General features: G+C 38.5%; 52 protein-coding genes, 1 pseudogene and 4 riboswitches (2 of these 57 running past the window's edge). Of the genes and pseudogenes, 12 read left to right on the plus strand and 41 right to left on the minus strand.

What is annotated here, in order from left to right:
- From ACFQRG_RS15725 to proC, 10 genes and pseudogenes are all read right to left on the minus strand, one after another.
- Positions 1-233, minus strand: partial view of a methyltransferase domain-containing protein gene (locus tag ACFQRG_RS15725; protein ID WP_380967734.1) — the beginning only. The gene continues 1330 nt to the left of window position 1, outside the view; the window shows 233 of its 1563 coding nt (coding positions 1-233); its start codon is at positions 231-233; its stop codon lies off the left edge, out of view.
- A gap of 189 nt (positions 234-422) precedes the next feature.
- Entirely contained in the window at positions 423-1265 is an 843-nt protein-coding gene (locus ACFQRG_RS15730; protein WP_380967736.1) for a sulfotransferase family protein, read from the minus strand.
- A 239-nt stretch (positions 1266-1504) separates the two neighbouring features.
- Entirely contained in the window at positions 1505-1849 is a 345-nt protein-coding gene (locus ACFQRG_RS15735) for a hypothetical protein (protein WP_380967738.1), read from the minus strand.
- 254 nt (positions 1850-2103) lie between these two features.
- Entirely contained in the window at positions 2104-2871 is a 768-nt protein-coding gene (locus ACFQRG_RS15740) for a sulfite exporter TauE/SafE family protein (protein WP_380967739.1), read from the minus strand.
- Between the two features lie 238 nt (positions 2872-3109).
- On the minus strand, positions 3110-3865 hold the full coding sequence (locus ACFQRG_RS15745; protein ID WP_380967741.1) for an N-acetylmuramoyl-L-alanine amidase: 756 nt from the start codon (positions 3863-3865) through the stop codon (positions 3110-3112).
- Between the two features lie 470 nt (positions 3866-4335).
- Positions 4336-4519: pseudogene (locus tag ACFQRG_RS15750) on the minus strand (hypothetical protein); the annotation flags it as partial.
- A gap of 312 nt (positions 4520-4831) precedes the next feature.
- Entirely contained in the window at positions 4832-5032 is a 201-nt protein-coding gene (locus tag ACFQRG_RS15755; protein ID WP_380967743.1) for a zinc-ribbon domain-containing protein, read from the minus strand.
- A 248-nt stretch (positions 5033-5280) separates the two neighbouring features.
- Positions 5281-5895 carry a cell wall hydrolase gene (locus ACFQRG_RS15760; RefSeq protein ID WP_380967745.1) on the minus strand — a complete coding sequence of 205 codons (615 nt, stop codon included), beginning with the start codon at positions 5893-5895 and terminating at the stop codon, positions 5281-5283.
- Positions 5896-6332: 437 nt separating this feature from the next.
- Positions 6333-6575, minus strand: a complete 243-nt coding sequence (locus ACFQRG_RS15765) for a spore germination protein (protein WP_380968021.1) — start codon at positions 6573-6575, stop codon at positions 6333-6335.
- A gap of 132 nt (positions 6576-6707) precedes the next feature.
- Positions 6708-7529 (minus strand): pyrroline-5-carboxylate reductase, encoded by an 822-nt coding sequence (gene proC, locus ACFQRG_RS15770; RefSeq protein ID WP_380967747.1) that lies wholly within the window; start codon positions 7527-7529, stop codon positions 6708-6710.
- 186 nt (positions 7530-7715) lie between these two features.
- Between proC and ACFQRG_RS15775 the strand changes: the two genes are divergently transcribed.
- The 3 genes from ACFQRG_RS15775 (at position 7716) to ACFQRG_RS15785 (ending at position 9351) form a co-directional block, all read left to right on the plus strand.
- Positions 7716-8387, plus strand: coding sequence for a GDSL-type esterase/lipase family protein (locus ACFQRG_RS15775; RefSeq protein WP_380967750.1), 672 nt, complete (start codon positions 7716-7718; stop codon positions 8385-8387).
- Positions 8388-8795: 408 nt separating this feature from the next.
- On the plus strand, positions 8796-9059 hold the full coding sequence (locus ACFQRG_RS15780) for a hypothetical protein (RefSeq protein ID WP_380967752.1): 264 nt from the start codon (positions 8796-8798) through the stop codon (positions 9057-9059).
- Positions 9060-9147: 88 nt separating this feature from the next.
- Complete coding sequence (locus tag ACFQRG_RS15785) at positions 9148-9351, plus strand: DUF1657 domain-containing protein (protein WP_380967755.1); 204 nt, start codon at positions 9148-9150, stop codon at positions 9349-9351.
- 543 nt (positions 9352-9894) lie between these two features.
- Here ACFQRG_RS15785 and ACFQRG_RS15790 read toward each other — a convergent pair.
- The 17 genes from ACFQRG_RS15790 to gltB form a co-directional block, all read right to left on the minus strand.
- Positions 9895-10149 carry a hypothetical protein gene (locus ACFQRG_RS15790; RefSeq protein ID WP_380967758.1) on the minus strand — a complete coding sequence of 85 codons (255 nt, stop codon included), beginning with the start codon at positions 10147-10149 and terminating at the stop codon, positions 9895-9897.
- A gap of 85 nt (positions 10150-10234) precedes the next feature.
- Positions 10235-10585, minus strand: coding sequence for a hypothetical protein (locus tag ACFQRG_RS15795; RefSeq protein ID WP_380967761.1), 351 nt, complete (start codon positions 10583-10585; stop codon positions 10235-10237).
- 269 nt (positions 10586-10854) lie between these two features.
- Positions 10855-12150 (minus strand): MDR family MFS transporter, encoded by a 1296-nt coding sequence (locus ACFQRG_RS15800; RefSeq protein WP_380967764.1) that lies wholly within the window; start codon positions 12148-12150, stop codon positions 10855-10857.
- A gap of 655 nt (positions 12151-12805) precedes the next feature.
- Positions 12806-13846, minus strand: coding sequence for a MoeB/ThiF family adenylyltransferase (locus ACFQRG_RS15805; RefSeq protein ID WP_380967767.1), 1041 nt, complete (start codon positions 13844-13846; stop codon positions 12806-12808).
- The gene (locus ACFQRG_RS15810) at positions 13839-14609 is read right to left on the minus strand and encodes a thiazole synthase (protein WP_380967769.1); all 771 of its coding nucleotides are present in this window, start codon (positions 14607-14609) and stop codon (positions 13839-13841) included. The genes ACFQRG_RS15805 and ACFQRG_RS15810 overlap by 8 nt, the downstream gene beginning before the upstream one ends.
- Position 14610: 1 nt before the next feature.
- Positions 14611-14814, minus strand: coding sequence for a sulfur carrier protein ThiS (gene thiS, locus ACFQRG_RS15815; RefSeq protein WP_380967771.1), 204 nt, complete (start codon positions 14812-14814; stop codon positions 14611-14613).
- On the minus strand, positions 14811-15947 hold the full coding sequence (gene thiO / locus ACFQRG_RS15820; protein ID WP_380967773.1) for a glycine oxidase ThiO: 1137 nt from the start codon (positions 15945-15947) through the stop codon (positions 14811-14813). Before thiO ends, thiS begins: the two co-directional genes overlap by 4 nt.
- A gap of 3 nt (positions 15948-15950) precedes the next feature.
- Positions 15951-16553 carry a thiamine phosphate synthase gene (locus ACFQRG_RS15825; RefSeq protein WP_380967776.1) on the minus strand — a complete coding sequence of 201 codons (603 nt, stop codon included), beginning with the start codon at positions 16551-16553 and terminating at the stop codon, positions 15951-15953.
- Between the two features lie 86 nt (positions 16554-16639).
- Positions 16640-16740: riboswitch (TPP riboswitch) on the minus strand.
- 189 nt (positions 16741-16929) lie between these two features.
- The gene (locus ACFQRG_RS15830) at positions 16930-18264 is read right to left on the minus strand and encodes a nucleobase:cation symporter-2 family protein (protein ID WP_380967778.1); all 1335 of its coding nucleotides are present in this window, start codon (positions 18262-18264) and stop codon (positions 16930-16932) included.
- 20 nt (positions 18265-18284) lie between these two features.
- A complete protein-coding gene (locus tag ACFQRG_RS15835; RefSeq protein WP_380967780.1) occupies positions 18285-18869 on the minus strand; it encodes a xanthine phosphoribosyltransferase in 585 nt (194 codons plus the stop codon).
- A 115-nt stretch (positions 18870-18984) separates the two neighbouring features.
- A riboswitch (purine riboswitch) is annotated at positions 18985-19086 on the minus strand.
- A gap of 108 nt (positions 19087-19194) precedes the next feature.
- On the minus strand, positions 19195-19854 hold the full coding sequence (locus ACFQRG_RS15840) for a YpjP family protein (protein ID WP_380967782.1): 660 nt from the start codon (positions 19852-19854) through the stop codon (positions 19195-19197).
- A gap of 84 nt (positions 19855-19938) precedes the next feature.
- Positions 19939-20985 (minus strand): ribonucleotide-diphosphate reductase subunit beta, encoded by a 1047-nt coding sequence (locus tag ACFQRG_RS15845; protein ID WP_380967784.1) that lies wholly within the window; start codon positions 20983-20985, stop codon positions 19939-19941.
- A gap of 182 nt (positions 20986-21167) precedes the next feature.
- Positions 21168-23399: a ribonucleoside-diphosphate reductase subunit alpha gene (locus tag ACFQRG_RS15850; RefSeq protein WP_380967787.1), complete on the minus strand. Its 2232-nt coding sequence runs from the start codon at positions 23397-23399 to the stop codon at positions 21168-21170.
- A gap of 161 nt (positions 23400-23560) precedes the next feature.
- Positions 23561-23752, minus strand: a riboswitch (cobalamin riboswitch).
- A gap of 93 nt (positions 23753-23845) precedes the next feature.
- The gene (locus ACFQRG_RS15855) at positions 23846-24952 is read right to left on the minus strand and encodes a sensor histidine kinase (protein WP_380967789.1); all 1107 of its coding nucleotides are present in this window, start codon (positions 24950-24952) and stop codon (positions 23846-23848) included.
- A gap of 303 nt (positions 24953-25255) precedes the next feature.
- Entirely contained in the window at positions 25256-28021 is a 2766-nt protein-coding gene (ppc, locus tag ACFQRG_RS15860) for a phosphoenolpyruvate carboxylase (protein ID WP_380967790.1), read from the minus strand.
- A gap of 158 nt (positions 28022-28179) precedes the next feature.
- The gene (locus ACFQRG_RS15865) at positions 28180-29667 is read right to left on the minus strand and encodes a glutamate synthase subunit beta (protein ID WP_380967792.1); all 1488 of its coding nucleotides are present in this window, start codon (positions 29665-29667) and stop codon (positions 28180-28182) included.
- 11 nt (positions 29668-29678) lie between these two features.
- Entirely contained in the window at positions 29679-34199 is a 4521-nt protein-coding gene (gltB, locus tag ACFQRG_RS15870) for a glutamate synthase large subunit (RefSeq protein ID WP_380968023.1), read from the minus strand.
- Between the two features lie 150 nt (positions 34200-34349).
- Between gltB and ACFQRG_RS15875 the strand changes: the two genes are divergently transcribed.
- A complete protein-coding gene (locus ACFQRG_RS15875; RefSeq protein WP_380967794.1) occupies positions 34350-35264 on the plus strand; it encodes a LysR family transcriptional regulator in 915 nt (304 codons plus the stop codon).
- 143 nt (positions 35265-35407) lie between these two features.
- On the opposite strand, the gene ACFQRG_RS15880 is transcribed toward ACFQRG_RS15875, so the two are convergent.
- From ACFQRG_RS15880 to ACFQRG_RS15890, 3 genes are all read right to left on the minus strand, one after another.
- Positions 35408-35593, minus strand: a complete 186-nt coding sequence (locus ACFQRG_RS15880) for a YjzC family protein (protein ID WP_380967796.1) — start codon at positions 35591-35593, stop codon at positions 35408-35410.
- 149 nt (positions 35594-35742) lie between these two features.
- Positions 35743-36645, minus strand: a complete 903-nt coding sequence (gene lipA, locus ACFQRG_RS15885; protein ID WP_380967798.1) for a lipoyl synthase — start codon at positions 36643-36645, stop codon at positions 35743-35745.
- Between the two features lie 16 nt (positions 36646-36661).
- Positions 36662-37477, minus strand: a complete 816-nt coding sequence (locus ACFQRG_RS15890) for a lipoate--protein ligase family protein (protein WP_380967800.1) — start codon at positions 37475-37477, stop codon at positions 36662-36664.
- Between the two features lie 378 nt (positions 37478-37855).
- On the opposite strand from ACFQRG_RS15890, the gene ACFQRG_RS15895 reads away from it, so the two are divergent.
- From ACFQRG_RS15895 to ACFQRG_RS15915, 5 genes are all read left to right on the plus strand, one after another.
- Positions 37856-38584, plus strand: coding sequence for a hypothetical protein (locus ACFQRG_RS15895; RefSeq protein WP_380967802.1), 729 nt, complete (start codon positions 37856-37858; stop codon positions 38582-38584).
- Between the two features lie 112 nt (positions 38585-38696).
- Positions 38697-38978 (plus strand): hypothetical protein, encoded by a 282-nt coding sequence (locus tag ACFQRG_RS15900; protein WP_380967804.1) that lies wholly within the window; start codon positions 38697-38699, stop codon positions 38976-38978.
- A gap of 158 nt (positions 38979-39136) precedes the next feature.
- Positions 39137-39237, plus strand: a riboswitch (TPP riboswitch).
- 122 nt (positions 39238-39359) lie between these two features.
- Positions 39360-40046: a thiaminase II gene (tenA, locus tag ACFQRG_RS15905; RefSeq protein WP_380967806.1), complete on the plus strand. Its 687-nt coding sequence runs from the start codon at positions 39360-39362 to the stop codon at positions 40044-40046.
- A gap of 235 nt (positions 40047-40281) precedes the next feature.
- Entirely contained in the window at positions 40282-41067 is a 786-nt protein-coding gene (locus ACFQRG_RS15910) for a CsxC family protein (protein WP_380967807.1), read from the plus strand.
- Between the two features lie 196 nt (positions 41068-41263).
- The gene (locus ACFQRG_RS15915) at positions 41264-41926 is read left to right on the plus strand and encodes a hypothetical protein (protein ID WP_380967809.1); all 663 of its coding nucleotides are present in this window, start codon (positions 41264-41266) and stop codon (positions 41924-41926) included.
- A 139-nt stretch (positions 41927-42065) separates the two neighbouring features.
- Here the strand turns inward: ACFQRG_RS15915 and ACFQRG_RS15920 are convergent, their stop codons facing one another.
- Positions 42066-42233, minus strand: coding sequence for a Fur-regulated basic protein FbpA (locus ACFQRG_RS15920; RefSeq protein ID WP_380967811.1), 168 nt, complete (start codon positions 42231-42233; stop codon positions 42066-42068).
- Positions 42234-42379: 146 nt separating this feature from the next.
- Between ACFQRG_RS15920 and ACFQRG_RS15925 the strand changes: the two genes are divergently transcribed.
- The gene (locus ACFQRG_RS15925; RefSeq protein WP_380967813.1) at positions 42380-43465 is read left to right on the plus strand and encodes a CotH kinase family protein; all 1086 of its coding nucleotides are present in this window, start codon (positions 42380-42382) and stop codon (positions 43463-43465) included.
- Between the two features lie 107 nt (positions 43466-43572).
- Here ACFQRG_RS15925 and ACFQRG_RS15930 read toward each other — a convergent pair whose 3' ends face one another.
- Complete coding sequence (locus tag ACFQRG_RS15930; protein WP_380967815.1) at positions 43573-44328, minus strand: hypothetical protein; 756 nt, start codon at positions 44326-44328, stop codon at positions 43573-43575.
- 389 nt (positions 44329-44717) lie between these two features.
- Here ACFQRG_RS15930 and ACFQRG_RS15935 point away from each other — a divergent pair, with 389 nt between their 5' ends.
- Entirely contained in the window at positions 44718-46073 is a 1356-nt protein-coding gene (locus tag ACFQRG_RS15935) for an arsenic transporter (protein ID WP_380967817.1), read from the plus strand.
- A gap of 96 nt (positions 46074-46169) precedes the next feature.
- Positions 46170-46835 carry a DUF2642 domain-containing protein gene (locus ACFQRG_RS15940; protein WP_380967819.1) on the plus strand — a complete coding sequence of 222 codons (666 nt, stop codon included), beginning with the start codon at positions 46170-46172 and terminating at the stop codon, positions 46833-46835.
- A 47-nt stretch (positions 46836-46882) separates the two neighbouring features.
- Here ACFQRG_RS15940 and ACFQRG_RS15945 read toward each other — a convergent pair whose 3' ends face one another.
- The 9 genes from ACFQRG_RS15945 to ACFQRG_RS15985 all read right to left on the minus strand — a co-directional run.
- Positions 46883-48217: a 6-phospho-beta-glucosidase gene (locus ACFQRG_RS15945; RefSeq protein WP_380967821.1), complete on the minus strand. Its 1335-nt coding sequence runs from the start codon at positions 48215-48217 to the stop codon at positions 46883-46885.
- The gene (locus ACFQRG_RS15950; RefSeq protein ID WP_380967823.1) at positions 48214-48540 is read right to left on the minus strand and encodes a PTS sugar transporter subunit IIA; all 327 of its coding nucleotides are present in this window, start codon (positions 48538-48540) and stop codon (positions 48214-48216) included. Before ACFQRG_RS15950 ends, ACFQRG_RS15945 begins: the two co-directional genes overlap by 4 nt.
- 40 nt (positions 48541-48580) lie before the next feature.
- Positions 48581-49936, minus strand: coding sequence for a PTS cellobiose transporter subunit IIC (gene celB, locus ACFQRG_RS15955; protein WP_380967825.1), 1356 nt, complete (start codon positions 49934-49936; stop codon positions 48581-48583).
- Between the two features lie 15 nt (positions 49937-49951).
- On the minus strand, positions 49952-50254 hold the full coding sequence (locus tag ACFQRG_RS15960; RefSeq protein WP_380967827.1) for a PTS sugar transporter subunit IIB: 303 nt from the start codon (positions 50252-50254) through the stop codon (positions 49952-49954).
- Positions 50255-50405: 151 nt separating this feature from the next.
- Positions 50406-53084: a sigma 54-interacting transcriptional regulator gene (locus ACFQRG_RS15965; RefSeq protein ID WP_380967830.1), complete on the minus strand. Its 2679-nt coding sequence runs from the start codon at positions 53082-53084 to the stop codon at positions 50406-50408.
- 64 nt (positions 53085-53148) lie between these two features.
- On the minus strand, positions 53149-53742 hold the full coding sequence (leuD, locus tag ACFQRG_RS15970; RefSeq protein ID WP_380967832.1) for a 3-isopropylmalate dehydratase small subunit: 594 nt from the start codon (positions 53740-53742) through the stop codon (positions 53149-53151).
- A gap of 33 nt (positions 53743-53775) precedes the next feature.
- Positions 53776-55188: a 3-isopropylmalate dehydratase large subunit gene (gene leuC, locus ACFQRG_RS15975; protein WP_380967833.1), complete on the minus strand. Its 1413-nt coding sequence runs from the start codon at positions 55186-55188 to the stop codon at positions 53776-53778.
- A gap of 75 nt (positions 55189-55263) precedes the next feature.
- Positions 55264-56367, minus strand: a complete 1104-nt coding sequence (gene leuB / locus ACFQRG_RS15980) for a 3-isopropylmalate dehydrogenase (protein ID WP_380967835.1) — start codon at positions 56365-56367, stop codon at positions 55264-55266.
- 27 nt (positions 56368-56394) lie between these two features.
- Positions 56395-57671 carry the 3' portion of a 2-isopropylmalate synthase gene (locus ACFQRG_RS15985; RefSeq protein WP_380967837.1) on the minus strand. The gene runs 265 nt beyond the window's last position, so 1277 of the gene's 1542 nt are visible here — the last part of the coding sequence; the start codon falls outside the window, past its right edge; it ends in the stop codon at positions 56395-56397.

Below are 57671 nucleotides of genomic sequence, written 5' to 3' on the forward strand. Positions count from 1 at the left end.
TCCCTAAGAAAAAATGGAATTAATTCACCTCTTCCAAAACCGATTTCCAGCACCCTTTTATCTTTAAGATGACCAATAAGGGATTCTATAAACTTAAATGTATCTGCAAACCGCTGATGTACTTTATTTTCTTTATAGTCTTTAAAACCTGATAGTCCATAATCTTTGTTTGTTAATAAATCTTTGCCGCCCAAAAAATAATTTTCATTATATTTTTCGTTTAAATGTCCCACCTGCTCATTCCCCCTTTAAAGTACGTTTCCCGGGACTTTCATAAGTTGTGTACTTTTTTTTGAGTAAAACATCTGTCCAAGCTTTATTAATAATTTATTCGTAAAAAGGCTATTCAGAAACTTGTCTTGCTTTAAACAGGCTGATGTTTAGGCAGCAAGAGACGCCTTAAATGTGTCTGCACAAATGGGTTATTCATATAATTCTTCATACATTTCACGAATGAACTTTTCGAAATACTCCGAATCAATCAATTCGGGTGATTCGTCTGTTTTAAGAATAAGCTTGTAGAGTGAGGCAATGTCTTTTGGTACATCCTTTTCCTTTAATAAATCCTCAATAGTTGATTTACTGTGTTGAAGTTCTGGTTGAATAAAAGAATCAACAGTTTTTTTTATTTCCTTGGAGCAGGGCAAAATAATATCAATTTTCTCTGCTGCTTTTTTTATCTTATTTTCCCAATTGTCTATAAAACTATCATAATGAATAAGCGTTCTATTTGAACCTATAGACGAGTGCAATGATGACAGTGTATACAGCCCCCAGATTTGAAATGATTTTATCTTAGAGAATCCATTTCTCTCATTAAGGGAATGAGCGACGTCTAAGGGATTCCTTACAACAATCACATAAGTAGGACTGATATTTAATTCCTGAAAAAACTCTTGCCACATTGGAAGAAGTAAACTCGTTCTGGGATCCTTCCAGCCCCACAGCCTCTTATCAATAAATTCATTAATAATAATTTGTTTTAAGCGTTTTTTATGAAGGGCTATATCCTTCCTTTTCCACCATTCCCCAGGCAGCGGCACTTGTGTATCCCATGATCTTGAGAACTTCTTAAGTATTTGCTGCTGTCTTAGCATGATTTCTTTATGTTCCCAATACCCTTCTTGATTGAACTTCTCTCCTTTTATGATTAAGTCTGAATCATTTCCAAGATCAACACCTAGTAAGTTTAAGCACCTCGTAATCATCGATGTTCCGCTTCTATGCATCCCTAATATACATACCGCTTTCGATTGCCCTCCCATTGCCTAATCCCCCAAACTTGCAAATAAGTACTTTTGTATTACGGTATGAATACAAATATCACATCGTTCCGTTACGAATGGTATTCTGATGTTCAGGCAAGTTATTAAAGGTTCTGTATAATTAAGTGCTCCTTCACCGCAGCATATTCAAAGGCGCAGCGCCGCTTCTCGCCGTAAAACTGCAAATTAGCAATTTCTTAAAGTTTGAAAAGAGGATCACTTCGATCCTCTTTTTCAGGTTATCGCATAGTCAATTCTGAGTTTAATACTCGTTGGCTGGGATTTACCCTGCCATTGTCTCTGAATCCCCAACTTGAAAACTGTACTTCTTTATTACTTAAATTGGATCTGAATTGGACTTCGTATTGAGCTTCTCCACTTACATCAACATTGAGAACAAATGCAGACGATTTAGGATCAATAGTTAAAAATCCTGTATCAAATATTTTACGTTTCGCCCCATCGAGATGAAAGACCTTTGCCCTCACAACCGCCGTGCTTTTGCTGTTATTCAAAAACTTTAGATTAATAGTTGCAGAAGGTGTACCAGTATTTTCAATTGGCCCTGTGGTAAATTTCGGCATTCTATCTACCCCCTTTAGAAGATCTAGGGTGCATTCTGCAAATATGAACGGCCCTGTTATATCGTATTAATTGTTTCTTCATCCTGTATAGATAAATGATAGTAGAAAAGTTCCCATTTCTGTGATCTTTGATCGATAGATATTTTTCAGGTATTGCCGGGCACTTAAAGTATGAAAATAAGCCCGGCAATTTTAGGCTGGGCTTTTAATCACTGTTTAGTTCAGCATATAGCTTTCAGTTAACTCTTTTGGTTCTAACCATTCATAATAAGTTTGATGCCGCTAAATAAAATGATAATAACAATCAATACTCGGATGATAGAGGAAGGAATCTTTTTCGTTAGTTTACTAGCGATAATCGTCCCCGGTATTGAACCAATTAAAAGGTTGCCTGTTAAGACATAATTTATATGTCCGTAACCTGCCATAAGGAGACCGGTAACCAAAACAAGAAAAAAAGCGTGAACAATATCAGTTCCAACAACTTCTGAGGATTTTCGATTGTAAAAAAATAGTATGAACAAAGCAAAAAGACTTCCTGCTCCTACTGAAGTTATTCCGACAACAGCTCCTATTACCATTCCAGCAATGATAGTAATATTTCGCTTCTCTCTAATTGGCTTTAGTCTCCAAGGACTATTAATTTCACGAAAAAATACGAGTTGAACTAATGCTGTCAGTGATACAACTATGAGAACAATACCAAGAAATAAAACGATTAATTTCTCACTGTAATAATCAGATAAAAAGAAGTAGAATATTAAATTCGCAATAACTGCAGCAGGTAAACTGCCAAAAGCTAAATATTTTACTAGTTTAAGATCCACTGTCTTTTGTTTAACATGTTGAAAGGCAGCAAACATTTTTGTAATTGTATTGTAGGCAAAATCAGTACCAATGGCTATGGTGGGGTTAATTCCCAAAAAAATCAGAAAGGGAGTAAGTAAAGAAGCCCCTCCAACTCCGGTCAACCCAACCAAGCCGCCAACTATAAAGCCTATAATAATAATTTCAATACTCAAACGATATACACCTCAAATGTCTATTCAGTTTTTAAAAAAAGCATATTTAAAACATACCCCCATAAGGAAGATAGCGTATTTTATCATATGCGATTAATAAATGGCTTGATATAGGTCATTCACAAGAATGAAAAGTTATACAGTGCATACGAAATAAAACCGGTTCAAACACTTTAGTTTGTAAAGAGTGAACCGGTTATTTCATATTGAACAGCATGACATTCCTTACGGGAACTTTTTAAACTTTCTCGACATAATCAGGGTTTGCAGTGATATAATTTCCGCTTTTGAGCTTATACATTTTGGAACCGCTGACTGTTAACGTATCAACTACAGTAAATACCTCATCTTTGTGAACAACACCGGCTTTGGCGTTCCAATCAGGCTTATTATAATACCAAAGTGAATCGGCTTTGACACGTATTAAAAAGGTTCCAGCGGTTGATTTCCTTTTCAGCCCAAAGGCTTTTTCCAGACCGTTTACGTGACCGCGGGCAACCTCTGTAATCCACGAAGGATCCTTCATTTTAGCTGCGTCGTTTGCATTATCAATGAAACCATTCTCTGTCAGCACCGCAGGCATGGTTGTATCTCTTAAAACATCAAGGTCCCCTTTCTTTTCGCCACGATCGTTTAAGTCGTTGACCTTGATCACTGCTGTATGAATGTCATCACGGATTTGACCTGTTTCTGATCTATTGGATAAATCGATATAAATGTAGTCTTCATATCCCTCTCCGCCGCCGGAATTAATATGAATACTGAGGAAAAAGTCAGCCCCCCACGCATTGGCTTCATCTGTCCGTTGATTTAAAGTTGGATAGGTATCACCAGTGCGGGACATTTTAATACTTACATCGCTATATTCATCAACTAAAATATCATGGATATTTTTTGAAATTTCTAAAGTAATGTTTTTTTCTTTGAGACCGTTTCCTTCTGCGCCAGGATCACTGCCTCCATGACCCGGATCTAAGAAAAGTTTAAATGTCATAATAAAATTGCTCCTTAATCTTAATAGACTTTAATATATCTTATTTAGGAGACTTTTATTTTGATTATGCTTTAGTAATGACTGAGGCAGTTATTAAAAACTAATTTTTAAAAAGTAAATTCATTTGTTTTGCTAAAGCTGTTCTGCTAAGTTGTCATAATGAATCCAAATTGAACTACTCCCACCTAGCCCAGCTTGAGATGGGAGATTCTAGTTAAAGAAACCTAGAACCCCCTCCGTTCAACAAGAGGGTACAACTATACCTACTATCCGACGTATTCCTTGCGAATGACCTACTTGTGTCCCCTGTCTAAGCAAGCACAAGAAGGTTCACCATCTTCAAATAAGCATAGAGGTTTAATGCGGCACTCATTATAATGCACCCAGCTCCTAGAATAGCCATCTGCTCCGGTGACTAGAGTAAAAGACTGGTACAATGGTGCTTTGATTGATTTAATCATAAGTTGATATTAAGCCAATGATTTAAATAACTTTTTTCGTTCATTTTCTGTGAGATGATGATCATGTAAGTTGATACTTTGATGAGGGGTATTGACATTGAAAAGTGNGCCTTCCTATAGTGAATGCGGCGGCTTGATGAATAGATATACCAAATTTGCGCATGTATTTCAGTTTTCCGGCGACAGGTGTATACCAAAGAATGGAACGCATAACGCTTGGTCAGGTTGAAAGTTTACAGCACACCATTTAATTCATGAATGAGATAGCAAGACAGCTCGTTTTTATAGATTCTTTTCGAAAAATAAGCCTTTTTCATTTTTGCCTCCCAACAGGAACATATGTTCTAAACCTTAGCCTTATTATAGATGATACAGCAAACAAAGGCAAGAACGAAATGTCAAAAGCCCCAAAACATCCGATTCATCCCCCACCTAGCAAAGCTTGAGGAGGGGGTCTTCTCGGTTAAATGATAAAAAATTAAATTTTTCGAAAAGGGCATACATATTATTCCTTTTTGACTCCGCTTAAACGTTTTTTAAAATCATTAATCGATTGATAATATTTTTCTATGGCAGACAAATTATTAACCACGGTTCCGCAATGTGGACACTGGATATTTGCGTTCTGAGTGACAATTTTCTCAGGCTTAACCTTATAAGGATTATTGCATTTCCTGCATTCAAGGATCGTGAATGTATTTTTCAATAATATCCCTCCCGATCTCCCTTTTTATAAAATCTTATTCAATAAAAAGAAGAAAAATATCCGTACATTCCAAAAAAGGAAAAAATAGGACATCAGGATCTTATCTCTGCCGGATTAAATTAGCCTTGAACTAATATAAAGAAACACCTCCTGAATCTTATTTTATAAATAATGTTCAGGAGGTGTTCTTTGTCCCTTTTTGTCACCCTATATTGTAATAAAGATTATTTTTTCATAAGTGATTTTATTTACTGTTTGAAAACATGGTGGCCGATAACTTCTGTTGTTGGCAGATGATCTAACCAATGGTCTGTGGCAATAGATGGATTATAAAAATAAAGCGAGCTGGTGACATGCCCTCTGTTAGCAAAGGCTTGGTCAACGGCCTGATAATCAGCTTGATCAGGTGTATTATTAATCATGCCATTTTGAACAGGCGTGAATTGGCCTGGTTGATAAATGACATCTTGAATCGTGTTTGGAAATGCCGGACTGTCTACCCTGTTAAGAACAACGGCAGCAACGGCTACTTTTCCTGCAAATGATTCACCGCCTGCTTCAGCATGAACAAGTTTGGCCAAAAGCTCTCTATCATAAGACGTAGAAGCAGTACTCGACACGTTGGAAGAGTTAGAAGTACCAGAAACGTTGGCAGCACTGGAAATATTGATATTACTTCCGGCATAAATGTCATTTTCATTTGAAATTTGCGGATTAAGATTTAGAAGACTTTGTACAGTTGTATGATTGTTAATGGCGATTTTGGATAAATTATCACCCGGCTGAACAGTGTAAGCAAAGCTTTGAGCGGCAGGTACAAGGACTGCAGCTGCTACGATTAATGTTGACAGTAGTTTTTTCATTTTTTATCACCTAACTTTTTGTGATTTTACTAATTTGAATAGTAAGTTTAAATGGAATTATCTGACTCGAGTAGATAATCATATTTTGACGATATATATGAACTGATCAGCTTAATAAAAATAATATGTATAAATTTCTACAATCTTTATCATTGCGTCGACTAAATTATACATAATAAGAATTAATTCTTTTTAAACTTATACTAATTTATAAATGGTGACAACAGTATCTGACATTATTTAACCTATCGTTATCGACTTGTAACGTTTTAGAAATAATAGAAAAACTCCTATAACTTATCTCCGTTATAAAGTTTTCGACCTTATGATTGAAGTTGATTTAGCAATTAGATTAATATCCATAGACAAAAACCGCCTGTGTTAATACAAGGCGGTTTATTAAGAAAGTAAATTTGTTTAAAAATTCTATTCGCAAATCATATTTGTCCGGAGGCTGGAGATGACGGGTTTCCAGTTTGACCTTGGTCAGCAACATCCGGATCAAAATAATTATTAAAACTTAGTGAGTTTGACGGAGAGAAGTCCCCAAATGCCAGGCAAGGACCTACCGCCTTAGAGTTGGCAGTGTGGCTGTTTTGGATTGTCGGGCCGATATCAACATTACCGTTTTTTGAGACGCCGTTGATCTTCATATTAAAAATATTAATACCATAGGGCATCATATCACCTTTTTCGGTCTAAGTGTCTTCCTACAATTAGTTTATAAAATATCACGCAGCTTGTATGGTTAAATCTCTTGTAACAAATGAACCAATTTTTCCATTAAAGAAAACTCGCCTTTCGGCGAGTTTCTAATATTGCTGCTTCCCTAGTTCCTGTGATCTTATTGTTGCTTCCTTAACCGCTTCAAAGAGCGCCTTTGACAGCTGGTTATTCTCTAATGCCTCCAGTCCTGCAGCCGTAGTGCCGCCCGGGCTGGTGACTTTTCTTCTCAATTCCCCAGGGTCAACATCTAAATCTTTCAGCATTTCGGCAGCTCCGACGATCACCTGACGTACAAGTGCTTTTGCCGCTTCCTGTTCAAGCCCTAATGTTACAGCCGCTTGTTCAAGGGACTCAACAATTCTGTAGATGTATGCGGGACCGCTGCCTGCAAGCCCGGTAACAAGGTGCAAGTCTTCCTCATCGACAATAGTTGTCGTACCAATAGCTGAGAAAATTTCTTCGGCAATGCGAAGGTGAGAATCGTCAGCATTGGCTCCCCGAGCAATTCCCGTCGCTGATTCACCTACTGTTGCCGATGTATTCGGCATTGCTCTTACAATCGGATTTTGTGTTCCAAGATAATCGGAAATTTGTTTTGAAGAAGTACCGGCAAGAACGGAAATAATCAACTGATTATTTTGTAAATGTGACCTGAGGTGATCTAAAGCTGGAAAAAGGTCTTTTGGTTTCATAGCCAAAATAACGACTTCAGATTGATCAATCAACTCTTTTATTTCCCGGTCGTGGTTAACACCAATGCCGTAGTTATTATTCATGTATATTAAACGCTCGTTATTACTTTTATTCGTTACAAAAATACGTTCTTTTGGACAGCCTGTATTTATAAGTCCGGTAATAATAGCCTCTGCCATATTCCCAGCCCCGATAAACGTGATAGTATGCTTCATTATGATTCATTCGCCCCCTGCTTAAGTTTCCGAACAATGCAATGTATTTGTAATATTATCCCCACTTTACGGCCGCTTGTCAATCCTATTTATTCATAAACTTCCGGATATGTATGTTTACTCCGTCACTTTTAATATTTAAAAATCATATTTTATATTAACTCTATTAAAAACGAGGTGTACGTGATGGCATTTTTAAGCAACGGCAACCCTTGTCCTTTCCATTACGTGGCCTTGGGTGATTCTCTAACAGTTGGTGTCGGCGCGGGAATTTTTAATCCGGGTTTTGTAAATGAATACCGGCTTATGGCGGAACAGTCTCTGCAAAGGCCCATTTCATTCAATATTTTTGCTAAAACTGGTACTACCTCTCAGCAGATTTTAGACAGCTTATCTTTGCCTGAAATAACTTCGCACATATGTCATTCTGAAATTATTACCCTTACAGCCGGAGGAAATGATCTTATAAAATCCGGCAAGAATTTTTTAATGAATAAAAATGAGGAAGTTCTTGAAGAATCTCTGAGCAATGCAACGGCTAATATTTCAAAAATCATCGATACAATACATCAAATCCATGCAGACAAGAACCAACCTTTTATCTTGAGATTGTTTAACATATATAATCCATTCCCAAAGATAAAATTTATTGACCCCTGGCTTCAACAATTTAATGCTCATCTCGCAAGTTTCTCTAAACAACCCCACATTGAAGTTGCCGATATATATACCGCCTTTTCCGGAAAACAAAACTTTTTGCTATCATTAGATCATATTCATCCTAATATCAGAGGCTACCACGTTATGGCACAAACTGTAAATAATTTAGGATATGATGGATTAATTAATAATAAGTAAAAAACTCTCCTTAAAGGTTATTCATGGTTAAAGGAGAGTTTATTTTTATTTTTAATAGTGCCCATTAGTGCCCATTAGTGCCCATTAGTGCCCATTAGTGCCCATTAATAATTTTTAAAAAAGATTCGAACGATATTAAAAAAAGTTATTAATTGAGGTGCTTATCTAAGGATATAAAAAGAAATTGATTGAAATTGTTGAAGAGATTAGGAAAGTGATCTCCGGCTCTCTTTACTTATGGTATCATAATCGCTTTTTTTCTTGCCAGGAATAGAGCAACGACTTATTGCCTTATTAACTGTACCCCATCTTGTTCTATAACGAACTCCCCATTACTTTCCTCTAACAACAGAAATTAAATGGTTATTTAGATATATCTTTTCACAATATAATGTGGGAGGTGATAAAATGCCAAACCAAAACAAGAATCGCGCTCAACAAAATGCAGGAAACCAAAATAACAAGAATCAAAATGCAGCAAATACAGTAGCAAATACAGTTAATACCGGGACCCAGGCTGTTTTTAACGCAGCTCAAAATACACTTGAAGCAACTAAAAATATCGCTACAAATGCTGTTGATCAAACCGCTCAAGCCATTAGTAATACAGCCCAAAATACTACTGGCAACAAACAAAATCAACAAAAAAATCAACAACAGCAATACCAATAATATTACATTTATTATAAAGTGCCATCTTGAAGATGGGTACTTTTTAAAGAATGAAAATATGTCTAGTCAATAAAAAGGGGACGAACAAATGACAGTCATTAACCAAGTGAAACAAACAATAGCCAGTTTAAAAAGTGCTCACGCAAGTTTAGAAACATTTGCTTTAGGAACCGACAACCAACAGGCGAAACAGCTTTATCAAAATGCTGCTCAACAAACTAAAATGATTTGTGATCAACTTGAACCACGACTTCAACAAATCCAACAAGAAGAACCGCAATATAACCAATAGTCCTCAAAAAATTGAAATAGACATTAAATGACATCAAATCAAACCGATTCTCTTTTTATTTTAGGGAATCGGTTTTTGTCGATATTAGCTTGATGGGCATGCGGTAATTTAAAAAAAAGATTGCCATTTAGGCAATCAAATTAGTTTAAACAAATATATTCTTATTATTATCTGTTATTTAACAGCTTTTTTGATCTTCCTGATATTTTTCTCGGCCTTTCTGATATCCTTATCTAATTCTTTGAGAAAAGATAGCGCTTTGTTAAGTTGTTTTGCCAATTTAAATACACACCTTTACTTTGATCTCGGAGGATGTCCCCGTAAATATAATTAATGCAGAATGCCGATCATTTGAAACTAATAAATACCCTGATCTATTTGTTACTTTTTTATAGCGCATGGCAAAATACATTTTTCACGTTAGTTAAAGTACACGTCTTATTTGAGTGATTGATTCAGGAGCGATGTTGTTGCCGTATCAATGAATGAGTCAACGGTATTATCTGTTTTTGTACATAAAGCGGGGCCCGTTTTGATTAATTGCTACTCTAAATGGTCTTCTCCAAACGGAACGGTGTCATTACCAGTATTTGCGACATAAGCTTGATTATCATCGTGCATAGGAGGATCGATTGCTTCCAATAAGAGCTCCAATACAACTCCCTTTTTTATTGCTAGTCGTGTGATCCGTTCAATAAAGCCTGTGTCTCCTGTTGCTGCAGCAACCTCCAGGATAGAAGCAATAGCGTTTTCAATCCTGGCTGCAGCTCCTTTAAAATCATTATTCGGATCCATCATTTCTCTAAGCCTCCTTATCCCTATTCAGGGACTTATTGTAAGTTAATGGGCGCATCAGTAATAACAAGTCGTGCAACAATTGCGATTATATTTCAGATATTTCGAAAGCTTTGATAGCATCCTCGATCAAAAATTCCAAAACAATTTCCTTTTTTATTGTAAGTTTTAATAAATTCTCTAGTTTATTTGTAAATATTGATAATTGTTCCGGTGTTAGGTCATTCTCGTTAAGCATCTTGCACTCGGTATTGATTGCGTCTGCTAAAGCATTTTCCATATCCGCTGCTGCTCCAATAAATTCATTAAGGTTTCTCCTCAAACGATTTTTTTGGGCATCAGCAGGAGTAAAATTGTCCTCCCGATGCCTATGATAATATTTTCTGGTAAAATAATAATCGTTATTGAATAAGGAATCGTTATTAAATAAGGACATCATGGGCACCTCTTCGGCCTTTTAGTTCAGTCTATGGGGTCCAATATTTAATTGATTGGGCTATCTTCATAACCTTTTAAATTCGTAAATGTCGAATGTTATTTCCTTTTCTTCAAGGATGATCCATAAATTAATCCCCCCATCCAAAGATACGGGGAATTAGATTAATGTGGTTTGGTCAGAGTGGCGGCTTAAAATATAAAGAAAAAAACAGGCATATTGAATACCCGTTTTTTCCTTATTATTTTCTAGAATATTTATCTTTTTTTATTTTACTTTATTGCCGCGGCCTTTCGTTGCTGCTTGTTGTGATGATCAAGCATCTTAAACATACCGCCATAGAGAGCGGCGCTTATAAACGCAAATCCGCCTAAGATGATAAATGTCCAGGAATAACCGAACCATACAGTCATGGGAATTGCTAATGGTGCGATTGAACGGCCGATTGAATACCTTAGGCTTGCAGCGGCGAAATATTGCCCCCTCATATGTTCAGGTGCAAGCTTGGAAACAAAGCTTTCCTGTATGCCTGTTACCATTAATTCCGCTGCTGTAAAGATAGCAACCGCTATGATTAAAATCCAAACATTTACCGTATGACCGAAAATAATGATTCCTATCCCGTATAGCAAAGCTGAGCCGATAAAAACATTTCGTTCACGATATTTTGTCATCCATTTTGTCATAAATACGGTTAAAAGGGAAACAAGTAAGCCATTTTCTGAAACAAACCAGCTAAACGCATGCTCTCCATCTATCTTAATTGACCATCCGCCAATGGATATTAAATTTTGGTTAGGGACATGATCTGTAGAATATACAGCCATTAATAAGTCCAGCTGCATAAATGTTTGGGCTACAAGAATACCTGCGATAATAAACATTAGAAAGACTTTATCAGTTATAATGATCTTGTAATCAGCAAATTGCTGAAAAATATAATGGGTCCATTTCCCCCGCTCACCTTGCGGCCCCTTTTTTTCACCTTTACTTTCCGGTGTTGTTTCACGAATAAATTTTTGTAAAACAATCGTTAAAATAATACTGATAATAAGACAAACAACAAGGAGTTCAAAGCGGTAATTGAAAAAGAATATTCCGCCCAAAATAGGGCCAAGGACAACAGATATATTAATAGATGTATAAAAAACGGCAAATACCGATGCCCGGTGACGTTCAGGTACGACGTCCGCAACCATGGCATGACTTGCCGGCATATATAATGCTCCAAACAAACCTAAAGCTGAAAAACTAATAAAGGTAAGGACTGGCGATGTCAGCCATGGTGAATTGCCTAAAGCAAAGAAAATAAAACAAATCACGTTGCCGGCAGTAGAGAGTACCATCATTCGTTTTCTTCCAAAATGATCGGCGCAGTAACCGCCGATCAAACCAACAATGACACCAATGACTTGAGAAACGATAAGTAACAAACCTGCTTTTTCCTTGCCGAATGTATTTGAGAAGTAGATCGACATAAAAGGAAAGTACATCCAAAACAGCAAATTGCTGATGCCTTCGCCTAATAGCCGGATTTTAAGGTTTGTATCCCAATCTCTCCATCTCATCGTCTTTCTCCTCCCTTGTATGATGACTTTAAAAAGGTATTAAAGTGACAAAATTATGCCATATAATGCCTTCATCATCGCAAAGGAGACAAGACCGGATAAAAACAAAAAAGGCCCTGATAGACGCACTTATCCCACGTCCATCATAGACCGCAAATGTTAAGTCTAAAGAGGATCATGGTCACCCCGCCGCATGATGATGTAAGGCAGCATAAATAAAACCCACCATAGAGGATGTTTAAAATTCCGGGAAACAGGTGCTCCTGCGCCGTAGCATATTCGGGGAAGTGTCTCTAACTTCTCGTCGCAAGGCTCAGGATGATGTTAAGGCAGCTGCCTGGCTGTCGAATTTCTTCGTTGCGTCGCCGCTCCGGTTCTCACGTAGGTTCTGACTACGTTCCGATCCTCGCAGCTTCCGCGCCTCGAACTTCTCGGCCCTGTTTGTCCTCATTGTAAACAAAACTCAATGTGAATTTTCCTTATTCTGCAAGCACCACATCATGGACAAAGCAAACCATAGTTCCAGCTCCAATCCTGCTTGAATACTACCAATTTATCACATTTTTAAAAAATTTACAATCATTTTTTTCAAGGGGTCTGACCCCTTGAAATTGTGGATATTGTTGATAATGTGGGTAACCGCCTTTTCTTCATTTTAAATACCGTTATTAATGACCGGTAATACCCATTGTTGATAAATATTCTTGGCTTCTTGTTCATTCTTAGTGCCATGGATGAGCGCACGGCCATCGCGAAAAACAACAAGCCGTTTGTCATTTAAATAAATGTTAATAAGAAAGTCATTGGCTTCAACCTGCTGATTTGTATGTTGAAACTGTTTTTTCAGCTGTTCGAAATCAATGTGAAACTCCTTGCCAGGTCTAATTTGAACGGTATCCCTGCCGCATAAAACTGTCGTCCTGGTGTTTCTATTAACATTTAAATACGGGTATACAGGATGCCTGCCGCAAGAGGGACAGTCTTCCCTTTTTAATGTATTGACTTTAATGCTTGACCACTCATTATCCCATAAATCCGTAAATAAGAGTGTTGACCGCAATGATGTAAAATCTTCAACTAAAATTTTTAACGCCTCAGTCACCTGTTGAGAACACACCCACTGAACAACCGGACCAATCACACCTACCGTATCACATGTATCACCATTAAAAGGAACCTTCCCCATTAGGCACTCAAAACAAGGTGTTTCACCGGGAATAATGGTATAGGTTATCCCTGTACTCCCCACACATCCGCCATAAATCCATGGAATATTGTACATTTGCGAAATATCATTAATATACATCCGGGTTTCGAAGTTATCTGTCGCATCAATGATGACATTTACGCCTTGTATCACAGCTGAAATGTCTACCCCGAAAAAGTCAGCTACGACCGGGGTCAAATTAACTTCAGAATTGATCTGCTTTAAGCGCTGACAGGCAGCCACTGCCTTAGGCATTCTTAATCTGGCATCTTCTTCAGTATAAAGCTGCTGACGCTGCAAATTAGACCATTCCACATAATCTCTATCAATGATTGTTACCTTCCCGACGCCGCTTCTGACCAACATTTCGCAAGCGCCCGCACCCAGGGCCCCGGCGCCTACAACGAGTGCATGTTTGCTCCTGATTTTTTCCTGTCCATGGGCACCAATCGGTTTAAAAAGCTTTTGCCTTGAATATCGATCAGTCAACGACACTCATTCCTTCTACAGGACTGCTTGGCGTCGCCTGAAGCTTCTTATCTATCCGTCCTGCTTCGAATCCCAAACGCCCCGCTTCAATGGCCAGTTTCATTGCTTTTGCCATTTTGACCGGGTCCTGTGCACCTGATACCGCACTATTCAGGAGCACACCATCCGCACCAAGCGCCATTGCCATCGCTGCATCAGCAGGTGAGCCAATACCGGCATCAACAATCACTGGGACATCTACTTTATTAATAATATATTGAAGATTAGTAGGGTTTAAAAGACCAAGGCCGGAACCAATTGGGGAAGCCCCAGGCATAACCGCGTGTACACCTAAATCAGCAAGCCTTTTTGCAAGAATGACATCATCAGAAATATAAGGCAGAACGATAAAACCTTCAGATAAAAGCGTTTCACATGCTTTATAAGTTTCAAGCGGATCAGGGAGCAATGTCTCTTGATCACCTATGACTTCAACTTTAATCATGTCACACAAACCGGACGCTTTTGCCAAGCGGGCAATCCTGACTGCTTCTTCAGCATTTGAAGCACCTGCCGTATTTGGAAGCAGTGTATATTGATCAGTATCAATCAGCTCTAAAAAATTAGGCTGATTGGCGTCAAAAATATTCATTCTCCGAACAGCAAAGGTTAAAATATCTGTTTCAGATTCAAGGACCGCTTGTTTTTGTACATTAAAATCAGAAAACTTGCCTGTGCCTAATAACAACCGTGAATTAAACGTTTTATTTGCAATTTTTAACATATTAACCGCCTCCTACGAAATGAACAATTTCTATTTGATCGCCTTCATTTAATGACTTGCTTTTATAAGTCTCTCGATCGATAATTTCTTTATTTTTTTCAACAATGGCCAGTTTATTTTCTATATGAAAATGGGTTAATAGTTGGTCAATCGTTGAAATACTTTCCGGAAGATTAATGTTTTTGCCATTGACTCTGACATTCAACGCATTGTCACCTCCTTATTCAGCGTTAATAGTCTGCTGGCATTAAAGGGAGCCAGTTCAGGCACATCTTTCCCGGTCATTGCCATTTGGGCAACCAGCTTACCTGTAATAGGGCTTAATAAAATACCATTGCGGTAATGACCCGTCGCATACATTAATCCATCAAACAATGTATCCCGCCCGATAAATGGCAATCCATCATTAGTCTGCGGCCTTTGTCCGCTCCATACACGGTTAAATGTTGCTTCACTCAGTATCGGTAAAATATCTATCGCCTGTTTGAGGAGCGATTGGACCCCGCCCGCTGTTACCGATTGATCATAATCATAGGGTTTCATAGTGGCCCCGATAAAAATTTCTCCGCCCCTTTTTGGTGCAATATAGCATTTCTCAGAAAACAATGTTGACTTTAACGCTGAAGATTGCGTCGTTACTGAAACGACCTCTCCTTTAACCGGGTAAATATTAATATGCGGTTGATGAGAAAACCATACTTGGCTCCACGCACCTGTTGCTATAATCACCAAGTGACTATAATAAGTACCTGCTGCTGTTTTCACACTTTGAACACGGCCGTCTTTAATTTCTAAATCCAAAACGTCTGTATATTCACGAATTTTTGCCCCGTAATGCATAGCCCCGCGCGCTAAAGCATTGGTTAAATCAACAGGGTGGACTTGACCTTCATTTGGAAAATATAGTCCGCCTATAACAAGATCAGAAACTGCCGGCACTTTATCGAGGATCATGCGCTGGTCACCTAAAATAACTTCTTCGCCATTATCTTTTTGCCACTCTGCAATTTTTGTAAGGCGTTCGAGTTCATCAGGTGTAAAAGCAAGTTTTAACGCTCCGCTCTTCGTATAACCAATGTCAATGCCCGTCAAATCTTTCAACTCTTCCGATAAATCAGGAAACAGATCACGGCTCTTTCTTGCTAACTGAAATAATGGACCTTCTTCTTCTATTTCTGACTGAACCCCAAGCATTCCTGCCGCAGCACTGGATGCTTTTTCGCCGATACGATCTTTTTCTAAAAGCAAAACACTATGCTTCTTTTTAGCCAGGTAATAGGCGATTGAACAGCCGATGACACCTCCGCCAATGATGATCACATCATGAACTTTTCCCAACACTCACTCCTCCTTTAGACAATTTACATATTTTAGGCACATGCCGCCGGGATCCTCTGCATTCATAATTCCCGACATAACAGCCGCACCTTGTGCCCCTGTTTGTCTTACTTTATTGATCGTTTCCGGATAGATGCCTCCAATGGCTATCACCGGAATTGATACTGATTTAACAACATCTGATAGCAATGACAATCCCTTCCCCGCAAGGCCCGGCTTACATGAAGTCGGAAATACATTGCCATAGAAGAGATAATCTGCATTTTGCTTTTCCTTTTTCACTGCTGTTTCTTTTGAATGAACGGAACACCCTACAATTAAATCGGGATAAAGCTGTTTAACCTTATTTGGAGCTTCACCCGATTCAGGAAGATGCACGCCTTTTAGACCTAATAATCCTGCGGCTTCGACATATTTATTGGCTATTATTTTATTTTTTGGTATTCCGTGATTCAGGAGAATTTGAACAAATTGAATATAATCCTTTTGTGAGAGCTCTTTTTCCCTAACATGTACCGCTGTGATGAAAGGGATGATGGCCCTTATTTTCGATGCCGCTTGGTATGCAGAATCCTTGCCCGTCGTAATAACATGAAGTTCTCTCACGCTTTCACCTTCTTAAAAAATAAAAAAACCGTTTTCTTTTCTATAAAAGAAAGCGGTTGACTATTTCAACTAGACGTACAGTTGTAATATTTAGCGCTCCACTTTCCTACGCTGGTACAAACCAGATCAGGTTCTAGAGTTCGGAAAATATCCGTCTCAGCCAATTACGGCACCCCTAGCAGAGTTCATTAATTATATGACTGTTAAGTTAAGATTAACACAAAAGGATATCTTTGAAAATACCTTTCAATAAGTTTTATCTATAATATTAATAGATAAATATCAGAGTTAAAAAATGAAAGCTGTCTTACAATGATAAGACAGCTCAATAAATAGTCACCTTTAATTTTCTGCTCGTAATCAAAAAACAGAGAAGTTACCTTGCATGCGCCTCTTCCGTATACGATGATGCTGATGATGCTGGTGACTCTGATTTCTGTTTAGCTTTTTTAAATTTCACGTTAAAAATAAAATTCAACACAATCGCTGTGACACTGCCGGCAACAATGCCGTTATTAGTTAAAAGCTGAATACCGCTTGGCAGTTTTGCAAATAAGTCCGGCTGTACAGATACTCCTAAGCCTAAGCCTACCGAACAGGCAATGATCAATAAATTTTCATGACGATTAAAGTCTACATGGCTTAACATCCTAATACCGCTTGCGACAACCATACCAAACATAGCAACCATAGCCCCGCCTAATACTGAACTTGGAATCAAAGTGGTAAATGCAGTAATCTTTGGGATAAATCCTAAGGCTACCATGATGAAACCACAACCAACAATAACTTTCCTTGATTTAACTTTAGATAGTTGAATTAACCCGACATTCTGCGAGAAAGTTGTATATGGCAATGCATTAAATAAAGCGCCAATAATTGTTGCCAAGCCTTCTGAACGATAGCCGCGTTCAAGTGCCTTATCGTCTAAAGGCTGCTCGCAAATCTCACTTAATGCAAAAAAGACGCCGGTCGATTCTATCAGACTAACAATGGCAACAATCGTCATTGTTAATATCGCGCTAAAGTGGAATGACGGTACGCTAAAGTGCAACGGTTCAAGAATGTGGAACCAACTTGCCTCTTTAACAGGTGTCAAATCAACCATGCCCATAAAATAAGCAACAATTGTACCGCCAACTAACCCGATTAATATTGAAATAGAACGTACGAACCCTTTAAATACCCTGTTCATGACAATGATAAAAAGCAGAACTCCAAATGAAAGTGAAAGGTTTTTTAAGCTTCCAAAATCATGTGAACCCTGTCCTCCAGCCATGTTCGTAATAGCCGTCGGGATTAGCGTTATGCCAATCACTGTAACAACTGTTCCAATCACAATAGGCGGAAACAGTTTGATCACTTTACCAAAAAACGTTGCAAGAATAAATACAATAATACCTGATACTAGAATTGCACCGTAAATTCCCGAAAGACCAAATTGTTTGCCAATTGCGATCATCGGCGCAACTGCAGTGAATGTACATCCCAGGACAACCGGTAAACCTACCCCTAAAAATTTATTCTTCCAAACTTGAAGCAATGTCGCAATCCCGCTCGCCGCCAAATCAACTGAAACAAGATAGGTTAAGTCTTTTGCATCCATACCCATCGCCCCGCCGATAATCAGCGGGACAATAACTGCTCCTGCATACATAGCTAAAACATGCTGAATGCTCAAGGATAATAGTTTTCCAGGCTGAAGTTTCATAGTTAAAGTCTCCCCTTTTATTAGCGAGCCGCCTCATCGACAAATGTCACAACATTATTTTCTAAAGATGCAATTCGTGCTAAAGAATAGACTTTATACCCTTCTTCATCAAGTTTATTTCTGCCGCTTTGGAATGCCTTTTCTATCACAATGCCGATTCCGGCGACATTCGCTCCCGATTGTTCAACCAAACGGCACAAACCTAAAGCCGCTTCTCCTTTTGCCAGAAAGTCATCAATAATCAGCACTTGATCATTACTTGATAAAAATTTCTTTGAGAGATAGACTTCCTTTTTCTCTTTCTTTGTATACGAGGTAATCTCAGTCGTCAGCAGATCCTCTCTCAATGTCAGTGATTGTTTTTTTCGGGCAAAAATAACTGGAACATCGAGGATTAATCCTGCCATTACGGCCGGTGCGATACCGGATGATTCAATTGTGACAATTTTGGTAATCCCCGCTGCTTTAAATTTATCTGCAAAAGCTTGACCAATTTCTTTCATTAGATGCGGATCAATCTGATGATTTAAAAAACGGTCAACCTTTAATACATCACCGTCAAGAACTCTTCCTTCTTCTCTAATACGCTGCTTTAAAAATTCCACACAGCTGCCTCCCTTTTTTGAAATAGAAAAAGCCCAAGGGTTGTCTATCTCTATAATGAGTGAGACTGCCCTTGGGCTATGTTTTAACAAAATAAAACAAAAGGTGACAGAACACCTTTGTTTATATCCCACTCGTAGTCAGATTATTTACGGTAATCCGGTAGAGACTTGCGGGCCATATTCCCGCGATTATACGAGTTCAAATTATGTCGTTTTTTGTATTAATATTATAACTTAATTGAAGCAAGCTTAACAAGACTTCTTTGAAATTAAGAACGATGTTTAAATTTTCTGTTGATATTGTTAAAGACAAAAAGGATTGTATTTATACCTGCCAGTGAGGCGGTGTATTTTTGTCCCAATAAATCTTACCTAATTCATGGTGAACTTGAAAGTTGTCTTCATTGGTATGGTAATGAAAATTGAACCAATATCCTTCCTTCGGCGGATGGTCGCGTCTTACATGGAACTTAATCCACTCCTTGCCGTTACGGCTGTCATAAAAGTGGAGAATTCGTTCACCGGTGCCGCCGGCAGGGTCATTGCTGACTTCCAAATGCCTTAATAAATTTTCATTTTTGTTCTTTTCAACCATTGAAGCTACAGCATGGCCAAATTTAGGAGCAATATCATTTTGATAAGTGTCCCCGATTTGTTTGCCAATAACAGGACCAAACTTTTTCATCCCTTTATTAACAGCTTCTTCAGTCGCAAATGATTCTAACGCTTTAGTTATCTCTTCTTTTGTTTGACAATCCATTACAATGTCTTGCCAGCTTAATGCTTCGCTCTTTTCTTCAGCCGGCTTTTCAATATCATTTATTTCTTTTGATGAAAGCTCGGGAACTGAAGCTTCATTTGATTCTTCGTGTATTTTTTCACCTGTTGGTTTGTTTTCTGTATGAAGGTACGATGTTGGCACTACTGTTCCGAGTGTTAATATCGCGACAAGTACAACAAGTGTTTTTCTAAACCACAGAGGCATTTTTAAAACCTCCTTTAATAGCCTTATGTCTTTATTTTCTCACAAAACGGGTCAAAAGGCTAATAAGTAAATAACATGTGAAAATTACAACTCATCAAAACCATTTTCATCGGTGACTTTAGTATATTGTCTCGATTTTTGTTCAAAAAAATCACTTTTGCCCATATTAACGTCTTGATATGCTTTAATCCATTTCAAAGGATTCTTGGTTGGCGCTTGAGGAAATGGCTTAACATCAAATCCCAGCTTGCGGATTTGCAAATTAGCCATAAATTGAATATAGGCTTCAAGGTCAGACATTAAGATTCCTTGAATCTCGTTCCCTATGATATATCTGCCCCAGTTGATTTCTAATTCTGCCGCCTTTTGAAATGTTTCAACAGCAAACCTTTCTAATTCCGCTGTATTATATTTTGGATTTTCATTCAATGTTTCTTTAAAAATCTCTGCAAATAATCTAACATGCTGGTGCTCATCACGGTTAATATAGTTAATCATCGTTGATGTGCCAACCATTTTTTGATTCCTTGCCAAGTTGTAGAAAAAGGCAAAACCGGAATAAAAATTAAGCCCCTCCAAAATAACATCATAAATAATAGATTCTAAAAATGTTTGTGTCGATGGATGATCAACAAAGTTTTGATAGCCGTTGACTATAAAATCGTTTCTCTCGCGCAGTACCGGGTCATGCTTCCAATACTCAAAGATCTCATCTTGCTTTTGTTTGGTTGTTACACTGGATAATACATATGAATAGCTTTGATTATGAACGACTTCTTGAAAGCTAAGCACAGTCATCAGTGCCGATAAACTGGAATCTGTCAGGTAATCTGCAATTCTATGAGAATAGTCCGTTTGAATCGAGTCCAAAAAAGCAAGCAGACCTATAATTTTATTAAAGGTGTCATGTTCCTTTTCAGATAATTCATTTTTGTATTGCTTTATATCGTTGGACATATTGATCTCAAATGGTGTCCAGAAGTTGGCAAGCATCGTTTTATAAAGACTGTACGCCCATTTAAATCTCGTATCATCCCAGTTTAAGACATTTGAGCTTTTGCCGTTAATAATACCTGTTGATGCATTAGGGGCTGTCGGGTCGTATAATTTTCTTTTCATTAAATGTGACATTGATTTTTTCTCCTTTTATATAAAAGTTCAAAAAGGAGGACAAACAGTGCCAAGTAGTTCGAGGCGCGGCAAAGCCGCTGCATGAATATGCATCTTTGTAGCTTTGCGACGAGAAGCGGCAACACTTCACTGAATATGCGCCGGCGAAAGAGCACATGTTTCCCGGACTTTTTGAATATCCTTTAGCTTTCACATGATTCGCAATCATCTACTTCAACAGAAGTCGAGCGGGTATAGTATGTCGTCTTCAATCCCCGCTTCCAGGCTTCAAGATGAAGATCAAGCAAAACCTTTGCTTTAATATTATGTTGAACATAAATATTGAATGAAATCGATTGATCGATATGGCGCTGTCTTGCCGCATTTTGACGAATGCTCCACAGCTGATCAATATGATAAGCGGACTTATAATACCAAGTTGTTTCCGGTGATAAATCCGGTGCAGTTACAGGAATTTTATAGTTCTTCTTTTCCTCGGAATAAGCTTTTTGAAAAATAGGATCAATGGATGCTGTGGAACCGGCAATAATGGCTGTTGATGAATTTGGCGCCACCGCCATTAAATAGCCGTTTCGTATGCCGTGCTTTTTGACTTTTTCTCTTAACGTTAGCCAAGCATCGCTTTTATAGCCGCGGTCTTCAAAGTAAGCACCAGTTTCCCAATCAGATCCCGTAAACAGCGAATAGCCTCCTTTTTCCTTTGCCAGGTCAACACTCGCTTTTATCGTAATATAATTGATCTTTTCATATAGTTCATCCGCGAACTGGACAGCCTCTTCGCTCTCCCAAGTCATGCCTTTTAGTGCAAGCAAATGGTGCCAGCCAAATGTCCCGAGGCCTATCGCGCGATATTTTTTATTCGTCATTGATGCTTGCTTGACTTCAATAGTATTAATGTCTATGACATTATCAAGCATTCTTACTTGGATCGGAATTAATCTTTCAAGAACATCATCTTGGACAGCCTTGGCAAGCGATATCGATGAGAGGTTGCATACAACAAAATCTCCAGGCTGCTTTGTCACTTTAATCGTTCCATCATCTATTTCTTCCTCAATGACTGTCGTCGCTGACATGTTTTGCATAATTTCTGTACATAAATTACTGGCATAAATCATTCCGGCATGCTTATTAGGATTTAATCTATTTGCTGTATCCCGATAGAACATGTAAGGCGTTCCTGTTTCGAGCTGTGATTTCATGATCCGTTTGAATATTTCAATTGCAGGTACCTCAACTTTTGAAAGCCTTGGATCATTCACGCATGCCATATATTTTTCTCTGAAACTGCCCTCTCCTTTGGCCTCATCATAATAGTCTTCCAAAGAAAAGCCCATGATTTGCTTTACTTCATGAGGATCAAACAAGTACCAGTCATCTCTTGCTTCAACTTTCTCCATAAATAAATCTGGAATGCAAATACCCGTAAACAGGTCATGCGTCCGGTAACGTTCATCACCATTATTTAATTTAGCATCTAGAAAATCCAGTACATCTTTGTGCCAGCAATCTAAATAAACGGCTATGGCACCTTGTCTTTGTCCAAGCTGATCAACAGAGACAGCAGTATTATTTAACTGCTTCATCCACGGCAATACGCCGGATGAGACGCCTTTAAATCCTTTAATATCAGAACCTCTCGAGCGGATTTTACCCATATAGACACCAATGCCGCCGCCATTTTTCGATAATGTCGCCACATCAGTATTAGAATCAAAAATGCCTCTCAAGCTATCGTCAACTGTATCTATAAAGCAGGAACTCAGTTGGCCGTATGATTTCCCGGCATTGGCAAGTGTCGGGGTCGCCACCGTCATATACAAATTAGACAGAGCCCAATAGGCTTCTTTCACTAATCCTAACCGTTTCTCCGGGGCTTCATTAATCATTAAAGTCATTGCAATAATCATAAACCGTTCCTGGGGAAGTTCATAAAGGTCTCCAGCATGCGACTTAGCTAGATAACGGTCGCTTAATGTTCTTAAGCCAATATAAGTAAAAAGCAAGTCTTTTTCCGGATCAATAACTAATTGCAGTTCATCAATGTCTGATTTGCTGTATGTCTTAAGCAGCACAGGATTATAAATACTCATATCTGTCAAACATTTAATCAAATCATAGAAACGGCCGTACCCTTTGTGAACATCTGTTTTTCTTCTTAAGGCTGCCTGCTTGTAAAGATATTTCAACCATACATAGCTCGCCGTATAGCTCCAATCCGGTTCTTCTACTGAAACACATTCAAGAATATTTAATAAGAGATACTGAATACTTTCCTCCTCATTTACCTTATCTTGCTGATGCAGCTGGTATTGCGTTCTTTCAATGATGCTATCAATGCCAGGTGTATTTAATGTTTTGAGGTCATTAAAAATAGTTGTGATAAGATCTGTATTAGGAACCATTGTTGCCATTCTTTTTCCTCCTTCTTATAGGGCATAAAAAAAAGCCCATCCCCGAGGATGAGCTTGAGACGACACAAAGAAAGAGTCCTTATATTTACATAAATATGTATAACCTATAAAATATAAGCTGTGACTCACTGCGCCGCTTCTATATCTCAGTCCCCGAAGAATAGAAACCGCGAAAAAAGGCAGGTCTACTGACTGATGCTTCATCTTACTCTGAGCCTTCCCATACAGATACCTTTCAGCTAATCTGTACAGTGGTCTTCTCATTTCATCCACATTCACAGTTGCGGGGACAGTTCTGGACTTTCACCAGATTCCCTATTAAGTCCTAAGACACCATTTTTCGCCGATATAAAATTTTAGAAATCAACATATTGATACTCACCTAATAACTTAACACAACATATCGTGGTACGCAATAAAAAAAACTTGTTAAAATTTAAACGACATTAAGAAATAGGGAGCTTTATTCTAAATGTTGTTCCGGTTTCTTCTGTACTTTCAACTGTTATCGTCCCGCCATGACTTTCTACAAAATTCAAACTTAACGGCAGCCCTATTCCTGTTCCATTATTCTTTGTTGTAAAAAATGGCTGAAAAACCTTTGATAAGACCTGCTTATTCATACCTTTACCATTATCCATAATTGATATGATAATATCTTTTTTTATTTGATAGACAGATATCAATATTTTTTTCTGTTTATCCTTAATTGTTTGTAAAGCTTGGAAAGCATTTTGTAAAATATTAATAATGACTTGTTTTATTTGTTTGACATCCACTTGAATAATTGAATCAACGTTATTGGGTTTAAAATTAAGATCAATATTGTTCATGACAGCCTCGCCATTACAAAGAAGCACCACTTCTCTAATTAACTTGTTAATAGAATAAGTTTGTTTAATCGGCTTGGACGGTTTGGAAGCATTCAAAAACTCATAAATAATCTGATTGGCGCGGCCGACTTCCTCCTGAATAATATCTGCATAATCTTCTTTACCAAACTCTTTCAGGTAAGGTCTGATTAATTGAGTAAATCCCTTAATGGTTGTTAACGGGTTCCTCACTTCATGAGCAATGCTTGCCGTTAATTTTTCTATCGATGATAAACTTTCATATTTACTGGAGAGTTCCCGAATAATTTTCTTGTAATGGATGATTTTCTCTTCCTTCTCCTTTAACAGTAACGACTGTTCAGTAACTTTATTGACAAGTTTCTCCCACTTTTCATCAGAATCTTCCTTATTCCGGGTCTTTTTAAGACAAAGAATATTAATCGTTTCTTTATCAATCCTTCTTGCATAAACCTCAAAACGTTCATGTGTTCTTAACTTTGTTTTTAAATTAACTTCTATTTTTTCATCTTCATCATTCTCTAATTGAAAAATACGATAAACCTTTGATCGACTTTCCAAATCCTCAACAAGTTCCAGAAACCTATTAACATGAGGAAATATATAAGCCACCCGATCAGATTCCTTTATTATACAGCCCTCATTATTAATCACAAAAAAAGGCAACGGAATCAATGACCCAACATCGGTTACAGTTCTCATTGGCTCCCTCCCCACTTTTATCTCTAATTTTTATTTGTTAATTTTTAATCTTTAAAATTATCTTTCCCTATTTTACCATAACCATTGTATTCGCGACATATTTAATAGTTCCAATTTCATAGATTCAACTGAAAGTCTATTAGTAAAGTTTTTTTCCACGCTGACAGTGATCCGGGCAAGTTCAGGTCTTATCTTTCATTGAAAAAAGGTCAGCCTCAAAAGACAATTAACCGCCTTTTGAGGCTGACCTCAATTTTTAACTTTGCTTATACTGCCGGTTTAAATCTCGTTAATGAAAACAAATCAACCTGTATTTCTTAACCCGGCTGCAACCCCATTAATCGTAAGAAGCACCTCGCTTAACAATTCATCGGCATCGTTATTATTATCGTCTTTTTGACGGAGCTCTGTAATAAGGTGTGCTTGAAGGAAATTTAATGGGTCGACATATGGATTGCGAATCCTTACAGATTCCTTAATATTTGGTATATGATCAAGCAAGTCGGCTTGTTTTGTAATTTGCAGCACGATTTCTTTCGTTTTATGATACTCTTCTTCGATCTCAGCAAAAATACGTTTTCCAACAGACTCATCTTTGGCCATATTGGCATATTCTTTTGCTGTCGGCAAGTCCGCTTTTGTTAAAGCCATTTGCAAATTATCTATCGTTGAGCGGAAGAACGGCCAAGTGAGGTACATACGCTGCAGTAAATCTAAATTTCCTTGTTGCTCCGCAAAACGCTGCAATCCGGTACCTGCGGCAAACCAAGCCGGAAGTAATTGACGGCTTTGCGTCCAGGCAAATACCCATGGAATCGCCCGTAAATCCTCGAAACGTTCACTTCCTTTTCGGCTCATTGGTCTTGAACCGATATTCAGAGAACCTAGCTCAAGCAACGGTGTAGCTTGTCTAAAATATGTTAAGAAGTCAGGATCCTTAAAAACAAGTGATTGATATTTTTCTAAAGAAAAAGCGGAAATTTCATCCATTGCATTTTCCCATTCAACTGACCGCGATTGGTTTTGTTCAGCTTCGTTAGATATGTGAGCGATTGCTGTCAGTAATGCGGTCGTCGCTTGTTCCAAACTCCGATAGGCGATTTCGGAAATCAAATAACGGGCGGAAAGAACCTCACCTTGTTCAGTAATCTTGACACCGTCACCTAATGTTTCAAAAGGCTGTGACAAAAGGCTGCGATTAAGCGGCCCGCCGCCCCGGCCCAATGAGCCGCCGCGCCCATGGAAAAATTTTAAGCTAATATCATAGTCTTTCGCCATGTTATGAATTTCTTGCTGCGCTTTGTAAAGTTTCCAATTGGCAGTCAGCGTTCCTCCGTCTTTACTGCTATCCGAATAACCCAACATAATTTCTTGTGAATTATTGCGGACTGATAAATGTTTGCGATAAACATCCATTTCGAATAACTGTTTCATAATTTTTGGTCCAAATGTTAAATCATCGATTGTTTCCAGTAATGGCGCAATATCTAACTTACTGACTGCTTTGCCGTCCGGATAAATGCGGAATAAACCAACTTCCTTCGCTAACACAAGGACCTCCAGTAAATCGCTGGCTGATTGTGTCATGCTAATCAAGTAAACTTGAATCGCCCGTTCACCAAATTCCTCCTGCGCCTTTCTAATCATCCGGAAAACATCGATCATTTCTTGTGTTTCCGGAGAATAAGAATCAAAGATTGAAATAAGGGGTCTTGGGTCTTGCAGGACATTTGTTAATACCTTAATTTTCTCTTCTTCCGGTAATGCTTTATAGTCTGAAACGATATTCACCGAATGAAAAATTTCCGCAATAGCTGCTTCATGTTCGCCGCTGTGATTACGAATATCGAGCGATGCAAGGTGAAACCCGAAAATTTCAACTTGGCGTATTAATTTTTGCAATAAATTTAAAGTATTTCCGTCCGGATGATGGACTTCAATGCTCTTTTGAATCATATTTAAATCCTTAATTAATTCACTGGACGAGCGGTACCCTGTATTACTCTTACCGATTTGGACTAACTTTTCAAGCATTATTGTCAGCTTACATCGATAGACTTCATCGTTATTTCGCCATTTTTTCTTATGTTCCAGCATGCTGATTTCATCCTTGACCGATGCCTGTAATTCGTCGCTTACTTTTACTCTTTTTGTTGAATGGCTTAATCGATGCATTAGTTCTTCCAGAGTCTCTTTGTATTTAGTCAGTGCTAAATGACGCTGTCTTTCTAATGTCTTCCTGGTTGTTTGTGCTGTGACGTTCGGGTTTCCGTCACGATCCCCGCCAATCCAGGAACCGAAACGAAGAAAAGAAGGCACTCTCCATTTTTGATTGTATTTTTCAAAAAGCAAATCCTCTAAATCTTGATGAATTTGCGGCAGCACATCAAACAAAGTTTCATCAAAATAGTAAAGGCCGTTAGACACCTCATTCATAACCGATAACTTTTTATCTCTCAGTTCATTCGTTTGCCATAAGGCTGTTATTTCAGTGAATAAATGACCTTCAAGTGCCTTTCTTTCACGTTTTGAACAAGGCTTGTCCAACGCCATAAGTAAATCAGCAATACGCTTGTGAATTTGCAGGACAGTTCGTCTTGTCGCTTCTGTCGGGTGTGCGGTTATAATAAGTTCAAGAGATAAGTTTTGCAGTAAATCATTAATCGTGTCGGGTGAAATGTGATTTTCAATTAATGACATGACCCCTTGTTCGAGAGAGCCGGGTTGATTTAATGTATCTTCATGTTGCTGATATTCACGACGGCGGCGGATACGATGATTTTGTTCAGCAATATTAACAAGATGCAAATAGATAGCAAAAAAGCGTATGACATTCTGTCTTAACGGCGGTTTTAAATTTGTTATTTCTTCTTTTAAAAGTTTATAAGTATCCGGGTCATTATTTTCCCGAAGTGCTTTCGCTGACTCTCTGATTTTCTTTATTTTATTTAATAGTGTTTCCCCGCCTTCATAAAATAGGACCTTATCTAATAAATCCTCAAGAATTTTTATATCTTCTTTTAATCGATTATCATAAGTTTGATTTTCTTCTAATAATTTTGTTGTCATGATTTCTCCCTTTCTATGATGTAAATATAGAATAGAATACACCCCTTCTATTTGGTATTTTTCCAGGTGAATTCACCTAACCAAAAGATGAGGTGTATTTTCTTTTAATAAATCCTTCATAGAAACCTATTAAAAAACCTTTCAAAAATGAAAATGATTTAACCTAATTTTTTACTCTGCAATAATTTCCCTGTTAAGAAAGTTTCAACTTCCTCGGCAACTTTTCTTCCTTCTTGAATAGCCCAAACAATCAGACTTTGGCCTTTTCGTGCGTCGCCGGCAGCGTACACGCCTTCTAAATTCGTTTCGAAACTTTTCTTTTTTGTTTTTATACATTGATTGTTATTTTCAACACTAAGGGTATTAAAGACATCATCCTCTGCGCCTTCAAATCCGGCAGCAATGAGAACAAGATCGGCATCCCAAAGTTTTTTCAACTGGTGATTTTCACGAAGCTGCTGAACGCCATTTTCATCAACATATGGTTCAAATGCGACGGTTTCTAACGCCTTTACCGAACCGTTGCCATTATTAATAAATTTTTTCGTGGACACATGATATTCACGCGGATCTTTACCAAATGCAGCTTCGGCTTCTTTATAAGCGTATTCCATTTTGAATACCTGAGGGAACTCCGGCCATGGATTTTCAGACGGCCGTTCTTCCGGAAGCCTGCCGTGCTTGCCAAATTGAACAACACTTTGACAGCCTTGCCTTAATGCGGTTGCTACACAATCTGCACCGGTATCCCCTCCGCCGATAACAATGACGTTTTTCCCTTTAGCAGAAATTTCAGGAGCTGGGCTTTCAGGATTTAACAGATGCTTTGTACTTGCGGTTAGGTAAGTCATTGCAGGATAGATACCTTGCAATTCTCTGCCTGCGACCGGCAATTCGCGGTGCTTCGTTGCACCTGTACATAGGATAACCGCATCATACTGGTCACGAAGCTCTTCCATAGTGATGTCTTGCCCAATATTAATATTCGTTTTAAACTTAATGCCTTCCTTTTCTAATAAGTTAACCCTGCGGTTAACCACCTGCTTATCGATTTTCATATTAGGAATCCCGTACATTAATAACCCGCCAATACGATCTTCCCTTTCATAAACCGTTACATCATGACCTGCCTGATTCAGTTGATCAGCACTGGCAAGACCGGCGGGGCCGGAACCGACAACCGCCACACGGCAGCCGGTTCTTTTCTTCGGCATTCTGATATTGACCCAGCCATTTTCAAATGCTTTATCAATAATCGCTTGCTCAATGGATTTGATCGCTACAGGTGATGAGACTAAACCGGCTGTACATGAACCTTCACATGGAGCCGGACAGGCTCTCCCGGTAAATTCGGGAAAATTATTAGTCTTTGCTAAACGTTGATAGGCTTCATACCATTTTCCTTGATAGACAAGCTCGTTCCACTCAGGTATTAAGTTATATAGAGGGCAGCCCGTTGTTGCACGATTAAGGTCCATACCTATTTGACAAAAGGGAACTCCGCAATCCATACAACGCGAGCTTTGAGACTTAAGATCGTCATCTTGAAGTTTTTGCTGATATTCGTTCCAATCATTCAGTCTTTGAAGCGGGTGAGCTTCTGCAGGTTCTTTACGTTTGATATCTATAAATGCTGTCTTCACCATTTGCTTCCCTCCTAAACCAATTCGCGAGCTGTATCTATTTGATCATCTATAGATTTCCCGTCCTTTTTCCAATTAAAGGCTTCTAATTTCGCATCTTTTTCACTCAGTCCTTGCGATTTAAAATGTGCAATTAATTCTTGCATATCTTGATATTCACGCGGTACAACTTTTATAAATGATGATCTGGCTTGATGCCAATTATTAATAATTTGTTTCGCCTTCGGACTGCCTGTTAATTGGGCATGCTGGTGGATCATAGTAAATATTTTCATAGATTCATCTTCATCTTGTATTTTCTGGACATCCACAAGGTCAAAATTGATATGGTGATCGATCCTTTTATCAGATAAAATATAGGCGGTTCCTCCCGACATACCCGCAGCAAAGTTTTTCCCTATTTCGCCGAGAATAACAACACATCCGCCAGTCATATATTCACAGCCATGATCACCAATACCTTCTACAACTGCATTCACGCCGCTGTTCCGTACACAGAAACGCTGCCCGGCTTTTCCTCTTATATAAGCCTCGCCGGACGTAGCACCATAAAAAGCGACATTACCTATAATTGCTTGATCATCAGCACCATTTTCGGTTGGACGAACAATCAGCTTGCCGCCCGATAAACCTTTACCAATGTAATCATTAACGTCGCCTTCTAACTTCATTGAAATACCTTTAGGAAGAAACGCTCCAAAGCTTTGACCGGCAGATCCTCTTAATGACAGAAATAATGAATCTTCAGGCATACCGCTGGCACCGTAACGTTTTGTCAATAGGTGTCCAAGCGTTGTCCCTGCGGTTCTATCCGTATTTTTGATATCAAAAGCGAATTGTCCCCGCTGATGCTGATTGATTAAAGGTGTACAGGCAGGAATCAGCGTCCGGAAGTCAAAGGATTTTTCAAGCTGATGATCTTGTTGTTTTGTACAATACGCAGATTGGCTGCTATTATGCTGATACAGAAGTTTTGAAAGATTTAAATGTTTGGCTTTCCAATGCTCCGCGACATTGTCTTTTACCTTTAAAAGGTGAGTTTCGCCTACCATTTCTTTTAGAGAACGGTATCCGCAAGCTGCTAAGATTTCCCTGATATCCTCAGCTATAAATCGCATATAATTGACAATATGATCAGGACTTCCCATAAATTTTTCTCTTAGTTTTGGATTTTGTGTAGCAATTCCTACAGGACATGTATCTAAATGGCAAGCTCTCATCATAAGACATCCTAATACAACAAGCGGTGCTGTTGAAAAGCCGTACTCCTCCGCACCAAGGCACGCGGCAATGATAACATCCTTTCCGGTCATCAGTTTTCCGTCAGTTTCCAAAACAACACGGTCGCGAAGGCCATTTAACATTAAAGTTTGATGTGTTTCGGCTAAACCAATTTCCCAAGGGATTCCCGCATGCTTAAGGCTTGTTTTCGGTGAAGCGCCTGTACCGCCGTCGTGGCCGCTGATCAGTATCACGTCAGCCATACCTTTGGCAACGCCGGCCGCAATTGTACCTACACCGGCTTTTGCAGCCAATTTCACACTGATTCTTGCCGAAGGATTAGCGCGCTTAAGGTCATAAATTAATTGCGCTAAGTCTTCAATAGAATAGATGTCGTGATGCGGCGGCGGTGAAATCAAACCAACGCCGGGAGTTGAACCTCTGACTTCAGCAACCCAAGGGTATACTTTATGGCTAGGCAATTGTCCGCCTTCACCGGGTTTAGCCCCTTGAGCCATTTTGATTTGAATTTCTTCCGCATTTGTAAGGTAATGACTTGTAACCCCAAAGCGGCCTGAGGCTACCTGCTTAATAGCACTGCGGCGCCAATCACCATTTTCATCACGGGAAAATCTTTCTGATTCTTCTCCGCCCTCTCCGCTGTTGCTTTTTCCGCCGATACGGTTCATTGCGACAGCTAAAGCTTCATGAGCTTCTTTACTAATTGAGCCGTAAGACATCGCTCCTGTTTTAAATCGTTTAAAAATACTTTCAGCAGATTCCACTTCGTCAATAGGCACAGGTTCGCGGTCACTTGTAATGGTCAACATGCTGCGAATGGTTGAAAAAGGTTCCTGTTCTTTCATTTCAACGAACTTCCGATAAAGTTCCTGATCATTTTTTCTTGCTGCCCGCTGCAAAATATGAATCATTTGCGGATTAAATTGGTGATGCTCGCCTTCTTTTCGCCATTGCAATTCACTGCCAGGATCTAATGTTTGATCATTTGACAAGCGGTCAAGACACGCCTTTTGATGGCGAATAAGCACTTCTTTCGTGATCTCATCCAGTGTAATACCGTCAATTTGCGAATGAGTTCCAGTAAAATATTGATCAAGGACGACATTCGCGATACCTACCGCCTCAAAAGTTTGCGCGCCGCGGTAACTTTGAATTGTAGAGATGCCTATCTTTGACATCACCTTAACGACCCCGCTGACAAGCGCCTCAATATATTGATCAATTGCCTCTGATACTGAGAAATCAAGGTGACCTTGATTAACTAATTCCGCGATGCTCTCATAAGCAAGATAAGGATGTACAGCATCCGCGCCGTAACCTAACAGCATTGCCATATGATGGACATCTCTCGGCTCACCGGAATCAACGATTAAACTGACTTGAGTTCTCTTTCCAATTCTGATCAAATGCTGATGCAGAGCAGAAGCAGCCAGTAATGCCGGGATAGGCGCGTTCTTCTCATCAACATTGCGATCAGAAAGAACGATTAGTGAACTGCCATTTTCGATAGCCAGTTCCGCTTCCCTAAAGAGCTCTTCCAGTGTTTCTTCAATCCCCTTTTCAATAGGAAAAGTCATATTCAATGTCCAAGGGGATTCTGAAAGCTGCTGTACATCATAAAACATTGATGTTGTTAAAAATGGATGTTTAAGTTGTATAAAACGATCATGATCCCCGCGCCAGCTTCCTTTTGAACCTATCCATGTTAACGTTGATGTAACACAGTCCTCTCTTATCGAATCAATAGGAGGATTAGTGACTTGGGCAAATGATTGTTTAAAATAGTAATATAACAGCTGAGGACGGTTGGAAAGAACTGCTAACGGTGTATCAACACCCATTGAACCGGTAGGATCCTTTCCTTCTTCCGCCATTGGCTTGATTGTTTTCATTAGCTCTTCATAATGATAGCCATAAGCTTTTTGCAGGAAAATAAGCTCTTCTTCTTTAGATGCTTGAATCATAGAGGCTGTTTCATTTCCCAAATGAATAACTGACTTTTTAAGCCTTTCACTGTAAGGCTTTTTAGAGGAAATGATTTCTTTTAGTTCAGCATCAGGCACAATACGTCCTTCTTCTAAATCAACAAAAAGCATTTGTCCAGGCATTAAATGACACTTTTCTTTTATATTTGATTCTTCAACATCAATAACGCCGACTTCTGATGAAAAAATAATCCGGTCATCATAAGTAACATAATACCTTCCAGGCCTTAAGCCGTTGCGGTCCAGAACAGCGCCAATTTGCCGCCCGTTTGTAAAACCCAATGCCATAGGTCCATCCCAGGCTTCCATGAATAGACTGTTAAATTCATAGAAAGACCGCTTGTTTTCTTCCATGCTATAATCTTTTTCCCAAGGCTCCGGAACCATCATCATGACGGCTTCAGGCAGTGAATATCCGCTCAATGTTAAAAATTCCAAGACATTATCAAACATCGCGGAGTCACTGCCTTTTTCATCTATTACAGGCTTTAAATCTTTGATGTATTCTTTGAATGATGTCTGCAGGAGCTGCTCTTCTCTTGCTTTAAACCAATTGGCATTTCCCTTAATCGTGTTAATTTCGCCGTTATGGACAACGAGGCGGTTAGGATGCGCTCTTTCCCAGCTTGGAAAAGTATTTGTACTAAACCGGGAGTGAACAAGCGCGAAACTTGATGTAAATTCCGGATTCCCTAAATCTATATAAAACGCGGCTATTTGCTCGGGATTAAGCATACCTTTATATACAATCGTTTGGCTTGAAAAACTGGCTATATAAAGGTCTGTGGAAAATGTCCGTTCTAACCGTTTTCTTATAATATATAAACGTTTTTCAAAATCTAACGTTGACTCATCGCCACCCTTTTTAATGAAAACTTGCTGGATAAACGGCTGAATGTCACGAGCCTGTTCACCGATATTCTCAGAACTGACCGGAACCGTCCGCCAGCCAAGAATCGATAATTGGTGGTTTATTACTTCTTTTTTTAATGCTTTCCGAACTTGTTCTTGCTTTTCCTTATCTTGGGGCAAAAATAACATCCCTACTGCATAATCCCCTTTGTCAGGTAAAGAAAATGAACAATCTTCTTTGAAAAAAACATGCGGGATTTGCACTAAAATCCCGGCGCCGTCACCGGTTTCACCGTCTGCGCTTCTTCCAGCCCGGTGATCCAACCGGCATAACATTTCTAAAGCTTTTGAAACAATCTCATGAGAGGCACGGTCTTTTACATCGGCGTAAAAGCCGATTCCACATGCGTCATGCTCATACTCTGGCCGATAAAGCCCTGTTGTCTTGATATTCATGTGCGCGTTCAATTGCATCATCCTCTCCATTAACAAACCGGTCTATCTGAAAATTTTGTTATATTTAGTTTACATGAAGATGATTAATCTTTACAATATATATATAAGATCATAATAATCTCAAATTGAGAACGATAGGAAATGAAGGCAATGGAATTAAGACAATTAATATATTTTAAAGAAGTAGCCAAGCTTGAACATGTGAGCCGTGCAGCTGAATCTCTTCATGTGGCCCAATCTGCTGTCAGCAGGCAAATTTCTTTATTAGAAAATGAATTAGGCGTGGATTTATTTACACGAGAAAATAGAAGTGTGAGACTTACTCAAATCGGCCGGCTTTTCTTAGAACATACAGAAAGGGTCATCGCTGAATTAGAACAGGCGAAGCAAAGAATTGAGGAGTATTTGAATCCTGATCAAGGAACAATCCGTCTCGGCTTTTCAACAACACTTTCAATTCACACCCTTCCCATGGTTATGACGCAATTCCGAACCGAACACCCGAATATCAATTTTCAATTGCATCAAGGCACCATGGATTACTTAATTAAATTGATTGAACGCGGTGATATCGATATTGCACTGGCTGCGCCCGTTCCAACAAACCATCCAAATATAAAAGGAAAAGTTTTTTTCACGGAAAAAATGTCAGCCCTTGTACCCAACAATCATGAATTAGCCGATAAAAGCCACTTGAGGCTAATTGAGCTCCGTTCTGAACGATTTATTACTTTCCGTTCCGGATTTTCTTTACGCGATATTGTTATTAAAGCTTGTAAACAGACCGGCTTTACACCAGAAATCGCCTTTGAAGGGGAAGATATGGATACTATTAAGGGGCTGGTTTCTGCGGGATTGGGTATTGCTATTATTCCCGAGCACGCGATGGCTTATGATGTTCCAGATATGGTCAGCATCCCGATTATTGAACCTGATATTATACGTTCAGTTGGCGCAATCGTTCCAAAACATCGGGAACTTGCCCCTTCTGAGGAATTGTTCTTTCAGTTTTCGAAGGATTTTTACGACCGATTATACCGTTTTGGGAAACAAGAAAGCTGGTAAAGAAAACTTGGCTGGTGCCAAGCCTTAAGGCGTAGGTAACTGCCTAGCTGCACTTATACTTTCGTCCTTTAGTGAACTTAAACATTCAGAAAGTATAAAGAAAAATAGTGTAAAGAAATAGTGTTGCCTCAAAGGAGACAACACTATTTTGATTTTTTAGGTCTTCGCATCCATTTTCGATCTTCATTTTTATTCTCAGGAAAACGCTCTCCCGCTGCCAATTCTACGACTTGGGGATCTTTTACCATGCTTCCGGTCTCGCCGATTTCCATGTAAATACCATGATTAGGCGCTTTTTCACCTGGATGAAAGTAATTCTGTTGTCCCATAACTGTTACCTCCTTTTCTACTTTAATGTTCCCAAAAAAACTAAATACATTATTAAAATGAGGATTAAAAGATATAAAAAAATTTAAATTAGGAGACTGTACCAAATTAAAAATAAGAGCCCGCGAATGCTATTCACAGGCTCTTATCCCTATTCTTCCATTTGCATTTGTCTTTGACGGGCAGCTTCATTAACTTGTTCATCCGCATGGTAAGATGAACGGACAAGCGGTCCCGCTTCACAGTGTCTAAAACCTTTAGACAAGGCAATTTCTTTAAGTTCTGCAAATTCATCAGGATGATAATATCTGACAACATCAAGATGTTTCTTAGTCGGCTGTAAATATTGACCAATTGTCATAATGTCGACATTATGTGCAAGAAGGTCATCCATCGCTTGGATAATTTCTTCTTTTTCTTCCCCTAAGCCGACCATAATACTTGATTTCGTTGGCGTATTCGGACTAATTTCCTTTACTCTTTTCAACAGTTCAAGTGAACGATCATAAGTTGCTCTTGCACGGACTTTTTTGGTAAGACGGCGAACTGTTTCAATATTATGATTGAAAATATCCGGTTTAGCATCCATTAATGTATGCAAGCTTTCGTAATCGCCTTTCATATCGGATGGAAGCACTTCTACTGTACAGAATGGCACACGCCTGCGAATGGCACGAATCGTTTCCGCAAAAACAGCAGCACCGCCGTCTTGCAAGTCATCCCTTGCCACAGCTGTAACAACCACATGGCGGAGTCCCATAAGCTCTACCGATTCAGCAACCCTTTCCGGTTCTTGCCAGTCAAGTTCTGTCGGCAGACCTGTCTTGACCGCACAGAAACGGCAGCCGCGTGTACAAACATCGCCAAGGATCATAAAGGTAGCTGTTTTACGTGAAGCCCAGCACTCATGAATATTTGGACATCTTGCTTCCTCACAAACCGTATGTAACCGTTTCTCACGCATCATTTTTTTAAGACCGGTATATTCTTTGTTTGTGTTGAGTTTAATTTTCAACCATTCAGGCTTTCTTAGATGTTCCTGTTGTTTAGCCATCGACTACACTCCCTTGTTATCGTGAATAGTTCCATTGTTGACTTTGGTACTTATTTTTAGCAATGTCATGGATTTTTTCAAGTTGATCGTCACTTAAAGTATAGGATTCAAGGTCAACTTCCAAACCTTTTTTAAATCCGTTATAAAAAGCCTCTTTTACTTCATCCAAGCCTACTTTTCTTCCTGCACAATCATTGATTGATACCGCTTTATTATAGAAGCTTCGCAACGCGCGCGCTTTAACACGATCATTTGGATATATAAAACAGTCAAATAAAGTTTCAACATCCATACTAATCGGGATAGAACCATGTTGTAAGATGACGCCTTTTTGACGGGTTTGTGCGCTTCCTGCAGCCTTTTTCCCATCAACAATTAACTCATACCAAGAGGCTTCATCAAAGCAAACCGCTGAACCAGTCATGCCTAATTTACCTTCAGGAACGGAAAATTCAGCTTCTATCCCAAGATTTTTATAACCTTCGAGCAATCCTTTGGAAATCACACGATAAGCTTGAGAGACTGATTTAGGCATCATTTTATGGTCTTCACTGACAATGACGCTGTATGTCAGTTCATCATCATGAAGAACCGCCCGCCCTCCTGTCGGCCGTCTTACTAATTCAAATCCGTGTTTTTTTACAGCCTCAAAATCAATTTTACCTTCAGTTTTTTGAAAATAGCCAACTGAAAAGCCTGGAGGATTCCATCCATAAAATCTAACCACCGGCGGAATAAGCCCTTGACTATGCCAATCCAACAATGCCTCATCCATTGCCATGTTAAATGCAGGCGTATTGATTCCCGAATCAATAAACAGCCATTTTTCCATGATACTTCATCCCTTTTCATCTTGAGAAAATCTATATTTCGCTCTAAAAATACGCGTTCAAAAAGGAGGACAAAACATGTATCCAGGACTTTTTGAACTTCCTCTTAAATCTTCTTTATGATAACAACAAAGACTTCTAGTTGTAAACCATCCTTTACCGCTTACAATTTTATAATTATAAAAAATAATTTCCATATACAAACATATTACAGATTCCGCATTTTCAAAAGCTAACTTAGTGCAAAAGTTGATAGTCTTTTGATGATAAGGTATGAAAGTCTAGTAAAAAATAAGTAAATTATATGAATAAATCAACCTATACGTCATTTAGATAAATCCATATATATATAATACATTAACTTTCAAGGGGGATTATTAATGAGCTTCGATCGTGAAAGCGGACATCGACGCAGTCGTGAGAACGAAAGCGGAAATAGAAGAAATAGACAAAATGATATTTGGGTAGATGTAGACACCGACAATGATGATAATGATATAAAAGATAAAAACAATAACACGGCTAATGTTGTTAAAAGCGGAAACTCTTATGTCGATATCCGGATTAATAACCGCGCTATCGCTGACCCTGGGGCAGATGATGATAGAAGGAGCAGCGGACGCAGAAGGACTAGCGGTCGCAGAAGAACGAGCGGTCGCAGAAGATCTAGCGGATTAATAAGAAGAACCAGTGGCCTAAGAAGAAGATCAAGTGGACTTATACGCAGAACCAGCGGTCAAACAAGAAGGTCTAGCGGACGTATGCGCAGAACCAGCGGTCAAAGGAGATCCAGCGGACTTATACGCCGATCCAGCGGTCAAAGGAGATCCAGCGGACTTATACGCCGATCCAGCGGTCAAACGAGAAGGTCTAGCGGACGTATGCGCAGAACCAGCGGTCAAACAAGAAGATCCGGCAGACGTATGCGCAGAACCAGCGGTCAAATAAGAAGGTCTAGCGGACGTATGCGCAGAACCAGCGGTCAAACAAGAAGATCCGGCAGACGTACGCGCAGAACCAGCGGTCAAACAAGAAGGTCTAGCGGACGTACACGCAGATCTAACCAGCAAAATAGAAGATCAAGCGGAAACCGTAGAAGAAACCGTTAACATTCAAGGCAGGTATTTTTGCCGATACCTGATTTCAATTAAGAAAGGTGTTTTTCAGGATATTAGTTTTGGCTAATATCCTGAATCTATTATAAGATTGAGGAGGTTAATAATGAGTTTTCAAGATCCTATTAACAAATCTGATAACCAAGCGATAGTCAGCAGAAGCGGGAATTCAGATGTTGATGTTACCGTTATCGTGGATACAACGGCTATTGCTTATGCAATGGCTTGTATGATGCATGCAAATGGTACATTAAATAATAATCAATTTAACCATATGTTAAAGAATTTAGATAAATTGATTAAAGGCAAAAAGAATCGGTTGTCTAAAGATGATAGTTTTAAATCAAACACAGAAAAGCCTTGGATTAGACCCGTAAGATCATTTTAATTATGAACCCCCTTTATCTAACCTCTATTATTTATTTATGATTAGATAAAGGGGATGTTTATTTAAGAAAAATAGTAATAACTTTGAGATTAAGCCTTTGCCTCATAGATTATTTGACATTTCAAAAAACATGGGTTAATCTAAAGATAATTTCATAGGAAGTCCACTAGGGGTGCCGTTAGGCTGAGATAAGGATATCCTTGATCCCTTAGAACCTGATCTGGTTAATACCAGCGTAGGAAAGTGGAGTTGGTGGAAAGCTCATTTTTTCGGGCTTTATTTTAAAAAATAAAACGAACCGCTCCATCTGTATGGGGCGGTTTTTTCATGCTATAAAGATATTTCCTCTGTGGCTTCCTAGAAAACAAAGGAGGAAAAACAATGACTTTCACTGAAGAATTAAGAAAAGACGCTGATCCTATTTTTGAGGCAATTTTTAATCATCCATTTGTTCAAGGCATTGCCAAGGGATATCTGGAAAAAGAGCAGCTTATCCACTATGTAAAGCAAGATTTTGAATACTTAAATGCCTTTATGAAAGTTTATGGTTTAGCTATTGCCAAATGTGATACTCGTGATGATATCAGGCTGTTTAATAATCAAATTTCTTTTGTCCTAAACAGCGAAATCCATCCTCATCATAATTTTTGCCAAGTTGCCGGTGTTAACTATGATGACCTGCAATATGAACCATTAGCACCCACTGCAAGCCATTACATCAAACATATGCTGTCAGTAGCTGCCACCGGCTCGCTAGGGGAAATCATTGCTGCCCTTCTTCCTTGTCCATGGACCTACTGGGAAATCGGGAAAAAATTTATGAATGAGCTCAAGCCGGATGCAAGCCATCCTTTCTATGATTGGATCGCCTTCTACGGAAGAGAAAGTGAAGAAAAGTCATTAACCGAAGTTTTATGTGAACGTCTTGACCAATGGGCTCAAACTGCCAGCGAAGATGAAAAGCAAAAAGCAAAAAATCACTTCACCAAAAGCTGCCAATTAGAATACGGATTTTGGCAAATGGCTTATACTCTTGAAAAGTGGCCTGTTGATTTAGTTACAGTATAAAGAATATCTATATAAGTATCAGGTTATTAATAGATTAATGGCTTCAAAAAGTGAATTTAGCAGTAGTTTTCTGTCACTAAAGGCAGTTAACTGCTGCTGGGTTATCCGTCATTTACAGAGAAACATCTCATTTTTAGATATTATTAAGAATCAGCTATTTTATGAGAATGTTAGTCCAACCCTAATCCCTTCCAAAACATAAAATATAGTAAAAAGAGGAAGGGAGTTTTTTATTTTGTCTAAAGAAAAACATCACCATAAGCATGGCAATCATGATGCGCCTGCCCCTTTTATAAATCCAAGCCGCCCAAGTGTTGAAATGAATTTATCTACCAGTATTCCTGAAACTAGCAATACGCCTGTCACACCTTCTGTAACAACTGGAAGCTCTTATATTAATGTACCTGTTGTTCTGGCTGAAACAACAGTTCAAATTGATATGGATTCAACGATTAACTTTTCTGAACCTGTTCTTGAAATCAGAAACATTAAAAAGAATCTAGTCATTACCCAAGCACGTCTTTTGCTGCCAACAAATAAGTTATTTATACGAGGTTTTGTAAGAAAAGACATCGAATACACAACACCGCGATGCCAAACATCTACCAGCATGACCTCTGAGGTTCGTTCATTAACTGTTGATGTACCTTTTTCAACAGTAACGGCAATTAAGTTTATTAAGCAGCCAAAATTCAGTCCAGGTACTCCACCAACCCAATTCAGTTATTTTAATTCTACTAATGTACCAACAGCTTGTGGAGATGATCAAATATTATCAAGTAATTTTTGCAAAAACAACCAAGTATCCTCTGAAACCTTCAATGAACTTCCTTATGTTGAATTACTGTCAAGCCAATTTGTAGAATTAGATGAAGCCACCAATCGCAGCATGACTACAGGAACTTTCACTTCAATGGAGGAAAAAATGGTCGTTGAAGTCACCCTTAAAGTCCTTCAAAGGCAACAAGTAAGTGTTGGCGGATCAAATAAAAAATCAAAATGCGATGACTGGGACGATTAATAAGTAAATGATTAAAAAACCTTGAAGATTTTCTTCAAGGTTTTTTATTTTGTTAAATGATTTTAAAAATGGCATCAAAAGTATTTCATCAAGTTCTATTCTAGCCTCCAACTTCCCACCTCTAACAACTAAACCAGTCACCGGATAAGTTTTTATTACATACGCTGTCAATAATCTTTTATTGGAGGGTGACCCTATGGGTAATGAATATCCTTTTTCAAACTTTCCCGCAATGAAGATTGCCAAAATTAATCTTGATGCAAATAAAAACACTGTAAAGGATACAGAAAATCAAGATTTATGTACACTTAAGCCGGAAATATGCCATTTATCTGAAACAACCGCATCCATGCCAATCCTTATAGCCAATCCTGAAATTCAAATCAATATTGAAGCTCAACATTTCTTAAAACACCTTACTGATCATATCATAAAGATAAAATGGAGACAGGAAAAGTTAAAATGTGACATGCCCGCACAATCGAATCATCTTTTTACAAAAGGGACTCTTATAGCCAATATCGAATACGTACCAAAGGATGATGATAAAGTCTTATGCGAAGAAGCATACGTACCTTTTCAAATGACAACGCCTGTCAATCTTTACAATCCTCCACTTTTTTCACCGCAAAATCAATCCAGGGAGTATACCTTTGAATCTGAAAGCAACGAGAAACAATATAAAAATCGCGAACAAATCATTTATGGCCCTTCAGATCCCTTTACTTATAAACACCACTGGACCCACATTGTATCAACGGAAACTTATCAGCATGAAGAGAACACTTGTATACAGTTTCAATTAGATGCAACGATATCTGTTCTTATTTTTCAACAGCAATTAGTTGATATTACATAGGCTGTACAATGGCATGGCAAAGCCCTCCTTAATTTATTAATTGACCTCGTTTCCGAAGTCCGGTTATAAAGAAGGGCTCAAACATCAAGTATTTTTTAATTAATTTTTTGCGAATTTTTCCGTTTATTCTTCTGAATGGTTAGGTAATTTTTTTAGAATCCTTAATTATTCCTTGTTCATAAAAAAATTTCAGTTGTTCTTTTGTGTATTCATAAAGCTGCTTATCATTAATTTTGAAAATACCTTTATTCAATAACCTCTGTATATAAGTATCTTTTTGGTTGGAATCGATGGGTTTTTTAGTCATGTTATCCCTCCCAACAGGTTGATACCCTATCCCAAGCTTTTTTAAACATAAAAATTGTAATAATGCCGGTTAATTTAATTCCCACTCAAACGACTATCATCATAGGTTATGTATTACCAATATAAAAAATAAAAGGGAAAGATTATATGAGTATTCAAAGTGAAGTCCCTCTTTACAAAATCTTTATTCATCCTTTAGATTTCAAAGAATTGCGCAGCGATATTTGGTGTGATGATCCAGTCATCGCAAAGCTGATGATTGGAAAAAAGAAATACGACATAGACATTGTTTATCGCGGTTCGCATATTCGTAAGTTCAAAAAAAAATCATACCGGATAGAATTCCCAAGAAATGACTTTATGGTCAAGGAGCTTCATTTCAATGCAGAATATATGGATAAATCATTGCTGAGAAATAAACTTTCGTTAGATTTTTTTTCAAGCATTGGCACCTTATCGCCTGAATCAAGTTATGTCAGGATTAATATTAACGGATTGCATCAGGGCGTTTATTTACAATTAGAATCGGTTGACCGGCATTTTCTTTATAGAAGAAATTTGCCAGATGGCCCGATTTATTATGCGGAAGACGATGATGCTAATTTTTCTTTAATGAGTCCTATTGATGAAGATGTTAAAGAATCCCTTGATTCTGGATACAGCAGGAAGGAAGGAACAGATGAAGATGATCTTTTTCTAAAGGAATTAATTTATAAAATTAATACGCTTTCCAAAAGCCATTTTGAAAAAGAGATTGTCAAATATATAGACATTGATAAATATTTTCGTTGGTTATCAGGTGTCATTTGTACGCAGAATTTCGATGGGTTTGTCCATAATTATGCATTATACCGCCGCGAAGACACGGGGTTATTTGAAATGATACCTTGGGACTATGATGCAACCTGGGGACGGGATATAAACGGAATAATTATGGACTTCGATTATATACCGATTACCGGCTACAACACCTTAACAGCCCGTCTGTTAGATGTACACTCGTTTCGAAAGTATTACCGCCGTTTACTGCAAAATATACTTAATAAGGAGTTTACAGTTGAATATTTAAGGCCAAAAATTATATCCATGCATGAATTATTACGTCCCTATGTATTAAAGGACCCTTATATAAAAAAAGACATCCAGGTTTTTGATAAAGAACCTCAAATCATTATCGATTTTATTAAAGATCGGAATCTTTACTTGAGGAAACATTTATCCGATTTGGAATAGAAAAGACCCCATGTTTAAAATGGAGTCTGTTTTTAAAGGAGAGCGATGATTATTCTTATTTGGAAAAATTATTTTAAATGTCGTAACGGATAAATATTGTCCTGCCTTTAAGAAGACCGGCTAACTTTAGAGTAGCCCATTGAAGCGCTTGGATGTACGGGTCTAGGAATTTGATTCGAACGAGTGAAAATTGTTGGTCCGGTTTGTCCGCCCATGCTCCCCGAGCGATGGGATCTTCTTCTATTTCTTGAAGTCCTGGTCCGTTTGCTGGAAGTGCCAGGTTCGCAAGAAGTTTCCCATGGCTCATTGTACATATATAATTCAGTTCCGGCTGTTTTTGCTATTTCAACAGCATCCATGACCTCGTTTTGGCTACTATTATTACGGCTTCTCCGATTAGACCTTCCATTTGATTGTCCGCTTGACCCGGAATCCTTTTTCTGGTCTGATACATGACTAATACTCTTTATATGGTAGATGGATACAAATAAAACTTCATCATTCGTTGTTACTTCAATATAATGATCAAAGGCTCTATTCAGTACACCTTCAACACTTTCCGGTCCCCCGCGGTTAATTCTTATTTTTTTATACGTTAAGGCACTTAAAATATCGTTAAAAGATTCACCTTCAATATAATTTGCATTTCCTGATGATAACGAGGCATTTTTTGAATTTACTGTAACACCTCTTACATGCCTTAATTGATAATATATGACACCATCTTTTTCTGAATCAATGGCAAGATGATCCGAGCTTACTGTCAACAACTCACCAGTTTTTGATTCTGGTCCCCCCATGTTAATTTTCACATTATTTCCAATTAATTTCGAAATCATTTCAATTGAAGATTGATTAAACATATTAACATGTTCCTCCTCTTTAGCAATTTATCAACTGATGTAATGGCATTATATGTGTCACTGCAAGACAAAGATATAGTTATATTAATTATATCTCTTAAAATTAGTCATTTTTACTAATGGTAGATTAATGTCTATTTATCTTGCCTGCCCCACAGTTCCATTCTGTTGAATAACTGCAGATTTTTATTAAAAATTGGGTGATTATTTGTATATTCGTCTTTTATGGATATCTATCATGTAAAGACAATCGTATATATTTAAAAGAGTTGGTTTTATGTTTATTTCCTTCTTACTAGAGTTGAATAAGATAAAGTAGCTTTAAAACACGGACGAGGGTGTTTATCTTATAGACATTATTTAAATACAGGAAGAAGGAACGGAGACGGATGACTATTGAAATCACCATAACTGTATTTGTTTTCATAGTGACGATGCTTGTTATTTTTTGGAGGCCAAAGGGTATTAATGAAGCTTGGCCAGCGGCAATTGGTGCAATCATTATCGTGTTAACAGGCACGGTTACGAGTGCTAATATGATAGATATTATTGATAAAATCGGCGGTGCGGCTATAACCATTATTGCCACGATTGTCATGGCAGTTATACTGGAAAGCTTCGGCTTTTTTCATTGGTCGGCTGTACGGCTTGTCAATCTATCCAAAGGTTCAGGTTATCGTCTATATTGGTATATCCAGCTGTTTTGTTTTTTAATGACCCTTTTATTTAACAGCGATGGCAGCATATTGATTACAACACCGATTTTAATCCTTGTTTTAAAAAATCTTCAATTAAAACCTCATCAGCAAATTCCTTATCTGTTAAGCGGGGCCATTACCGCAACAGCTTCAAGTGCACCGATTGGCGTAAGCAACATCGTGAATTTAATCGCTCTGAATATTGTTCATATGACCCTTTATATGCATACTGCGATGATATTTGTACCAGCATCACTGGGATTAGCCTTTATGTCCTTGCTCATGTACAAACTATTAAAGAAACAACTGCCTAAGGAATTACCCAATTTAGTGATTGACTTGGAGGAAGGATTTTTCACAAAACATTTTCACCCGTTAAAAGGAAAGATTTCAGTTGAAACAAAACATCAACGTACAACATTTATGTTAAAGATATTATTGTTTGTCTTTATCATGCGCTGCTCACTTTTTTTAGCTTCTTATCTTTCTATCTCAATCCAGCTTGTAGCTGTTCTCGGATCACTTATTTTACTCATTTGGAGATGGTATTATTTTCGAACCAATCCCATTGATATTTTAAAGAAAACTCCTTGGCAAATTTTCATTTTTTCCTTTTCTATGTACGTTATCATTTATGGCCTCCATAACATTGGACTAACAGAACTGCTTATAAAAGTATGTGAACCTATTGTAAGTCAGGGATTGTTATATGCAACCTTTATCATGGGGGGGCTAATCACTGTCTTATCTAACTTGTTTAATAATCATCCAGCTTTGATGATTGGAACAATGACTTTAACAGAAATGGGGCTGGATCCGATTACCTTAAAAACTATATATCTTGCAAATATTATTGGCAGTGACATCGGATCTTTGTTATTGCCTATTGGTACACTAGCCTCCCTGATGTGGATGCATATCCTTAAGAAACATAAGATAAATGTCAACTGGAAGGATTATATGAATGTGACGTTTATTGTCATTCCATTAACAGTCATAGTGACGCTGCTATTATTATTTTCATGGATCCAGCTTATTTTCAATTAAAAGATGTATGATGTATGTGCCAAATAAGTTCATTTATAAATTAAAAACACTATATATATTAGTAAAGACTTTTTTAATATTTGGGGAGGGGTCGTTTTGGATAACATTAAGAAATTGTTGAATCAGCAAATTGAAATAGAAATTACGGGAAAAACTTTTTTTCAAGGTTTACTTATAGATATAGGTAATGACATACTTGTGCTGTATGATGGGGAAAAGTTTTATTATATTCCTTTATTACATGTCCATCGCATTCAGCTGGATAATCAAACTGATCAGGAAATAAATCAGCCTGAGGAGCTATTATTAATGCAGGAAGATGAATCTATCTCTTATCGGACTGTTTTACAAAATGCCAAAGGCGTTTTCAGTGAAATATATGTGACAGGTGATTGGTCTTTACATGGGTATGTCACAAATGTGTTAAGTGATTATTTTGTTTTTTACTCGCCAGTCTATAAGACAATGTTAATGTCTTTGCACCATTTAAAATGGTTAACCCCTTACCATAAAAATATAACCCCCTATACATTAAGTAAAGAAGCATTGCCCGTAAATCCTTCCTCTATTCCCTTACGTCGCTTTCTAGAAGATGAATTAAAAAGATTTGAGGGAAAACTGGTCGTATTTGATATAGGAGAAAACCCGCTAAAGATAGGGTTATTAAAAAAGATAGAAAATAAATTCATCGAGTTAGTGACGGCTAATGGCGAGACACATTACTTTACACTTAATCATATTAAGTCTATACATGTTCCTTAAATAAGAAAGTGTGGAGAAAATAATAAATTCTCCACACAATCACCTAACTATTTTGCATCGGCTGACTCCAGGCACTTAAATTGCGGTAAGTAATCTTTATGAGCTTCAAGCATTTCGTCAAGAATTTGTTTGGCAATCGCATCAGATGGCACTAACGGATTGATGGTCATGGCTAATAGCGCTTTGTGATAATCACCGGTAACAGCCGCTTCAGCCGCGGTACGTTCAAATGATTTTATTTGTTGTACCAGGCCGCGGACCGGCACTGGAAGGTTTCCAACAGCAATAGGTTTAGGGCCTTCTTTTGTAATGACACAATTGACTTCTACAGCGGAATCTTCCGGGATGCCGCTAATAGCCCCATTGTTTCTTACATTTACCGTTTGGATGTCACGTTTGTCATTATAAATGGAATAAATAAGATTACATGCCGCATCACTGTAATAGGCGCCGCCGCGTTTTTCTAATTGGGGCGGTTTAACATCTAAATTCGGGTCTTTATACAACTCAAACAATTCCGCTTCAAGCTTCTTAACAACTTCTGCCCTTGTGCCATTCTTCTTATAAGCTTCCACTTGATCTTCTAACATAACACTCGTTTGGTAATAATAGCGATGATATGGGCATGGCAAGAAGCCAAGCGCTCTAATAAATTCAGGTTCCCACTGGAAATCAGGAATGTTTTTCACCGTTTCAGTCTGTTCACCCGAAGTCATTTTATCTATGACTTTATCTGTTACTTTGATACCATCAACATAGACATTTAACCCAAACACCATATGATTCAATCCTGCAAAGTCAATATGAACGCGGTCAACGTTGATATTTAACAGCTCTGCAACATTCATTCTCATCCCAATTGGCAAATTACAAAGCCCGACCACTTTTCTTATATTACTGTAGCGTAAAACCGCTTCGGTGTTGAGACCGGCCGGATTCGAAAAATTGATAAGCCATGCATCAGGGCATAATTCTTCAATATCTTTACAAATATCAAGAATGACCGGCACTGTCCGTAATGCTTTAAACAATCCGCCTGGACCATTGGTTTCTTGCCCGATCACACCAAACTTTAGTGGAATTCTTTCATCTTTTGCCCTAGCATCAAGTAAACCAACCCTGATTTGCGTCGTGACAAAATCCGCATCCTTTAATGCTTCTCTTCTATTTAATGTCAAGTGAATAGCCATGGGCACACCGGCCTTTTCAACCATCCTCCTAGCCAGCTCTCCGACGATCTCTAATTTTTCCTTACCATCAGGAATGTCGACAAGCCAAAGTTCACGAATCGGCAGTTCCTTGTATCTTTTGATAAAACCCTCGACAAGCTCAGGAGTATAACTGGACCCGCCGCCGATGGTTACTATTTTAAGGCCTTTCATAACTTCACTCCTCCAGATATAAAGAGCTTTTCATAAAGTTCAACAAATTCCTTTGCAAAGTCTTGTATCGTTAATGCATTCATTAAATGATCTTGAGCATGAACAAGAAGGAGAGAAACATCCGTTTTTTCACCTTCAGCTTCTTTCTGAATAAGCGACGTTTGTGTCTTATGCGCTTCAGAAATTTCCTCTGAAGCTTTCTTTAATTTTTCCCTTGCTTCATCGAAATTGCCGTTCTTAGCAAGCGATACAGCTTCCATTGCCAAGCTGCGGGCGTTTCCGCCATGTAAAATGATATGAAAAATAATTTCTTCTGACGTCATGATGAATTTCTCCCCTTTTCACCGTCTGATCACAAGCAAACTAAACATTAACAGAACGATCAATTGGCGTATCTGCCTGTTGCGCTTTATGTTCTTCTTGAAACTTTTGCTTATCATAAAGCCGTAAAAATGGATAGTAAATCAAAATTGAAATAATAAGATTAATGATCTGAATGACACCGCCGGATATCTTACCTGTTGCCAAGAAACCGCTGATCCCTAAGGGGGTTGTCCAAGGTATCAAGACACCGCTTGGCTTGGCAACAAGACCAATAGCCATTGAAAAATAAGTGATTAAAACAATAACAATAGGTGTAAGGATAAACGGGATCATCATGACTGGATTCATAACTATTGGCGTCCCGAAAATCGTCGGTTCGTTAATATTAAAAAAACTCGGAGCAACAGCAATTTTACCTAATTGCTTCATCTGTTTGCTTCTTGCTCTAAAAATCATTAACAGCACAAGGCCAAACGTCAAACCCGATCCTCCAGCCTCTATCCAAATACTTAAAAAAGGCGAACAAATAATATTTGGCAAGTCAGCATGATGGTTTGCCATATACACTTGTCTGTTCTGATCCATTAGCGCAAGCCAAATTGGCGACATCAAACTGTCAACAATAATTGCATCACCATGCAGCCCAAAACACCATAACAATTGAATCGCAAGGACAGCGATCAGCATCCCCCATAGACTGCCGCCCAGGAAACTCAGCGGTGTTGTAATAATCTTATCAATCAGATGATGGAGATCTTGCATCGATGTTGCTTCCAATATAAGCCTGACAATCCATACAACCGTTAATACAACAAAGGCGGGTACTAATGCTGTGAAAGACTTTGAAACCGCCGGCGGCACGCCTTGAGGCATTTTAACAACAATGTTCTTCTGAATGATTTTTCTGTAAACTTCCGTTGAAAACAAGGCGACAATCATGGCAACAAACAGCCCTTGACTGCCCATTAGCGCAACGGGTATAACACCGGGTACTTCAAGCGCCTTCTTTGCGCCTTCAGGTGTAAACATAAGGACTTGAGGTGTTGAAAGTATAAAAGCGGATAAGGCGATAGCTCCCGAAGACAATGCATCAACCTTATATCTTTCCGCCAGGCGATAACCGATACCGAAACAGACAATGATCGACATAATACTAAAGGTGGCATCGATTGGATAACTAAATTTCTTGGACCATGTATCCCCAAAGATACTTGCCATAAAGTGACTAAATCCGGGTATTGGCAAGTTGGCAATTATCAAAAATACAGATCCAACAATGATTAAAGGCATTGCTAAAATAATACCGTCCCGGATTGACTGAAGATGTTTTTGCCCTTGAATTTTGCCCGCTATTGGAAGCATATATTTTTCTAAAAAACCCATCATAGCATTCATTGGGAGACATACCTCCTATTTTTGAAAGCTTAAAGCATGTTCAAGAACATTTTTTCCATTAACCATGCCATAATCTGCAGGATTGATGACATCGATAGGAATATCCCTTTCTTCGGCTAACTTTGTAAATTCAGCCAACTTATAACGGACTTGCGGACCTAATAATAGGATATCGGCATCATCAATGTGCTGTTTAACTTCACTTAGACCTACAGCAGATATATTAGTTTCCAACCCCTTTTCCTCAGCCGCCTGTTGCATTTTAGTGACTAATAGACTTGTTGACATACCGCCCGCACAGCATAATAAAATATTCATTTTAAATCCTCCTCGTAAGTTTTTAGTAAGCGCTCTCAATATTATATAAGCAATATCGATGCCAACATATCAAACACTGGTTTAATCACATTTATTTTTAGCAGTGTGTTAATTTTTGAATAGTGTGTCATTAGAATAAGTTTAGAGTGTTTTAATGAGTTATCTGTGTTTGTTCAAAGTCAAAGAAGTGAATGATATAACAAACCTCATCATCACTAATATTAATCATATATTTTTGTTCTATGGACTGTAATGCCTCCCTAATAATCGTATACAGCTTTCGGTGCTTTTCCAGGAACGCTTCTTTCCCTTCGTATACGACTGTTTCTTCACCCGATATCAAGCGGTCCACCATGCAGCTCATATGAAGAACAATACCGATCAAATCATGATGATCAGTCTGACTGTTTAACGACCTTTGAATGTGATGGAAGCAGGATCTGATGTCCGGTATAATCGCTTCGCCCGTAACATTTAATAAATGATTATCAATCGTTTCTTCCATTTTTAAATACGTTTCTTCTATATCAATGATAGTTTGAATCTCTTTAATCGCTTTTAAGTTAAGGACATCTTCAATGCTGAATTGCGGAATATTTTCTTTAAAATGATAGTTGCTGACAATACTGATGACCCTTCTGTTTTCCTTTAGGGACGACCAAGTATGATTCACCTTTGAACCAGTTATATTAATAGGGGTGATATCAAGAAACTCTTGATTAAAACGACATTGGCTTTCAAGTATTTTCTTAATAGCTCGCGCGCTCCCCTCTCCTGTCGTACATGCCGTTACTATGGCACATTTCTTCCCGGGATTTAAAGAAACTTGAGAACCTAAGCCGTCGGAGGAGTAGATAGACACCGTGCTTTTCAGGTCTTCATATAACTCAGTTAACGAATAGCCAAGCATGGCCTTTCTTACTGCTTCAAGTACATGTGCTGTGCTAACCATAGGAATAACCTCGACAGGAATAGCTGTCTCCTGTTTCAATCTTGTTTTTAAATTTATTAACGAACCCATATCAACAAGTAACAAAGCACCTGATTGAGAGGCTTTATTTTGGATATACTCTTTCACTCTTTCATAAATATCATCAGGGTGCGTGGTTAGAGGCATATCAATGGCTTTAGCGGCATATTCAGTACCTAAAAGCTGGCGGGCTACTTCCACAATAGATGATGCTGTACTCTCACCGTGCATAATGACAATTACTGAAATATTCTCTTCATTTTCATCTATTTCTTCATTATCAAGAACAAAAAACATTGTTAAAAATCCTGCTTCATCAATAGGTAAATCAATATTCAATCGATCTTCTATCATTTTAATGCAATCTAAGGCAACGCTGAATTCCTTTTTATAAGACGTTCTCACTTTATTTAACTGGGGGTTAATAATTCTTTTGCCGCTTGCCAGCCGTTTTAAAGAAGTCTGTATATGTAAGGCCAGGCCGAGGAATACCTTTTTACTGAGAACGACATCCAGCTTTGATTCAACATATTGAATGATATCCTCCGTCAGTCTTGATACACGTTCATCAATAATTTTGGTCATTTCGCCTTTATTGATTCGCTTATGAATGCCTTTAATATATTGTGTAAAGTAATTTTCAATATCAATCTCCATGAGTAAATCTACTTCTTCGTCATTAATTCCCCGTGATTTCAACTCATTGAATCGGTTCTCTATTTTTTCATAAACCGTTTGATCACTTGAATCATCTTTTTTATATAACAATCCCTCTTGTTCCGGTTGAAAAATATAGTATTGATGCTGCTTAATTTCTATTTTATCCTGGTCGTTTTTTGTTTTATAAAGACCTTCTTTAATGTAATGAATTAAATCAGTACTATTAATCTGCAACCTTATCTTTTTTTTAGTGACAAAATCCGCATAAGCCCTCGCACATGTTAATTGAATATCGGTCTTGAGCTGGCCGACATTATTTGCGCAGTCATAATATAATAGTGAACGAATCGTATTTGCGGATACATATAAATCTTTCCCCAATCTCGTAGTCTCTTCTTTTAAAAATTTTAATATTAAGTGATACCTTTCTTCGCGGGATCTCTCACTTAGGGATGGCAGATGTATGACCATCGGGATTCTTCTTGTAAATGTTTCCAATAAACTCGATTTAGGATTTTCGGTTGTCGCAGCCATAATTAAAACTTTTGCTGATCTCTCAGCTTCAGTTTCACCTAACCGGCGGAACAAACCTTTATCCATGAAGGTGAATAGCATTTCTTGTCCCTCTGGAGGTAAACGATGAACTTCATCTAAAAACAAGACCCCTTGGTCAGCCTTTTCTATTAACCCGCTTTGTTCAATCGCACCGGTATAGGCACCCTTCTTAACACCGAATAACTGACCTAATAACAATTGAGGATTATTAGCGTAATCCGCACAATTAAAAGTGACAAATGGTGAACCGGCAGTCAATTTGTTTATTTCGACGGCATAGCGGTATAATATTTCAGCAAACATTGACTTGCCAACGCCTGTTTCCCCATAGACTAACAGATTCATGCCCTTAGGAGGATATAAAACAGCGGCTTTTCCTTGTTCGACAGGGAGCGTTAAACTCTTATTTTCTTGAACAAACTTATCAAGTTGAGTTATATTTTCTTGGTATTGTTGTTTTTGAATTGAAAATAATACCGGGCGCCCTTCGCTCTTATATATTTTTCCATCCTTCCATAATTGATTTAAATCACTGCTAACATTGGCACGGTCTAAATGCATAAGATCAGCAAGCTCCTTAGCGCTTACCCCTTCACCCTTATCTATTTCCTTCAATTTCGAGAAAATTACTTCCCGCCTTTTCATCTCTATCACCCCGCCTGCGGCTATTGTTATACTTTTCTAAAGTATAACAAAAAACAAGCATTGGCTAAGCCAACGCTTGTTTTTTTTGCTCGAAAGCTGAAATTTTATCATCAAGTGTTAAAGTCATGGCAATTTCATCCCGGCCGTTTAGCAGCATTTCTTTAGGGTAGCTGTCTATGTCAAAATGGGTTTGAAATGATTGATTATCATAAACGGTTTGTTTTTCAAGATCAATGGTAAGTTTATAGTTTGGCTGTTTAGCATTTTCCAACAGCTCATCAACTTCTTCTTCTTTTAACTTAATAGGAAGAACGCCGTTTTTAAAACAGTTATTGTAAAAAATATCGGCAAAGCTTGGCGCAATAATAATTTTAAAGCCATAATCCAGTAAAGCCCATGGCGCATGTTCACGGGAAGAGCCACACCCAAAGTTTTGACCGGCAACTAAAACCGATGCATCGCGATATTGATCATCATTTAAAGAAAAATCTTCCCTGGGTTCACCCTGATTATTAAATCGCCAATGGTAGAATAAAAATTGGCCAAACCCTTGACGTTCAATGCGTTTTAAAAATTGTTTCGGGATGATTTGGTCCGTATCAACATTTACCCGGTTAAGAGGATAGACAATACCTTCATATTTTCTAAGTGGTTCCATTATTGTTCCCTTCTTTCTAGTGGCCTATCTGATTTATACATTGACAGTTTCCAGCTGTCTAACGTCGACGAATTTTCCTGCTATTGCGGCAGCGGCAGCCATTGCCGGGCTGACAAGATGTGTACGCGAGCCATTTCCTTGCCGTCCTTCGAAGTTCCTGTTCGAGGTAGAGGCACACCTTTCACCAATTGGAACAATATCGTCGTTCATCGCCAAACACATGCTGCACCCAGGCTCACGCCATTCAAATCCTGCTTCTATAAAGATTTTATCTAACCCTTCTTTTTCAGCCTGATCCTTAACCGTTCGGGATCCTGGAACAGCAAGGGCTCTCACACCCTGATGGACTTTCCGGCCTTTAATCACCTCAGCCGCTGCTCTTAAGTCACTGATTCTTGAGTTGGTACATGATCCAATAAACACATGTTGGATATCAATATCCTTAATAGGCGTACCCGGCTGTAAATCCATATACGCTAAAGCTTGTTTTACAGCTTCTTTGGCACTTTTTTCTTTAATATTTTCCGGGATAGGTACATTGCTGCTAACAGAAGCGCACATTGAAGGATTTGTTCCCCATGTAACCTGAGGTTCAACCTCAGACGCTTCAATTTCAATTACCCGGTCATAGACGGCTCCTTCGTCAGTTGCCAGTGCCCGCCATTCTTCAACGAGATCCTCAAAATCTTTGCCTTTAGGTACATGTTTTCTATCTTTTAAATAAGCAAATGTCTTTTCATCCGGACTGATTAATCCAGCTCTTGCACCGGCTTCAATTGACATATTACAGACAGTCATTCGTTCTTCCATCGACATTTCGCGAATGGCTTCACCTGTATATTCGATAACAGCGCCTGTTCCTACACTAATGCCGTATTTTGCAATGATAGCCAGAATAAGATCTTTTGCAGTAACCCCTAATCCGAGTTTTCCATTTACCTTTACTTGAAGTGTTTCCGGCCTTTTTTGCCACAAAGTTTGTGTAGCCAGAACATGCTCTACTTCACTGGTGCCGATACCGAAAGCCAATGCCCCAAATGCGCCGTGTGTCGATGTGTGACTGTCGCCGCATACGATCGTTTTACCCGGCTGGGTTAAGCCAAGTTCCGGACCTATGACATGAACAATCCCTTGATCAGGGTGGTTAATTCCTGCAAGCGTGACACCAAATTCCTGACAATTTTCTTCAAGTGTCGTCATCTGCTTTTTGGCTATTTCATCTTTAATAATGCTTTGGTGGACAGTCGGAACATTATGATCCATTGTTGCAAAGGTAAGATCCGGCCTTCTGACCTTTCTTTGATGCATCCGCAAGCCTTCAAAGGCTTGCGGTGAAGTGACTTCATGAACAAGATGCAGGTCAATATAAAGCAAATCCGGTTTACCTTTTTCCTTGTGTACGATATGGCGATCCCAGATCTTATCAATAATAGTTCTTGGTTGCATGATAAACCTTCCTTTCTTCAGAAAATATCCAAAATATTATGAATTATACATTGTTAGTCTTATATATTGTTAGTCTTATACATAGCAAGAAAGAATACCGGATATTGCATGATTTTCATTCAATTTATCCATCACTTTATCAATCATTTCCTTTGTGCCGATACATTTTCCGCTGACGCCTACATCGGATGTATAATAACCATCATTTAAAACTTCAGTAACCGCCGCTTCTACAGCACGTGACTCTTTCTCCAAATCAAAGGAATATTTCAGCATCATAGCAGCTGACAGAATCATCGCTAATGGATTCGCTTTGTTTTCACCAGCAATATCCGGAGCTGAGCCGTGAACAGGTTCATATAGACCTACACTGTCACTGCGAAGACTGGCAGATGGCAACATCCCTAGTGAACCGGCAATCATAGACGCTTCATCACTCAAAATATCGCCAAACATATTTTCAGTGACGACAACATCAAAATCTCCCGGTTGATGAATTAACTTCATAGCTGTTGAGTCAACAAGCATATGTTCAACCTGAACATCTGGATAATTTACTGAAACTTTATCTACTATCTCACGCCACATTCGGCTTGATTCAAGAACGTTTGCTTTATCAACAGATGTTAACTTTTTCCGTCTGACGCTAGCTAACTGAAACGCCTTTTCTACAATTCTTTCAATCTCATGAACATCGTATTGAAGCGTATCTACAGCAACGTCATTATTTTCTCCGCGCCTTTCACTTTTTCCAAAATATATACCGCCGGTTAATTCTCTGACAATCATTAGATCAACATTTTCAATAACTTCGCGTTTTAACGGCGAGGCATTCACGAGCTGTTGATAGGCGGTTACCGGGCGCAGATTCGCAAATAATCCCATCTCTTTACGAAGTCCAAGCAATCCTTTTTCAGGGCGAATATCCGTAGGGACATCCGACCATTTTGGCCCGCCGACAGCTCCTAAAAGAATCGCGTCACTTTCCCTACAAATTTCTAAAGTTTCTGGTGGAAGTGGATTTCCTTTAGCATCAATAGCCGCTCCGCCAATTAATCCTTCAGTAAATTCAAATTCATGATCAAAGCAATCAGCCACAGCTTTTAGAATGCGTACCGCACCTTCCATAACTTCACGACCAATACCGTCTCCTGGTAAAACTGCGATTCTTTTTTTCATACGAATAACCTCCCCTTTGAATTTTCTTTAAAGATTAACTTTTTGTTTCGTTCTTGATCCGTTGACGACCGCACGGTTCACAGCATTAAGATAAGCTTTAGCAGAGGCCTCCAATACATCTTGCGCTGAACCTCTTCCGCCTGATTCCACACCATTGTATACAGCTTTTACATAGACTTCTGCTAAGGCGTCCCTGCCGCCGCCAATTGATTTAATTTGATAATCTACCAATTCTAATGGCTGCTCTACTATTCTTTCAATTGTATTGTAAATAGCTTCTACACTGCCCGCGCCGGTTGCCGCTTCTTCTTTATAAGAGCCGTCCGGTGCAGTAACAGCAACTGTTGCCGTTTGAATATTATTGGTGCCATATTGAAGCTGTACACTCTTAAGTTCGTATTTTTCTACATCTTTTGTTTCAGTTTGTTTTTCGGTTAAAATGTCGAAAAGGTCATCATCCGTCACTTCTTTTTTCTTATCAGTAAGAGCTTTGAAAGCTTCAAATACTTCATTTATTTTGTCTTCGCTAAGATTAAAGCCAAGATCTTCTATTTTATTCTTTACCGCGTGTCTTCCAGAGTGTTTGCCTAAAACTAGTCTGTTAGAGGAAAGGCCAATTAATTCCGGTGTAATAATTTCATAGGTAGATGCTTCTTTTAAGACACCATCTTGGTGGATACCGGATTCATGGGCAAAGGCATTCTCTCCGACAACTGCTTTATTTCCAGGAACAACCATACCTGTTAACTTACTAATCAATTGACTCGTTTTCTTAATCTCGTTTAATTTCAACCTTGTTTGTGCTTGGTAATGATCATTTCGAATGTGAAGTGCAACTGCTACTTCTTCAAGTGCAGTGTTTCCTGCACGTTCGCCAATGCCATTAATCGCGCCTTCAACTTGTGTTGCACCATGTTCAATGGCTGCAAGTGAGTTGGCAGCTGCCATGCCAAGATCATCATGGCAATGAGCGGAAAGTTTTACTTTATCAATATTCGGTACGTTTTCCCTTAAAAAGGCAAATATTCCGCCGTATTCTTCAGGACTGCGATATCCAACAGTATCCGGAATATTTATAACGGAGGCGCCTGCTTTAATCACTTCGGTTATGATTTTAACAAGGAACCATTTATCGGATCTGGTAGCATCTTCAGCGGACCATTGCACAATAGAAAATTTTTGCTTTGCATATTTAACAGCTTCAACCGCAGATTCAAGAACTTCATCAGGTGTTTTTTTCAGCTTATAAGTCATATGAATCGGAGATGTTGCAAGAAATACATGAAGTCTTGGCTCCGCTGAGT

Origin of the sequence: Scopulibacillus cellulosilyticus (assembly GCF_042665295.1) — a bacterium.
In the GTDB taxonomy this organism is placed as follows: Bacteria; Bacillota; Bacilli; order Bacillales; family Sporolactobacillaceae; genus Scopulibacillus_A; species Scopulibacillus_A cellulosilyticus.

Excerpts from the sequence above, each read along its gene's own strand:
- ACFQRG_RS15730 (WP_380967736.1), bottom strand. The coding sequence starts at position 1,265 with ATGGGAGGGCAATCGAAAGCGGTATGTATATTAGGGATGCATAGAAGC.
- ACFQRG_RS15735 (WP_380967738.1), bottom strand. The coding sequence starts at position 1,849 with ATGCCGAAATTTACCACAGGGCCAATTGAAAATACTGGTACACCTTCT.
- ACFQRG_RS15745 (WP_380967741.1), bottom strand. The coding sequence starts at position 3,865 with ATGACATTTAAACTTTTCTTAGATCCGGGTCATGGAGGCAGTGATCCT.
- ACFQRG_RS15760 (WP_380967745.1), bottom strand. The coding sequence starts at position 5,895 with ATGAAAAAACTACTGTCAACATTAATCGTAGCAGCTGCAGTCCTTGTA.
- ACFQRG_RS15765 (WP_380968021.1), bottom strand. The coding sequence starts at position 6,575 with ATGCCCTATGGTATTAATATTTTTAATATGAAGATCAACGGCGTCTCA.
- proC (WP_380967747.1), bottom strand. The coding sequence starts at position 7,529 with ATGAAGCATACTATCACGTTTATCGGGGCTGGGAATATGGCAGAGGCT.
- ACFQRG_RS15775 (WP_380967750.1), top strand. The coding sequence starts at position 7,716 with ATGGCATTTTTAAGCAACGGCAACCCTTGTCCTTTCCATTACGTGGCC.
- ACFQRG_RS15780 (WP_380967752.1), top strand. The coding sequence starts at position 8,796 with ATGCCAAACCAAAACAAGAATCGCGCTCAACAAAATGCAGGAAACCAA.
- ACFQRG_RS15785 (WP_380967755.1), top strand. The coding sequence starts at position 9,148 with ATGACAGTCATTAACCAAGTGAAACAAACAATAGCCAGTTTAAAAAGT.
- ACFQRG_RS15790 (WP_380967758.1), bottom strand. The coding sequence starts at position 10,149 with ATGATGGATCCGAATAATGATTTTAAAGGAGCTGCAGCCAGGATTGAA.
- ACFQRG_RS15795 (WP_380967761.1), bottom strand. The coding sequence starts at position 10,585 with ATGATGTCCTTATTTAATAACGATTCCTTATTCAATAACGATTATTAT.
- ACFQRG_RS15800 (WP_380967764.1), bottom strand. The coding sequence starts at position 12,150 with ATGAGATGGAGAGATTGGGATACAAACCTTAAAATCCGGCTATTAGGC.
- ACFQRG_RS15810 (WP_380967769.1), bottom strand. The coding sequence starts at position 14,609 with ATGTTAAAAATTGCAAATAAAACGTTTAATTCACGGTTGTTATTAGGC.
- ACFQRG_RS15830 (WP_380967778.1), bottom strand. The coding sequence starts at position 18,264 with ATGAAACTTCAGCCTGGAAAACTATTATCCTTGAGCATTCAGCATGTT.
- ACFQRG_RS15840 (WP_380967782.1), bottom strand. The coding sequence starts at position 19,854 with ATGCCTCTGTGGTTTAGAAAAACACTTGTTGTACTTGTCGCGATATTA.
- ACFQRG_RS15845 (WP_380967784.1), bottom strand. The coding sequence starts at position 20,985 with ATGTCACATTTAATGAAAAGAAAATTATACGACCCGACAGCCCCTAAT.
- ACFQRG_RS15850 (WP_380967787.1), bottom strand. The coding sequence starts at position 23,399 with ATGGCAACAATGGTTCCTAATACAGATCTTATCACAACTATTTTTAAT.
- ACFQRG_RS15855 (WP_380967789.1), bottom strand. The coding sequence starts at position 24,952 with ATGAGAACTGTAACCGATGTTGGGTCATTGATTCCGTTGCCTTTTTTT.
- ppc (WP_380967790.1), bottom strand. The coding sequence starts at position 28,021 with ATGACAACAAAATTATTAGAAGAAAATCAAACTTATGATAATCGATTA.
- ACFQRG_RS15865 (WP_380967792.1), bottom strand. The coding sequence starts at position 29,667 with ATGGTGAAGACAGCATTTATAGATATCAAACGTAAAGAACCTGCAGAA.
- gltB (WP_380968023.1), bottom strand. The coding sequence starts at position 34,199 with ATGAATATCAAGACAACAGGGCTTTATCGGCCAGAGTATGAGCATGAC.
- ACFQRG_RS15875 (WP_380967794.1), top strand. The coding sequence starts at position 34,350 with ATGGAATTAAGACAATTAATATATTTTAAAGAAGTAGCCAAGCTTGAA.
- ACFQRG_RS15880 (WP_380967796.1), bottom strand. The coding sequence starts at position 35,593 with ATGGGACAACAGAATTACTTTCATCCAGGTGAAAAAGCGCCTAATCAT.
- lipA (WP_380967798.1), bottom strand. The coding sequence starts at position 36,645 with ATGGCTAAACAACAGGAACATCTAAGAAAGCCTGAATGGTTGAAAATT.
- ACFQRG_RS15890 (WP_380967800.1), bottom strand. The coding sequence starts at position 37,477 with ATGGAAAAATGGCTGTTTATTGATTCGGGAATCAATACGCCTGCATTT.
- ACFQRG_RS15895 (WP_380967802.1), top strand. The coding sequence starts at position 37,856 with ATGAGCTTCGATCGTGAAAGCGGACATCGACGCAGTCGTGAGAACGAA.
- ACFQRG_RS15900 (WP_380967804.1), top strand. The coding sequence starts at position 38,697 with ATGAGTTTTCAAGATCCTATTAACAAATCTGATAACCAAGCGATAGTC.
- tenA (WP_380967806.1), top strand. The coding sequence starts at position 39,360 with ATGACTTTCACTGAAGAATTAAGAAAAGACGCTGATCCTATTTTTGAG.
- ACFQRG_RS15915 (WP_380967809.1), top strand. The coding sequence starts at position 41,264 with ATGGGTAATGAATATCCTTTTTCAAACTTTCCCGCAATGAAGATTGCC.
- ACFQRG_RS15920 (WP_380967811.1), bottom strand. The coding sequence starts at position 42,233 with ATGACTAAAAAACCCATCGATTCCAACCAAAAAGATACTTATATACAG.
- ACFQRG_RS15925 (WP_380967813.1), top strand. The coding sequence starts at position 42,380 with ATGAGTATTCAAAGTGAAGTCCCTCTTTACAAAATCTTTATTCATCCT.
- ACFQRG_RS15930 (WP_380967815.1), bottom strand. The coding sequence starts at position 44,328 with ATGTTTAATCAATCTTCAATTGAAATGATTTCGAAATTAATTGGAAAT.
- ACFQRG_RS15935 (WP_380967817.1), top strand. The coding sequence starts at position 44,718 with ATGACTATTGAAATCACCATAACTGTATTTGTTTTCATAGTGACGATG.
- ACFQRG_RS15945 (WP_380967821.1), bottom strand. The coding sequence starts at position 48,217 with ATGAAAGGCCTTAAAATAGTAACCATCGGCGGCGGGTCCAGTTATACT.
- ACFQRG_RS15950 (WP_380967823.1), bottom strand. The coding sequence starts at position 48,540 with ATGACGTCAGAAGAAATTATTTTTCATATCATTTTACATGGCGGAAAC.
- celB (WP_380967825.1), bottom strand. The coding sequence starts at position 49,936 with ATGAATGCTATGATGGGTTTTTTAGAAAAATATATGCTTCCAATAGCG.
- ACFQRG_RS15960 (WP_380967827.1), bottom strand. The coding sequence starts at position 50,254 with ATGAATATTTTATTATGCTGTGCGGGCGGTATGTCAACAAGTCTATTA.
- ACFQRG_RS15965 (WP_380967830.1), bottom strand. The coding sequence starts at position 53,084 with ATGAAAAGGCGGGAAGTAATTTTCTCGAAATTGAAGGAAATAGATAAG.
- leuD (WP_380967832.1), bottom strand. The coding sequence starts at position 53,742 with ATGGAACCACTTAGAAAATATGAAGGTATTGTCTATCCTCTTAACCGG.
- leuC (WP_380967833.1), bottom strand. The coding sequence starts at position 55,188 with ATGCAACCAAGAACTATTATTGATAAGATCTGGGATCGCCATATCGTA.
- leuB (WP_380967835.1), bottom strand. The coding sequence starts at position 56,367 with ATGAAAAAAAGAATCGCAGTTTTACCAGGAGACGGTATTGGTCGTGAA.